The organism is Chryseobacterium gwangjuense (assembly GCF_021311115.1).
Lineage (GTDB): Bacteria > Bacteroidota > Bacteroidia > Flavobacteriales > Weeksellaceae > Chryseobacterium > Chryseobacterium gwangjuense.
On record NZ_JAJTNP010000001.1, the window covers coordinates 692,057 to 743,442 of the forward strand.

Genomic DNA, 51,386 nt, shown 5'->3' on the forward strand with positions numbered 1-51,386 from the left:
TTTTCTTTTGGAATTACCGCTGTATAGTTCGGATATTTTCCGTCAATCAATCTACAGATCCAGATATGTTTACCAAAAGTAAATTTAGCCATGTTCTCGTTGAAATCGATGGTAACATCATCATTCGAACTTGCTAAAATATTTTTGAAAATATTCAGAGGTTTTTTAGGCATGATGAATTCCATAGGTTCGGCATTCATCAGATCTGTTCTTTTGTATACAACCAATCTGTGAGAATCGGTAGAAACAAAATTCGTTTCATTTTCTCCAAACTGGAACAAAACTCCCGTCATTACCGGACGTAGAGAATCGTTACTTGTTGCAAAAAGTGTATTCGTCAATGCTTCAGACAAAACTCCTGCCGACATGGTAACACTTTGAGAAGCGTCAAATTCTGGCAATTCAGGATAATCATCCGCATTATCTAATGCTACTGCGAAATTATCTTTTTCGTCTAAAATCTCAAGCTGACTTCCCGTTCCTTCTGCATTATCTTTTACAGCCAACGTAAGAGGTTGCTCTCCGTAAGTCTTAATAAAATCTTGAAAAATCTTAGCAGGAACAGCAAATTTCCCTGTATCATCAGACTTCACTTCAAGAGAAGTCACCAGAGTTGTTTCGCCATCAGATGCTGTAATGGTAACGTTTGTTCCGTCTAATTCAAAAAGATAGTTTTCTAAAATAGGTCTCGATTGAGAGCTTGATATTACACCACTTACAGTTTGTAACGCCTTCTGCAGTTCACCACTTGAAATAATAAATTTCATAGATTTAAAAATAAGTTTCTACAAATATAATAAATAGAAAACAGATAGAAAAGAATAATTATGAGAGTTATTAACAACCATCATTAATCTGTTTTCAAACTTGAAATTATGTTTAAGTTCCTATAATCGTTAATTTTCACATCAAAAATCTCCGTTGTATAGTAGCTGACATTCACTTTTTTATTCATTAAACTACTGTATTCTTTGGGTAAATCAAGGTTGGATTCTATTGTTGAAACCCAGTATAATTTGGTTAAATTTTTATTATCTCCTACAACATGAAATATTACAAAATTATCTTTTTCAATTTTTGAAACAGTACCCGTAATCAGCAATTGAGAAGGTTCTGCTTCGCTATCACTTTCATCATCGCCCATTACTTTTGAAAAGACATCAGGACACTCACTTACCATCATCATTCCCACTTGTACCCCAAAGTTTTCCATTTTTTTCTCATCTTTGATATCAGCAACCAGGTCAATTCCAAAATCTCTTTTAAGTTCATTTTTATAAGCTGTTGCGTGTTTGAATGCGCATAGTCCGAACTGCGTACTCATCTCTTTTTTTGTTTTGTTTGTTGCGTCAATATTCTTTACACATTCACAAACTTCGCGAGAAAACTTTTGTTTATATTCTTGGGAAAAAGCAAAAACCGAAATAGAGGTAAATATTCCTACCAATAAATTCTTCATCATTCTTATTATTTTTTTTCAAAGATAATTGATTCAACAAACAATCTCAAAATACTTGTCTTATATTTGTAAAAAAACAATGCGAAAACCACCTATCCATAAAAGTTTTTTAAATGCTTTCCGGGGTGTTTTTTTAATGATAAAAAGCGAAAGAAATTTTCAGATTGAAATTTTGGCTTTCTTTATCAATCTGTTTTTAATTTTTTACTTCAGGCTTTCTGCAATTGACACCATTCTTATTCTGATTGTTTCTTCGGGTGTTTTAATCGCAGAAATTTTCAACACTGCCATCGAAAAGATCTGTGATATCATTCAACCTGAATTTGATAAGAGAATTGGCTTTATTAAGGATATTGCTGCTGGTGCGGTTATTTTGATGACGATTGTTTCTGTTATTGTAGGTATCTTAGTTTATTGGAAATATATTCAATCTATTTTTCAGCATATATAAATCCGGATTAACTGTTTTTATTTTAATACAGCTTACTCAACAGCTTAGATTAATCTTCCGAAATTATTTTTTAATGAGCTTCATTTTTTCTTCTCCTAAGTTTATAAAGTAGACTCCTTTATTTAATTCTGAAACTTCGATTATATTGTTTTCTTTATCTACATTTCCTGTTTTAATAAACTGCCCTCCCGCATTAAAAATTGTATATTCAGTTCGTTGTTTTAAACCTAAGATTTTCACTTCATTTACCGCAGGATTAGGCGTTAATGACAAGGATGAATGGAAATTGATCTCTTTTGTAGATAAACTACTTGTTCCAACCCAATTAGAAGTTGTACCGCTTAAGGCAAAGTTTAGTAAAGTCCCGTTTATAGTGGTAAATTCATCATTAAGAGTAGTAACACTTGCATTATTTCCGTTTGCAATTCCCTGATTGCATTTATAATAAGAAACCAAACCTGTCTGTGGTGTTACCTCACTATCCATATTAGCCGTTATTTGCGCTGCCGTTCTTACCGTATTCCAGATTCTAAATTCATCAATCGTTCCTTTAAAAAGCTGTGTCCCGTCTGTTTTGGCTCCAATAGCCATTAGATTTACCGTTCCATAAGACGTACTGCCACCTGATGTTGTCGTCTGTAAAACTCCATTAATATAAATCAATGTTTCACTGGTACTCACAGATCTTGTGATCGCTATATGATTCCACGCATTCAGAGTAAGTGATCCTGAACTGGAAGGATTTGTCGTTCCATTGATATAGGCATACACTTTTCCGGTACTGTTGATCATGATACTCACATAATTTGAAGTAGTTGTCTGTACAAAAAACACCCTGTTTGTCGTAAAAGTAGTCGGTTTTATTCTTGCTTCAATGGTAAAATCCTGAGTAGCAACATTATTAAAAATGGTAGGAACATTAAAAGTGATATAATCATTAGTTCCATCTAAGTCTAGAGCATTTCCTGATTGAGCATTGGCAAAATTCATTATCAACAATGAAAAAAGAGGAAAAAAGTAATTTTTTAGCATAATCAAAGTATTTAATGTTTACTTAAAATTAATAAAAAATACTCATTAAAATAAAAAATTATATAAATACTTAATAATTTAAAATCAAAACCAATAGAAAAAACACATTTAAAAACAACATTCTTTACAAATCATAAAATGTACCCTTAAAAAAACGGATTCGAATGTAAAAACATCCGAATCCGATTCTTTATTGAAATTGTATTTCACTTTTATTTAAAATACTCCACTCCGTTCTTAAAGATATTGTGATAATTTGCGGTTGGAATGTTTTTCAACAACCCTTCTGCGAAACGTTCAGGATGTCCCATTCTACCGAAAATCTTTCCGTCCGGACTAGTGATTCCTTCAATTCCGAATAATGAATTATTTGGATTGAACGGCATTCCGTGAGCAATATTTCCTTCTAAATCTAAGTACTGTGTTGCAATCTGTCCGTTTTCATATAACTTCTGAATTTCTGCTTCCGAAGCCATAAAACGACCTTCACCATGAGAAATCGGAATTGTGAATACCTGATCTTTCATTCCTTTTAACCAAGGCGATTCGTCATTCACTACTCTTACATTCACCATCTGAGAAATATGTCTTCTGATCGCATTGTGAGCCAACGTTGGAGAATTTTCATCCAAATCTTTGATTCTTCCGTAAGGCAGCAATCCTGATTTTACCAACGCCTGGAAGCCGTTACAGATACCGATGATCATACCGTCTCTGTCTAACAATTCGTGAACTGCATTTCTCATTTTTTCGTTTTTCAAAACATTTACAATGAATTTTGCAGAACCATCCGGCTCATCACCTGCAGAGAAACCTCCTGAAAACGCTAAAATCTGAGAAGTTTTGATTTCTTTTACCCAAGCATCAATACTTTCATCCAATAATTGGTGATTGATATTGATTAAAGGTAAACTACTGATCGCAGCTCCTTCTTTTGCAAAAGCGTTCAATGTATCATACTCACAGTTTGTTCCCGGGAAAACTGGTGCGAATACTTTTGGCTGAGCGATTCCGTGCTTTTTGATGATGATATTTCTTGGGTTGATCGAGTTTAGTTTTTCATCGATTTCAACCGTTATTTTTCCTTTTTCTATCGTTGGGAAAAGATTCTCAAATGTATTCGTATTAGCTGCTAATAATTTTTCAATTGCGAATTCAGCATCATTAATTTTAATAGCATTTGAATCTTTAACTTCTCCGATTAATTGAAGATTTGCAGTACTTAATTCTTCTTTAGATTCGATGATTAAGCTACCGATATTTTTAGCTAATAAAGCATGTTCAGCCACTGTAATTTCAGCACCTAGTCTGTTTCCGAAGCTCATTTTTGCCAAAGCAACGGCAACACCTCCTTCTTTTACTGTTTTTACAGAAACGATTTTTCCAGCTTTAATATTTTCGAAAATAAATTCAAAAGCAGCTTTTAAAGCATCATAATTCGGAAGTCCGTTTTCCTGAGCAGTGTGATTGAAGAAATATACTTTATTTCCTGCATTTTTAAATTCAGGAGAGATAATATTTTTCTTGTCTCCGTTAGCACAAGCGAAAGAAATCAACGTTGGCGGAACATTCAGATCCTGATACGTTCCACTCATTGAATCTTTACCTCCGATTGCAGCTAATCCAAAATTAATCTGAGCATCGTAAGCTCCTAACAAAGAAGCTAAAGGTTTCCCCCATTTTTCAGGGTTCTGACCTAATTTCTCAAAATACTCCTGGAAACTGAATCTGATATTTTTATAATCGCCACCCATTGCAACGATTTTAGCCACACTTTCAACGACAGCGTAAGAAGCTCCCAACAAAGAGTTCTGCTTAGAAATCTCTGCATCGAATCCCCAACTCGCCAATGAAACTGTTTCAATATCTTTTGCTCCGATGATCGGTAATGTCTGAACACTTCCTTCCATTAAAGTTTGCTGGTATTTTCCACCTAAAGGCATCGCAACCGTAGTCGCACCAATAGAAGAATCGAACATTTCCAGCAATCCTTTTTGAGAAGCTACATTTTTATCTCCTAAAATTTTCAAGAAGTTCTCTTCATTAAATGACGGAGTTTCTTCTTTTACTTCGTTAAGGTGAGTAATTTTAACTTCTTGGCTTTTTGAACACCCGTTCGTATCTAAAAACGCTCTTGAAAGGTCAACAATTTTATCGCCTTTCCAGAACATCTGCATTCTTCCTGAATCTGTCACTTTTGCAACCTCAACAGCTACAATGTTTTCAGCTTCACAGAATTTGATGAACTGTTCTTTATCTTTTGGTTCAACCACAACTGCCATTCTTTCCTGAGATTCAGAAATAGCCAATTCAGTTCCGTTTAAACCTTCGTATTTTAATGGTAATACATCAAGATTCACCTCCAAAGAGTCAGCAATTTCACCGATTGCTACAGAAACACCTCCAGCTCCGAAGTCATTTGATTTTTTAATCAATCTCGTTACTTCAGAATTTCTGAATAATCTCTGAATTTTCCTTTCTTCAACAGCATTTCCTTTCTGAACTTCAGAACTCATCGTATGGATAGAAGTTTCGTCCTGTTCTTTTGAACTTCCACTTGCTCCACCAACTCCGTCACGACCTGTCGCTCCTCCTAAAATGATGATTGAATCACCAGCTTCAGGCTTTTCACGTCTTACCCAATCCACAGGAACCGCTCCGGCAACGAAACCAACTTCCATTCTTTTTGCTTTGTAGCCTTCATCATAGATTTCAGAAACCATTGTAGTCGCCAAACCGATTTGGTTACCATAAGAAGAATATCCGTTTGCAGCCTGTTTTGTGATTGTTTTTTGAGGTAATTTACCTGGTAATGTTTTATCAACAGATTCCAACACATCAGCAGCACCCGTTAATCTCATCGCCTGGAAAACAAAAGAACGTCCGGACAAAGGATCTCTGATTGCCCCACCTAAACACGTTGAAGCTCCACCAAAAGGTTCAATTTCTGTCGGGTGATTGTGTGTTTCGTTTTTAAATAATAAATACCATGGTTCTTTTTTACCGTCATATTCAGCTTCGATTTGGATGGTACAAGCATTGATTTCGTCAGAAACCACCAAGTTCTCCAAATTACCTGTTTTATGGAAATATCTTCCGCAAACTGTTGCCAGATCCATTAAAGAAATCGGTTTCAATTCGCGGCCTAAGAATTTTCTTTTTTCGATATAATCATTGAAAATAGTTTCCAATGTATGTTTGAACTGTCCTTCGAATTCAATGTTTGACAACTCTGTTTCAAACGTTGTGTGACGACAGTGGTCGCTCCAATACGTATCTAAAACTTTAAGTTCAGTTTCCGTAGGATTTCTCTGTTCAGTTTTGAAATATTCCTGAATGAATTTTAAATCATCTAAACCTAATGCAAAACCATGACTGTTATAGAACTCTTCAAGCTGAGCATCATCAAAATTGATAAAGTTTTCGTGGATAATTACTTTTGACGGAGTTTCTTCTGCAGGAATATCTAAAATGGTTAAATCTTTTTCCTGAGATTCTACTTTATTGATTAAAAGGTCTTTGATTTTTGCTAAATCAGATTCGGAAACTCCTTCAAATTCGATCAATTTACCGCTTCTTACTTTAGACTTTTCATTTTCAGTCAATAAAGCAATACATTGTTGAGCAGAATCTGCACGTTGGTCGTATTGTCCCGGTAAAAATTCCATTCCGAAATTAATTCCTTTTGCAGGGTTTTCTTCATGCAAAATATCAGTAACCGGATCTACGAAAGTGCTGTTTACCACTTTTCCGAATTCACCGTCATTTAATCCAAAAATATCGTAAACGTTATATACTTTTACACTTTGGATAGACGGAACAACCGCTTTTACTTCATCAAAAATTTTTGGACTTTCAACATCGAAAATTCCTCTTTTTTCTACGAAAATTCTTTTGTTATTAGACATTAGATGTCAGATATTTATTAGATTTATTTTTAATTTAAAATTTGTCATCTAAGAATCTGGTTTGTGTTAGCCTAGATTCCTGCGGAATGACAAACAAAGCTTTTTATTTAAAATAAAATATGCAGCCCAAAAAGACTGCATACTGTATTATACTTTAAGATCAGCCTCTAATCCTATTAAGTCTTTGTTTTGGTCAATAATCGGTTGAACTTCATTCGCAATGAATTCTTCCGTTTGAATTGGTGCAAAACCGATGAAGTTTTTAGGATCAAGAACTTCTTTTAATTTTGATTTATCAAGTTTCAATGAATCGTCGTTCAGGATTCTTTCGATCAGGTCGTTTTCTTTTCCTTCTTCTTTCACTTTTTTAGACGCTTCCATCGAGTGAACTCTGATTACTTCGTGGATTTCCTGACGGTCACCACCCGCTTTCACTTCTTCCATGATGATGTATTCTGTCGCCATGAAAGGAAGTTCTTCCATAATATGTTTGTTGATTCTGTTCGGATACACCACGATTCCGTTCATGATGTTATTCCAGATCAATAAGATTGCATCAACCGCCAAAAATGCTTGAGGAATTGTTAGTCTTTTGTTTGCAGAATCATCCAAAGTTCTTTCAAACCATTGTGTTGAAGCTACCATTGCAGAACTTGTCGTTAAAGACATTACATATTTTGCCAATGCTCCGATTCTTTCACTTCTCATTGGGTTACGCTTGTAAGCCATCGCTGATGAACCGATCTGGTTTTTCTCGAATGGCTCTTCAATTTCCTTAAGGTTTTGAAGTAAACGTAAATCGTTTGTGAATTTATGTGCAGATTGAGCGATATTTCCTAATAAAGCCACCACTTTAGCATCGATTTTTCTGTCGTAAGTCTGTCCGGAAACTCCGAAAACTTTTTCGAAACCGAATCTTTTTGACAATTCTTTATCTAAATGCTTCACTTTAGAATAATCACCGTTGAAAAGCTCCAAGAAACTTGCAGCAGTTCCTGTAGTTCCTTTTACTCCTCTGAAACGTAAAGTTTCTAAGAAGAAATCTAGCTCTTCAATGTCAAGAACCAAACTTTGTAACCAAAGTGTAGCTCTTTTTCCAACAGTCGTTAACTGAGCCGGTTGGAAATGAGTAAATCCTAAAGTTGGCAAATCTTTATACTGAATAGCAAAGTCAGAAAGATTTTTCATTACGTTAACCAACTTTTTCTTTAAGATTAAAAGTCCGTCACGGATTTGAATTAAGTCTGTATTATCTCCTACAAACGCTGAAGTTGCTCCCAAGTGAATAATTCCTTTAGCTGAAGGCGCCACATCACCATAAGCGTGAACGTGAGCCATTACATCATGACGGAATTTTTTCTCATACTCAGCTGCTTTATCGTAATCGATGTTTTCAGCATTAGCTTTCAATTCAGCGATTTGCTCGTCTGTAATTTCAAGTCCAAGGTCTTTTTCGATTTCAGCAAGGGCAATCCAAAGCTTTCTCCAGTTCTGGAATTTATTGTTGTGAGAAAAGTTAAACAACATTTCTTCGCTTGAATAGCGTTCTTCCAAAGGATTTTTGTAGGAATTCATTCTTTTCTTTTACTTTTTAGATTATGCAAAAATACGGTTTTTCGGTGAGAGAGAAAAATGCTTTTTTTGAACACAAATTTTGATCAGCCATCACAAAAACTTATTCCTAAAAAAAGTCATTCTCTCGAATGACTTTTTGCTTTATTGATAAATGACAATATTCTTTTTTTTCAACTGGTAGCCTGTCTTTTTATACGGTACTAAAACATAGTCTCCGCTTTTCCAGGCTTTCCCTTTTCCTAGTTGTGTCAAAATAAGGCTTCCTTTATTTTGTTCAGGAAGAAAAACTTCTGCCTTTTTCATGTCTTTGCTAAAAATAATAGCCGTCATTGAAGTTGAGCTTCCCTTTGGTTTCACCTCGGTTAATTTAACTTTTTGTTCGAAAACTCTCACACAGTCATTCTTAATTTGTGAATACGTATAACCTGCCGAACCTTTACAACCATGAGCATCTTTGTCACCTCCAACAACCGGAGCTTTTTGTGCAAAAGCTAAAGAACCAAGGAACATTGCACTGAATAGAATTGTTTTTTTCATGTTTTTAAATATTAAGTTTACAATTTGGTAAAAATTATGCCAAAATAGGGTATCAGTTTATTTTTTTCTAAATTACAAAAAAAGCCACTCAAATTGAGTGGCTTATAGAATTTATTTTGTCCAATTGATTTTTGAATGTTTTACATCGGAAGAATTGGTACCAATCATGATATCAAATTCTCCGGATTCCCAATCATATTTTAAATCTCCGTTATAGAATTTAAGATTTTCCGGACTAATATTAAAGGTAATTTTTTTAGATTCTCCTTTTTTCAATAATACTTTTTGGAAACCTTTCAACTCTTTTACAGGTCTTGTAATACTTCCCACCATATCTCTGATGTATAACTGAACCACTTCTGCTCCGTCATAGTTTCCTGAATTGGTTACAGTAACTGAAGCCTGAATCGTCTGATTTCCTTTTGGATTTGCATTAGAAATCGTCATATCAGAATAATTGAATTTTGTGTAACTCAATCCATAACCAAATGGGTACAATGGTGTATTACACTCATCCATATAGTTTGAACGGAATCTCTGATATTCACATTTATCAACCAAAGTCTGATCTAACGGACGACCTGTATTTTTAGCATTATAATAAATAGGAACCTGCCCTAAACTTCTTGGGAATGTCATCGGTAATTTTCCTGAAGGGTTTACTTTTCCGAAAAGAACGTCTGCAATTGCATTTCCCGCTTCTGAACCGGCAAACCAAGCATTTAAGATCGCATCAGGAGCATCTTTCACGTTCGTTAAAGCTAAAGGGCGACCTGTGAAAAGTACCATTGCGATTGGTTTTCCTGTCTTTTTTAACTCATTTAACAAATCTACCTGAGACTGAGGAATCGTGATTTCAGTTCTTGAAGAAGATTCTCCACTCATTTCCGCAGATTCTCCGATTGCTAAAACAATAACATCTGCTTTGTTAGCTACATCAACCGCTTCTTTCAATAATTCTTCTTTCGAACGGTTATCTCTGTCGGTTTTCTTACCGTGAGCTGCATAAATATCCTCTAATTTGGCATCATAATCGATATTTGCTCCTTTAGCAGAAAGGAATTTTACCTCTTTACCATAATTCGCCTGAAGTCCTTGCATTAAGTTAACCGAAACAGCATGTTTTGTAGCCACACTCCAAGTTCCTGCCATATTCAATGAGTTGTTTACCAAAGGACCAATTACAGCAACAGTTCCTGATTTTTTCAAAGGCAACACCTGGTTTTCATTTTTCATCAACACCATCGACTGAGCGGCAGTATTTCTTGCAATGTTACGGTTTTCCAAATTGTAAACCTCTTTTTCCGCCAGTTTTGCACTTCCGTATTTGTAAGGATCATCAAACAACCCTAAGTCGTATTTTGATTCAAGAATTCTTCTTGCCGCCATATCGATTTCAGCCTGAGTAACTTTTCCTTCTGATAAAGATTTTTTTAATGTTGTTAAAAAACCTTCTCCTACCATATCCATATCAACTCCGGCTTTAAGAGCCAAAGCAGAAACCTGCTGAAGATCTCCCATTCCATGGTCAACCATTTCGTTGATTCCCGTATAATCGGTAACTACAAAACCCTTGAACTTCCATTGATTTCTTAAAACTTCTGTTTGCAACCATCTGTTTCCTGTTGCCGGAACTCCATCAATTTCATTAAATGAAGCCATTACAGAAGCTACCCCAGCATCAACAGCTGCTTTGTAGGGTGGGAAATATTCGTTGAACATTCTCACGTGACTCATATCAACCGTATTGTAATCTCTTCCTGCTTCTCCCGCTCCATACAATGCAAAATGCTTCACACAAGCCAAAATAGTGTTTCCTACGGAAAGGTCTTTTCCCTGATAACCATACACCATATTTTTAGCAACCTCACTTCCTAGATAAGGATCTTCTCCAGAACCTTCAGACACCCTTCCCCATCTTGGTTCACGAGAGATATCCACCATTGGAGAGAACGTCCAGTTGATTCCATCTGCTGAAGCTTCTCTTGCTGCAACTCTTGCCGACTGCTGAATTAAATTCATATCCCAAGAAGCTGCCAAACCTAATGGAATCGGGAAAGTAGTTTCGTAACCGTGAATAACATCCATCCCAAAAATCAAAGGAATTTTCAGGCGGCTATTTTCCACCGCAACTTTTTGAACAGCTCTGATTTTTTCAGCACCTTTTATATTGAATAGTCCACCCACTAAGCCCTGCTCTACTTTTTTTCCAATATCTGAGCTTTTAGCCAAACCTGTAGTAAAGTCACCTGAACTTGGTAAGTTCAACTGACCGATTTTTTCATCTAAAGTCATTTTAGATAAAAGATTATCTACAAAGGCTTTCTTTTTAGCCTGATATTGAGCTGTCTGATAAGACTGAACAGGCTTCGTTACCATTTCCTGCGCCGAAAACACAGGTGCCAATGCTAAAGTGGCAATTACAATTAACTTTTTCATAAATCTACCTTCTTTAATTATAGTTCTATTTTTCGTTTTATTATTTAATGATTGATTTTACATCAATTATTTTTCTTTTTTGACAGCATCCAGTCATACAAATGCGGATTGGAATATGTTGAATCCCAAGAATTATGGTTATCATTCGGAAAGATTGTCAATTCTGCGGAAGGATTAACCGGATGAAGTTTCTGATAAAAATTGAATGCATTTTCAGGTAAAACCACATCATCCATTCCGCCATGAAAGATTTTCATGTTCAAATGCTTGTACTGATCAATATTCGCATACATTACTCTGTCTGTCGGGGCACAAACCGAAACTACTGCAGCAAACATTTCCGGATGCTCCATCGCCAGTTTCAATGTTCCCCAACCTCCCATTGAAAGTCCGGTAAGATAAATTCTGGAAGTATCAACTTTATATTTTTTCTGAATTTCTTTAATCAAATTATAAACGGTAACCGTATCCCACCAAGTGTTTTCCGGACATTGAGGTGCTAAAATCGCAACAGGTTCTTTTATCAGATGTTTATACGTAAATGGACTGTGCGCTTTTACAAGCTCCAGATTATTTCCTCTTTCACCGGAACCATGAAGAAATACAATCAAAGGAACATTCCCTTTTGCTTTTTGAGGGTAATCAAGAATGTAAGAGATCTTTTCCTGTCTTTTAACTTCTTTGTTGAGTTCTGCTTTAATTTCCTGAGCATTTACAGTCAATGACAGTGGTAAAAGTAAAAGCGGTAAATGGTTTAGTTTTAATTTCATTTTACTATTTCAGGTTTTATCTGGTTTTAACTAGCCCCGATTGCAGCGGCATCCTTTTTTGTTGCGGCCGGAGCGAAGCGGAGGCCGTAATAAAAAAGATATAGCGGAAAGCGGGATTAAGCTCCTAAAAAATATTATTTAATGTTATATTTCTCAGATTTGAAACTCAATTTCTTTAATCCTTGTTGTATTTCAGGAGCATTCATGAATAGCTTCCATAAAAATCCTGTTCTGTAGTTTTCAATCATCGGAGCAATAGTTCCCTGATCAATCGCTAAATATCTTGGTGTTGTCCAATTGTCATAATTGATTGAGGTTGCATCATAAGGACCTGCCGAACCAATGAATTCCGGTTTCTGAGTGTAAATAAATCTCAGGAAATCCATAGATTCTTTCGGTGAATACGGAAAACTACTCAATGCTGCTGTTGGAGTGATTACACCATGATCATTTTGTGGGAAATGGGCATCATAGCCTACACCTCCTTCTTTATTTCTCGAGTAACTTGCTGTAAGTCCCCAATAATTAGGTCCGTAACCTTTCCATCCTTTTGGATTTTCGACACAGTATTTATAGTCGATAAGGACCTGATTTTTATTTAAATCAAAATAGTTTTTAATCAATTTATCTGATAAATTCGTCGGATCTAAGCCAATGTAGGAATATTGCGTCCAAAATAATGGTCCGCCGTATTCTTCAGCTCCATTATGCTTTACATACATTGGAAGTCCGTATTTTTCTTTGTCTGAAAGATAGGTTCCGTTTCTTGTCCAGCCTTTGTAATAAGTTTCCGCATCTATGGAATATGTTGGGGATGAAGCTGCCAAAATATAAGTAATCAAGCATTCATTATAACCTTGCAACGGAAAATTCATTTCCCATTGATATTCCGGCGACCAGTGCCAATAAAGAACTTTTTCGCCACCTTTTGTATACCAGTTCCACTGAATTCCTTTCCAAAGCTCATCACATTTTTTGGCAAGCGCTTTTTCTTCTGCATTTCCGTTTTTGAAGTATTCACGAACCATTAAAATTCCCGATGTCAAAAATGCTGTTTCTACCAAGTCTCCGCCATTATCTTTTTTTCCGAAAGGAACCGTTTTTCCTGTTTCTCCATTAATCCAGTGCGACCAAGCTCCTTTATGACGATCTGCTTTTGCAAGAAAATCCATCATAGTTGTCAATCGCTTCACCGCATCTTTTCTAGGAACAAAGCCTCGTTCAACACCCACCAATATGGTTGCTAAGCCAAATCCTGATCCACCTGTTGTAACAACGTGTTTATCATTATCCGGATAGATATTGTCTTCGTGATAACGCTCTCTTCCCAACATTGAATTAGGTTCTGCATAATCCCAAAAATACTTTAAAGCATCTTTCTGAACTCTGTTCATCAGTTGCTCATCGGTAATATTGGATTTTACTACTGATTTTTGAGTAGATTCTTGTTTTGAAACTTGAGAATTTTTGCAGGAAACAGCAAATAGAGATGCTGCAATGATGGGTAATATTATCCTTTTCATTGAATCATTTTTTTAACGGAATACAAAAGAAGAGGAGAACTTTCATTCTCCTCTAAAGTTTATAAATAAGCCTAGTAACCAGGATTTTGAGTTAAGATCCCATTACTTTGATTAATAGAATTTAATGGAATAGGAAAGACTTCGTTTTTTCCAGCTTTATAACCATAAGAAGCTAAGACGGTTGTAGCCTGACCTGTTCTTACAAGATCTACAAATCGGTCACCTTCCAAAGCAAGCTCCACTCTTCTTTCATTCCAGATAGCATTTCTCAAACCAAGTTGTCCGGATGCAGTTGTATTTGGCAGTTGCGCTCTTGTTCTTACTTTATTCAAGTTTGTAGTTGCTGTAGCCGTATTTCCTAATTCGTTTGCAGCTTCAGCATTAATAAGAAGAACTTCAGCAAATCTTAAAATTCGAATATTCTGAATAGAACCATATCCACAAGAATTATTATTAAGAGATTTTGGAACATAGACTTTTTGATTCCACATATTACCCGCTTGAGGATCGCCTTTATGAATTAAATCCCCTTCTGGTGTTGTCTCTCCTTCTCTCAGGATGGTCAATTCTTTTCTGATATCTCCTGGTTCAAATGCGTTTTCTAAAGCAGTTGTCGGAGTAAAGAACCCCCATCCAAACTGGTTTCTTACACCCTGAACCTCGGCATATTGGCTTCCACCAAACTGCGTAGAACACTGGCAATTCACCTCAATCACAGATTCAGAACCAAATTCACCAGCCGGACGGAATAAATGATTAAAATCAGAGTCTAAAGCATACCCCATTCCTATAACCTGGTTTGAAGTATCATAAGCCTTTTGCCAATCTTTCTTATACAGATAAACTTTTGATAGAAGACCTAATGCTCCACCTTTCGTTACCCTTCCTAAATCTGCCGCTCCATAAGCCTGTGGCAGAACTGCTGCTGCACTTGTAAGATCAGAAATAATGAAATCGTAAACCTCATTCACAGAATTTCTTGGAAGATTATAATTTTTGTCTGCTGGAAGCCCGTCAAAAATAGGAACTCCACCATAAATCCTTAACAAATTAAAGTAGAAATATGCTCTCAACATTTTTGCTTCAGCTATCAATCTGCTCTTAAGATTTTCATCCATGCTTATTGACGGAACATTGGTAATCACCTGATTACAACGATTCACAAACTGCCATTGACCTATCCAATACCCTTCTACCCCCGCATCACTCGCAGTATATGTAAAATTATTATACACATTAATAAATGATGCATCTCCTGGATTTGATCCTTTTTCTACATCGTCCGCAGGAACTCCGAAAACATATTGATATGGAAACGCTGAGTTTTCCCAACTTCTAAGAGATGAATATATAGCGGCTGTTGCTTGCAGAGCATCCTCCTGTGTAGTGAAAAACGCTGTTGCTTCGGTTCTATTTGGCTGAGCTACATCCAAATAATCATCCTTACAACCTATCGAAACGGCTATTAAAGCTAGTGATAATATTATTTTTTTCATGAATTTCTTAATTAAAAAGTTATACTGGTACCCATTGTGTAAATTGCAGATAATGGGTAGATGTTATTATCAACACCCATACTTACTCTGTCTGTACTTGTAATCTCTGGTGAGAAACCATGGTATTTGAAAGTTGTCCAAGGGTTTTGCGCACTGATATAGATTCTTACTTTATTAATACTTGGTGTTTTAATAAAGCCTTTTGGGAATGTATATCCTACCTGAATATTTCTTATACGGAAATAACTTCCATCTTCTACATAAAAACTATTAGGCAAAATTACAGATTGATTATTGGTAGTCATCGGATATTCATTAGATGTACCTGCACCATGCCATCTGTTGTTATAAAAATCTAAATCCCAGCTTTCGTTTCCAAAACGCTGCTCTCTGTTATAGTTATATATTTTGTTTCCAAAAACTCCTTGGAAATCCATTCCAAAATCAAAATTAGAAACATTCATGTTAAAGCCAAAACCATAAGTTCCTTTCGGTACAGGACTTCCTAAAAAGGTTTTATCTCTTGCATCAATGATTCCGTTACCATCCTGATCAACGAATTTAAACCATCCTGCTTTAGCACCTGCAGATCCTTGTGCCGAAGCAGCTGCTTCAGCATCGGTTTGAAAAACTCCAGCTACCTGATAGCCATAATATGATCCTACCGGCTGACCAGCTTCTAATCTAACCACTGAATTTCCGAAAAGACTTGGACCAGCATTTTGATATGAGCCTCCGAAAACTGATGTAATTTCATTTTTTAGCGACGTAAAGTTACCATACACGCTTAATTTAACTTTCTCTGATAATTTAGCATCATAGTTTACAGATAATTCTAACCCTTTGTTATTAAATGCATAGGCATTGGTGATATAATTATTGTTATTACTTGCTCCGGATACAGGGCTTTGTACAACACCATACACTACATCTTTTGTATCTTTATCAAAGTAAGTGGCTTCAAATTTTAATTTATTATTTAAAAAAGCCATCTCTACCCCAAAGTCTTTACCCGTAGTAATCTCCCAACTAATTGACGTATCAACAAATTCACTAATGGTCTGTGCCGGATTACCTGATGTACCAAAATAAGCACCAGCATTTACTAGAGTAGCAAATAATGTATAGGCTCCATTTTGCACATTCGGGTTACCTGTTCTACCCCAACTTCCTCTCAACTTTAAAAGATTGAATATGTTCTGATTACTCATGAATCCTTCTTTCGAAATTACCCAACCAGCACTCACAGAAGGAAAGACTTCAACTCTGTTCTGATTAAAGTTTGAAGATCCGTCTCTACGAATTGATCCGTTGATTAGGTATTTTCCTGCATAATCATAATTTACTCTTCCGAAGAAAGACTGTATCCTGCTCAATTTTGGAATTACAGTTCTTTGCGCATCGTACATGTTAACGTTAAAAATATTAGTTCCACTGTCTATGCTAAGAGAACCATTAGTTCCGTCATAATTTACATTAGATGCACTTCTATATACTTGATTATAATAATTTTGGGTTCTTGAAAAACCCGCTAGTACATCAAGATTGTGACTACCAAAGCTTTTCTTCCAATTCAATATGTTATCCCAAACGTAATCTCTATTTTTAGAATCCCTTGTTACAAGACTGGAAACACCTGGTTGCGGAGTATATGTAATTACCGGCGTATACTCATATTTACTTGAATTCAGGTTATCGTTTGTTAAACTACTTCTAAAAGTAAAATCTTTCAAAAATTTCACTTCTGCCCAAACATTGTTTAATAACCTTTCCTGTCTGTCTTGTGATCTGAAGAGATCCAATTGAGCACGTGGATTATTTACAGTAACCAATGTAAAATACTGGTACATTCCTGTTGAAGGATTTATCGGAGAATATACAGGTGGCGCATTGTAAGCATTCAACAGTGGATTATTAGCTGCGTTAATTAATATTTTAGAAAAAGTGAAGTTATTTCCAATAGTAATATTATCCGTAATTTTATAGCTTAAGTTTGCTTTTGTAGTAAATCTTTTAAAATTACTTCCTGAATTAACCCCTCTATTTGCATCAAGATTTCCTTCATCCTGAAGATAACCTACACTTCCATAATATGAAAGTTTACCTACTGATCCGGAGGCTGAAAAATCATTGGAATTAATAGTACTTGGTCTAAGAATCTCTTTCATCCAATCCGTATTTCCAGGATATTGTGCTTTTGTAATAGAACCTACACCAGATCCTGTGTCATTCATAAGCTTTTCATTATACAGCTCTATATACTGATCCCCGTTTACCAACTTTGGAATATTAGTGACACTCTTTATTCCTAAATATGAATTTACATTAAATACAGGCTTTTTACCTTTACCAGTTTTTGTTTTGATAATTACAGCACCATTACCAGCCTGAGCCCCATAAATAGCTAAACTCGACGGATCCTTCAAGATACTCATAGATTCAATATCCTGAGGATTCAGATATGAAATATCTGTGGTTATAGAACCGTCTACAATATAAACAGTATTTCCTGTAAGTGATCCGATACCTCGAATATCTACCCTTGGCGAACCACCTGGAGTTGCCGAGTTAAAAATCTGAACACCGGATGCCTTCCCTTGAATTGAACTTAAAGGATTGGAATTGGGTTTATCTGCTAAGTCTTTTGCAGAAATTACTCCAATACTACCAGTAACATTTTCTTTTTTCTGTGTACCATATCCAATCAGTACTACTTCCTCAATTTTCTGCTCCTTAACAGAATCTTTTTTAGGAGTAACCTGCGCATTGACGTTCATACCGAAGTACAGAACCGCAATGAGACATGAATACTTTAAATCACGTTGTTTCATATAGTTTAATTTTATTCGTACAATCAAATCAGGATAAAAACACATGGGTTTTTATGGTCTTTTAACGGAAATTTCTTATTCTCAAAAAAAGACATTAGTCAAAAGTAAAAAAATATCTTAAACAATGTTAAAGTTACTTAAAAAATAATATCAAACACAAAACACTATGTTAAAATTTAATGAAAACAAATATTTATTAAATTTTTCACCAAAAACAAATAAAATGATTATATTATTCATAGTCACGAAAAACTAAAATTATCATTAAAAATACCAAAAAACCACTTCAATGCTTCCTTTTTAAGCTTTAATAAATTTTATTGCATCAAAAGTGAAATATGTACTGTTATTTTTCGTTAAATCTTTACCTTTGGTGTGGTATTTGGAAATACTAAGAATAATTATTAAAGAACATGAAAAAATATATTATTGCCGCAAGTTTAATGATAGGAACAGGAGCGGTATTATCTACAATTACTCACTCTTGCTCGTCTATCGCAACCAGCGATTTAGGATTATCAATTATAAAAAACATTCTGCTAAAGGGTATTGATAAGGGAGCAGGAATTTATGGTAACAGAGACGCATTTCTTCAAAATAATCTTGTAGATAAAGCGTTACCAAAAGAATTAAGAGATATTAACTCAACACTAGAGAAAATAGCTCCTTCCCTGGTAAAAAAAGAAAGAGAATATATTGCTGATGCTGCCGTATATACTGTAAACATCTCCAAACCCATCTTACAAAATGCAGTTCACACCTTAAACGCTCAGGATGTTACAAGAATTATTCAGGGAGAAAAAGGTACAGCCACTCTTATTTTAAAGGAAAAAACTTCTCAACAGCTTATAGCAGCCATTTCCCCAAAAGTAGAAGAAGAGCTTAACAAATACGGAATTGTAAAAACAATCAATACGGCTTTGTCCGGAAGTAATCTATTGGGAAGCCTTCTAGGTGGAAACAAATCCAGTGTAAATGCTGGTGGATTAAGCACATTAGCTTCGGAACAATTGGTGAACGGAATGTTTAATATCATTGAAGACTACGAAGTACAAAACTCCAAATCCCTGTTGGGACCACTTGGTAAATAGAAAAAAAATTGCTATATTTATATATAACTTTATAATTGCAGATGGATATATTACAAGGAAATCAACACGCAAGCCCGGAAGATTTTTATAAATCTTTAAAGGCTAAACTGGAAGATCACCACGATTTTCCGGAAGATTATTTATTCAAATTTATCATTCCCACAGATCAGGCGAAACTTACAGAAATATACAAGGTTTTTGACGGTATCAAATTCACATTAGGAAACCGTGAAAGCAAAAACGGAAAGTATACAGCCTGTAACATCAATGCATTTGTTTTAGATGCCAATCAGGTCGTTACGATCTATCAAGAAGTCTCAAAAATAGAAGGAGTAATCTTATTGTAATAAAAAAGTCAGCAATGTTGCTGACTTTTTATTTTATATTTCGATTATTTTTCAACGAAATTTTTCACATTCTCAATAGGTCTTCCCAATATCGCCAACGAGCCTTTTATTAAAATCGGACGTTGAATCAAGGAGGGGTTTTTAGACAAGACTTCAATCCAGGCTTCGTCAGAAAGTTGTTTCCCTATAAAGTTATCCGTATACAATTTATCTGTTGCCCGAATAAGGTAAGAAACATCTTTCCCAAGTTTCTTCAAAACCGTTTTTATCTCTAAAACACTTAGTGGATCTTTAATAATATCAATAATCTCAAACGGAATATTATTTTGCGTCAAATAATCTAATGCCGCATTTGATTTTGAACAATTTCCATTGTGTAAAACTTTAATCATCTTTTTAATAGCCTTTGGTAAATGTATTAATCTGTAAAAAACAGCTTAACAACTTTACAATTTAACAACTTCTCATTTAAAATAAGCCGTTCAGTTCAGCTTCTATTTTTTCCAAAATAAAACCAAAATCTTCAGGTTTTTCAACAAAGTCTAATTCATCAACTTCTATCACAAGAAGCTTTCCTTCCGTGTAATTAGAAATCCACTTTTCGTATTTCTGATTAAGCTTTGATAGATATTCTATACTGATTGAAGCTTCGTATTCTCTTCCTCTTTTGTAAATTTTCTTTACCAGATTCGGAACATCAGATTTTAAATAAATCAATAAATCCGGGGCAGAAACAAAAGTCTTCATCAGGCTGAATACTGAAACATAGTTATTGAAATCCCTGTCTGACAAAAGATTCATATCATTCAGGTTTTCAGCAAAAATATGGGCATCTTCATAGATCGTACGATCCTGAATAATATTTTTACCGCTTTCTCTGATTTCTTTTACCTGACGAAATCTGCTTCCCAGAAAGTAAATCTGTAAGGCAAAACTCCACTTGCTCATATCGGCATAAAAATCTTCCAAATAAGGATTATGATCCACATCTTCAAATTGAGCATCCCAACCGTAATGTTTGGACAACATTGTAGTCAAAGTCGTTTTTCCAGCTCCAATATTTCCTGTAACTGCAATATGCATTTTGTATTGTATTAACTGATGATTATAAATTATCTACACCAAGCGACTGAACCTCCGAAACTTCCTCTATAAGCTTAATTAAATCCGGTTGTTCTTTCTTTTCTTCAGATTCCTCAGAATTTTTATTTTCTTTTTGTATTGGTTCCGGTTCCGTTTGATGTTTAGTTTCTTTGCTATTTTCCAGCGTGTAAAGATAAAGTTTGTTGGCTTTGATTTCAAAATATGCCAATGTGTTTTTATCCACAATTTGTGCATCAGGATCTTCAAAAATCTTAACTAATTCTTTATCTGAAATGTATTTGAAAATCGTATTTTTAGCCACAATCAGGATCATATCGTTTTCCCTTCGGAAACGTTTCCCGTTTTCTACGTCGGCCTCAAAAAGTTTTTCAAATTTGAGCGTATACACTCTGAATTGTTTTTTAGTCAAAACATAGACCTTATTGTCATACACTAAAAGATCAATAAGATCGTCGAAATTAGCATCAAAAGGATAAGAATTGATGGTGGTTTCATTCCTGAAATTATACTGTAAAAGACGCTTTGTACTTTCATCTAACAGCCAGATCTGCTGTAAATCTTCTGCATAAGCATACTTTATAAAGCTGAATTTTTGTTTAAAGTCTACCCGTTGTATTTCATTCAGATTCTGATCTACAAATTTCAGTTCCTGAGCATTTTCAGAAAATAATGCAACACTTAGAGGATTTTGAACATTCTGAGGTTTAAAAGGTACAGTAAGCATCATTTTCCCGATCTGCTTTCCGGTAGAGTCGTATTTTGTAAAGCTAAAATCTTTGTTTTTATAAATGTACAGACTGCCATAATCGTCGGCAAGCATATCTCCTGCTTCCTTAAGTTTCAAACTATCTAAAGGAAGAATTTTCTGTGCAGACAATGAACAGAAGAAGAAAAATAATATGATATGTAAAAACTTCACTCAGTTTTTTTAATACGGTCAATATACTGAAAATATCTAACTCAAAAAGATTGCCAAAGGTAATGGAATCCTTTTTAAAATTTACTACTTAAAACAATCATTTTATTTCAGTTTTTCATAGCAATTTCAAATGTTTTTGACCAGTTTTTACCGGTAATCAACATATTATTTCCTTTAAAGGCAATTCCATTCAATACATGTTCCTGATTTCCTGCCATATTCTTTTCTGTAATTTTCGTAAAATCAAACTTACCGACAACTTCCCCGGTATCAGGATCAATTTTCAAAACTATAGGCTTAAACCAAACATTGGAGTAGATAAAACCGTTATGATATTCAAGTTCATTCAGTTTATCATAAACTTCTTTATTTCCAGCAACAGAAACGGTTTTCACCACTTTTGAAGGATCATTCACATCCAGAAAATACAGATGATTTGAGCCATCCGTTGCCACAAGATTTTTCCCGTCGTAGGTCAGTCCCCAACCTTCAGCAAGAGCATTTGGCAAAGGGAATTCGGATAGTTTTTTAAATGTATTTTTATCATAAACAAATCCCAATCTGTTTTTATAGGTCAATTGATAAATTTTATCTCCTACAATTGCACAACCTTCAGAGAAGATATCGTTTGTCTGTTTTTCAGTTACCATCGGTTTGGTTTCTCCCAATGTATATTTTATCAGCTGAGAAGAACCTTCAAGCCCATCACTTTCGTACACCGTATTTCCTTCCAAAAGAAATCCTTCTATAAAATGAGTTGGATCATGGGGATATTCCGTCACGATTTCATACTCTATATTTTTCTCAGGAGCTTTGGTAAAAACATTGATGGTAGCATCCTGATTCAATGTTTCTCCGTTTTTAGTTTTTATGACGAAAGTCACTTTATTATCTCCTAATTCAAAAAACTTTGGATCAACCTTTAAATTAGAGGTTCCTTTATCTCCAAAACTTATGGTGATTTTTTCTGCATTGTCTGTAATTTCTTTAGGAAGCGTCAATTGATCCCCAAAATGATACTCTTTTGATTCCATAGAATCATTATACCCTTTTAAAGAACTAAGCATTTTATCTTTATCATTACAAGACATCAACATGATCATCGATGTGAAACAGACTAAGAGATTTTTCTTCATGAATTATTTAATCTTTCTTCAAAAATAGTGTTTTTCCTTTACTAAAAATAGCGCTCCCAAGGAACGCTATCTTTATATTTTGATGTGCTTACGAATTTGTTATTTAATAACAACCTCGTATATTTTTGACCAGTTTTTACCGGTTACCAGCATATTATCACCTTTAAAAGCAATTCCGTTTAATACATCATCACTTCCTTTTGTATTTTGTTTAGCAATATCTGTGAAATCGAATGTTCCCACTACTTCTCCGTTGGCAGGATTGATCTTTAAGATAATCGGTTTTTGCCATACGTTGGCATAGATAAATCCATTATGATATTCAAGTTCATTCAGCTGATCATAAGCCTGAGAACTTCCTGCAACCGCGATGTATTTTACCAGTTTTGAAGGATCATTAGCATCTAAAAAGTACAAAAGTTTACTTCCGTCAGAAGCAATCAGGTTTTTACCATCATAAGTTAATCCCCAACCTTCTCCAAAAACATTCGGATAAGCAAATTCCTTAATAAGCTTTAAAGAGCTTTTATCATAAATATATCCTTTTTTGCTCTGCCAAGTCAGCTGATATACTTTATCCCCAACAATGGTGCTTCCTTCAGAAAAATCTTCCTGAGCCTGTTTTGTAGAAGCAAGAGGAGTTGTAGTTCCCAACGTATATTTCAGGATTTGTGAAGAACCGTTTTGCCCGTCACTTTCATAGATGGTATTGCCTTCAATCTGAAAACCCTGTACGAAGTTTTTAGGATCGTGAGGATATTCCGCTACAATTTGGTACGTTAAGTTTTGTTCAGGATTTTTTGCAAAAACATTGATCGTAGCATCCTGATTAAGAGTTTCACCTCCTTTCTTTTTTATGTTGAAAGTAACGGCATTATCACCTAAAGTAAAAAATTTCGGGTCTATCGTTAAATCTGAAGTTTCTTTATCTCCAAAGCTCACCGTAATGCTCTCCGCATTATCTGTAACTTCTTTTGGAAGGGTAAGTTTATCACCAAAATGATATCCTTTTGCCTCCATAGAATTGTTATAATCACTTAAAGTACTTAAGATCTTTTCATCTTTATTACATGAAGCTAATAACAAAATTGCAGCAAAACCTGCTATGATATTCTTTTTCATTGAATTTCTAAATATTTCCCCCAAAAATAGCAAAATTTATTCCGCTTTACTAATTTCATCAATATGTTGACCAAATTGTAATATATATCCATTATTGTCATAGATTGCAAATTCTCTCATTTCCCAATCAAAGGTTTCAATTTCGTAACAGATTTTGGTTTTGGTCTTCAAATCCTCCCAAAGTTCATCTACCTCATCTACAGTAAAATAAAAAGATCCACTAAAAGCGATTCCATTAAAAGTTTCATGTTGATTCGGTTTGGTCAGCATAATTCCTACTCCGTTTTTCTCCAATGAAGCCCATTGCCATTCATCATTTCTTTCCTGTAAGGTAAAGCCCAGGATTTGAATATAAAAACCAATCGTGTCATCCAGGTTTTCTGTCCATAATATCGGACGAAGTGCTTTGTATTTTGACATATTTTTACTTTTCAAAATGAGGTTTCAGACTCTGACCAATAATTCCGTTCCAACCATCCGCAAAAGCTTCTCTGGAAAAATTTGCTCCCAATTCTTTCAGGTTATCAATATCATCATGAATAAGTGTAACAAAAGTTTCTTCTCCCTGTTGTTTCAATTCCCAGGTTACGGTTGTAATTCCGTCAGATAGTTCAGGATAAGACCAGGTATGTTTCAGTTTTTTGTCAGGAATTATTTCTAAAATTTCACCTTGATGATGGTATTTTTTCTCATCTCCGGGTTCATAGAAATTAAAAACATGTCCTGTTTCCAATTCAAAATCGGAAATATCGAAATACCAGGATTTCATCTCCTGCTTATCCGTCAAAGCTTTCCAAACTTTTTCAACCGGAGCTTTTATTTTGTATTGAACGATAATGGGAATACTCATTTTATTTTTATTTAAAAGGTCTGTTTTTACAAATCAATTACCCATGAGAAAAACCTGTAATTTTTGCTTCATCAAAATCTAGCTGCATCTCAATGGTTCTCATGACATGGTCATCAAATATTTTTTCACGTTTTAACCGATGAAGTTCGTTTCTCTGTGCCTGAATAATTTGTCTCATCACCTCTTTATTTTCGTTCATCGCCGTTACATAATCTCCTGTGGTAGCCATGCATTGTACTTTATCTGCCATCATCATCATTTCATTTTCCAGCTTATGTTTCTGATGCTGTACAAGACTGTTTTTTCCAGCCAATTCAGAGAAATCATCATCCAGTTTTTGCAAAGCCATTTCTTTCAGCTTTCTCAATAGAATGACTTCCTGCTTTTCCTCCGGCAATTCGCTTCCTGCATCACTGATTTTCAAAAATTTTAAAATAGGGGTAAGAAGCAAACCTTGTCCTACTAAAGTAATCAATATGATCACAAAAGTGACAAACAAAATAATATTTCGGTGCGGAAAGGCTTCTCCATTTGGTAAAAACGCAGGAATAGATAATGCTGCTGCTAAAGAAACCACTCCTCTCATAGCCGCAAAACTGATAATGAACGGTTCGCGCCAATCCGGTTTCGGAACTTTTAGCCTTAATTCTTTAGAACAAAGCCTTGGAAAATACATCAAAGCATAGCTGTACAAAATTCTGGTGAAAATAATCGCTCCTCCGATGATAACACTATAGAAAATCCCTTCAGAAATGGTATACTCTTTCATTCCTGCCACGACAATCGGTAATTCCAATCCGATGAGAATGAAAATAATCGTGTTCATTAAAAAGATCAAAACGCTCCAAACATTTCCCGATTGAATCCTTGAAGTATGGCTTAAATAACAATGTGAATTATAAGACATCAGCAACCCTCCTGCAACCACAGACAATACTCCGGAAAAATGGAAATGTTCCGCTCCTACATACATGATATAAGGAACGATTAGTGTAATAATGGTATCAATATTCGAGTTGGACGGAATAATTCTTAGCAAAGCTCCGAAAAGCAATCCAGATCCTACTCCAATCGCTATTCCACCGATCGCCATCGTGAAAAAGTCTTTTACCGCTTCTCCAAAAATGAACTGCCCGGAAATTACCGCTGCTAAAGCAAATTTAAATACAATTAAACTCGAAGCATCATTAATCAAACTTTCTCCTTCCAGAATACTTGTAATTTTCTTTGGAATCTTCATATGTTTCAACACTGAAGTTGCAGCGACAGCATCAGGTGGAGAATTGACTCCTCCTAATAAAAATCCCATAGCTACTGTAAGTCCCGGAATAATGGATGATGACAAATACGCTACCACAATGGAGGTTAAAAACACCAATCCGAAAGCCATAGAAAATATCTGCTTTCTCCATTTATGAAAATCCTGCCACGAAGTAAACCATGCCGCTTCAAATAAAATTGGCGGAAGAAAGATAAGGAAAACCAAATCCGGCTCTATCTCAATATGCGGCATCCCTGGAATAAAACTTATCAGCAATCCAGCAATAACAAGAAATATCGGATAGGCTACTTTCAGCTTCTGCCCTATCATGACCAATATCATCACAGACAGCAATACCGCGATTGATATTATAACATATGTGTGAATCATTATTTTGTGTATTTTTTAATTATTTTTTTTGACTTATTGTTTTTATTAGAGGCTTTCACTTCAATTAAAGCACAATATTATTTTTCGGAGCAATGGCAGGAGGAAGATCCGTTTCATCCAACATATCTCTCATATCAATTTCTATGGTACGACTGATTTGAGTAATCGGAACATCGTTCGGACTTCCTTCAAAAGGATTAACAGAAGCCTCTCCTACACTATCCAGTGTATGGAAACACCAAGTTACCAATAATGAAAAAGGGATATTAAACCACAAGGTAAATCCTTCTAACACCGTTCCATCACCCAGTTTATCAAATTCTTTTAATAATCCAAAGGGAACAAAAGCAATGAAAAGCAATAAAAGATAAGTCGTAATCGAAGAAAAATTTCTAGGATAAGGAAAGTTTTTAATTCTTTCTGCTTTTCCCTGATTGTCCGTAAATTTTACCAACTGCTGATTAATCTGCGTCCACTGAAAATCATTGATTTCTCCTTTTGCATATGCTTCCGACAACACACTGCTTTGTTTAGCCATCAATTGTGTTGCTCTGTTTTTTTTACTCAAAATATATTGAAGTTCATCTTCCGAAAGATATTTTTTCAATTCTTCATCCAGCTTGGAAAGCTTTTCCGGAATGTCATATTTTTGTGCATACTCATCGAACTGAGCAGTAGACATATTTTCCCAGGCTCTTGATTCCCGAAGCTGAAAACGAAGTGCAGTAAGCCATGCATAATGGCGCTGAAACATTTCTTTTACTTTACTTGAATTTTTTGCAGAAAGCGAATCCCTTAAAATATATCCAAAACTACGGCTGTCATTGATGATTGCTCCATAAATCTGTCTGGCTTCCCAAAGTCGGCTGTAACTTGCATTATTTTTAAACCCCACGATAAATGCAACAGCAGTTCCCATAATCGCGATCGGCTGCCATGGAAACGACAGAAAAGTATATCCTAAAAAATACAAAACGGTAGGAATTGTTGATAAAACAGCTAAACAAAGAATACTTCTCTTCGTCCAGACTATAAATTCAAGGGCTCCAAATCTTTTTCCTGAGTGCATAAGTGATGATTGGTTTTTAATTTTTTTATCTTTTTCAAAAAAGACCTTTTAATTTTTCGTAAACGGGATATTGTTATAAAAGCCGATCTGAATCTGTCCTCTGTTTTTAGTCTCCTGAATCTGATTCATATATCCTGCTTCAATTCTCATATTTTTATTAATAACATACCCTAAAGCTCCATATACCCGGTTTCTGTCAAAAGTAGGACTGTTAAAATGCAGAAAAATCTCATTATAAACAGAACCATAAAAAGTTTTAGGCAGTATTTCTTTATTATTAATCGGAATATTCAATCCGATCAGATATCGAAACCTCATCCTGAAATCATCCTGCAGAAAGCGCTCTTCTAAACGGTAACGATGCTGAAGATTAAAACGTCCGAATTTCTGTTTGGTAATATATTGCTGAAAAATTCGGTGTTCTATATTTTCAGTTTTTTCGCCATTCACATAAGGCTGGCTGAGTATAAAACCATATCCCAACAAAACATTGTTATTATTTTCCGTCAGGTCGTATCCTAAACCTGTACGAATTAAAAGTTGCTCCAAATCTCCACCCGCATCAAAATTACGGTACTGAACCTCATTATGCCAGTTTAGTTTTTTACTGATTTTATTGTTTCCCAAATACATATACCAAGCGCCCAAATCATTTTTCTGTGCATGCGAAAAGGTAGCTCCCAAAGTAAAAATCCCTGCAACCAATAATTTTAAAACCTTCATTCTTTATTTTTTCATTATTAAAATCTATCAAATAACTAAATTCAATATTAATTATCAATAATAAGCAAAATATATTTTTTATGAAAGTTTTCCTGTCTGTTTAAAATCAGCCAATAACTTTATACTCAAATTTAGAGATTTTTGAAATGCAAATGCATATAAAATAAAAACCGACAGTTTCTACCGCCGGTTTGTTTGTATTGTATTTATTTTTAAAATAAATATTAAGGATGTTGTTGCATTTTAGCAGGATCATCATAGTTTACCATCCAGTTGATTCCGAATTTATCGGTAAACATTCCGAAATATGCTCCCCAAAATGTATCTGCCATTGGCATTGTTACCATCCCACCTTCTGATAAGCCTGCAAATAATTTATCTGCCTCTTCTTTTGAGTCCGCATTAATGGAAATTGAAAAATTATTTCCTACTTTATACTGGGATGCCCATTCACCTCCTGTATCGCTTCCCATCAAAACTGTTTCTTTAGAAATAGGAAGAGAAACATGCATAATTTTGTTTTTATCTTCTTCAGACATTTCTCCGCATTCTTCAGATGGAGGCATTTCTCCAAAAGTTCCGATGTATGGATATTCTCCACCGAAAACAGATTTGTAAAAATCAAATGCTTCTTTACAATTTCCGTTAAATGTTAAATAAACGTTTACTGACGCCATAGTTTTTTATAATTTAAAGTTTTAGGTTCGAGGTTTATTGTTGTTCAGATACACTCTTCAATTTTGAAAGTCCCTTTTGATAATCTTTCCCAATAGCATCTTCCATATTCATAAACAACTTCATGATCGTAAAAGGATAAGGAATTTTTGAAGTAAATCCCCAAGTTGCCTTGCTTCCGCTTCCTTCAGGAGTTACGATAACATAAGCGTTCGCTTCACTTTCGTAAGGAGTTAAAAATTTAATTTCAGTATCAATTCTTTTATTCGCTGCATCCACTTTTTTCACTTCCTGACATCCTTTTCCAGCATTCTCATTTTTACTATCCCAGCAAACTTTTTCTCCCGGATTACCAGTTACCCCGCTCCATTCTTTTTTCATGTTGGGATCCAGATCATTCCATGGACTCCATACATCCATTGCTTTCAGAGTACTGGTATTTTGCCAGACTTTTTCAGCAGGAGCATTGATAGTTATCGATTTTTCATATTTACAATCTCCGGAAATAAACGCGGCTATAATAAGCAATACGACTAGTATTAAAGCCAGCCCTATAAAAATTCTTTTTATTGTTTTCATCTGTTTATTTTCTAATTTTTTATGGTCAGATGGAATAGCCTCAAATAATCTTCCCTTTGAGTATATGGCATTCTTATGGCTATTTCATGATTATTTTAATTGAAATTTATCTGTGCTGATCTATTAAAATCATATTTCCATCAGGATCTTTCAGGAAAATATGTTCAGGACCTGAAGTCGTTTCATCAGCTTCTTTATCCAGTTCTACTCCTTGAGTTTTTAAATGTTTCTGAATATCACGAACATCATCAAAAATCTCAAGATTTTGTGCATTTTGATCCCATCCCGGATTAAAAGTCAGCATATTTCCATCAAACATGGCCTGAAAAAGCCCGATTAAATGATCTCCGTTTTTCATGATCAGATAATTATGCTCCATATTTCCACCCATTGAGCTGAAGCCCAATTTTTCATAGAAATCTTTCGATTTTTGCAGATCCTTTACACTTAAACTTACTGAAAATGCTCCTAATTTCATCCTTTATTTTTATTTAAAGCCAATTTATAACCTACTAACACCAATCCCCAAACTGCGATTCCTAATACCCAGAACCAGACAGGAGTCGGAAGCATCGCCAAATTAATAATGGTGATGATCACAAAAATAACTCCCCCGATTATTGCATATTTATTTTTACCGTCATTCGCAATCTTGGTCGAGACAAATCCTACCACCAAAGCAGCCAGAGCATAAGCAATAATTACAAAAAACAGCGCCATAAAAGGTGCATTGGGAATATACTCCTTCATTGCTTCCATGTCATCGCTTTTCATTCCCGCAGGTAACGGATATAAATAATGTCCCAGCATTTCTACAGCCGCAACAGTAAGCGAACCGGCAACGATTCCGCCTATAACAGCTAAAATTCTTTTTAACATGGTTTATTGATTTTTTATACGGGTTTTAAAGTCTAAAGTTCCGTCATAGCTTTTCCAGTCACCTATAAGTTCGATATATTGACCTTCAATTTTTTCGGTGGTTTTATTCCATTTAAAAGTATAAATGAATTTTCCTTTAAGAAGTCCGGAATGTTTTCCTTTGTTTTCTTCTGCAAGTTCGTAATTTCCATACACCGTTCCGCTCTTCTTATTGTCTTTGTATTTGGTGATGGTAAATTTACCTTCAAATTTGGCGTACACCTGATCTACAAGAGAATATCCTGAAACAAAATACTCCTGATCATTTTTTTTATTTTGCTCTGAAATATTGATTTTCAGTTTAATCTGCTCTTTTTTATTTCCAATGGTCCCCCAATAAGGTTTACTGTTATTCAGCCAGACAGATGAAATATCAGGCATTTGGGCAAAGAAAAAATTAGAAATAAGAATGAGGAATAGTAAAGCTTTTTTCATGGTTTTTAATATTAGTTTGAATATAGTTTTAGATGATCCTCAAAAAAATTCATGATAATACTTACACCCCGAATTGTGCCAAATGATGGTTCAGATGTTTTGCAAACATATTATTCCACTCCTGAGAAGAAAGTTTGCCAAACGAATGTGATTCTTTTCCATCAAAAGCAGCTGCTCCGAGTTGTTGGGTTTTCTGAATGAAACCAATTAATCTTTTCTTTTCGTCTTCAAAATTCTTTCTTCCTTTAATTAAAAACTGAGGAGCCGTAGGAGAATCTCTAGGATAAGCCTTCTCACCCACTACTTTAGGTTTTACAAAGCTTTTTAAAATAAATTTTGCAATAGCACCCGGTTTTTTATGTTTTTCCGGTTCATAAACCATCTCGTAAGATACACTACAATGTGCTAACATTTGATCAACCGTCATTTTTCCCCAAAGACCATGAGTGTCTTCTACAAGATTATTAATTCTATCAATGTAATTCTGAGCATCTTTGATATCAAATACGTTTTCCATAGTTTATGTAATTGTTGAAAAACAAATATATCAGTTTTTTCTTTTGCTTTTTAATTATTTTTAAAAATACAAATAAGCCACTGATAAACAATTATTTAAAATCCATTTTAACGTAACAGAAAAATACGAATTATTATTTGATTAGACTTCTGTTTCTTCGTTCTCTGAAAAATTACCGGAGTCATCTTTTTCGGGCTTTACAAATCTGAACATCAGCCAAAGTTTGATCTTCAGCGCAATCCATCCTAACAGAATATAAATGATTAAAAGAATCCCTAAATGCTGCAAATAAGGATAAGTAAGCTCTACGGAGCCTTTTTGAATCAATAAAATTTTAAACGCCTGCAAAAAAGGAGTCAAAGGGATAATATTCGCAATAAACTGAACAAAAGCAGGCATTGAACTTAAAGGCCATGTAAAACCGCTGATAATAAAAGCCGGAGAAGCAATGACCATTAAAATCTGAGTTGCCTTTAATGCATCAGGAATCAGTACGCTTACCAACACTCCGAGAAAAGAAACCGATCCTACGAAAAAGCTTGTGATTAAGATAAAATTGAGAACTCCTTCCGGCATTGGAACTTTAAAAATCATGTGCATGAAATAGTACATTCCTACAATAAGGATAGAAAAAACCCAAATAGGAATTACTTTGATTAACATCGTAGGAAACGCCCATTTTTTCATTTTTGCATATTCTTTGATGAAGGTTCCGCCCTGAAATTCTGATGCAAAACTTACAGCCATAGCCAGAAGAATCACCTGCTGTAAAACGACAGCGAGCATTGCCGGCCACATGAAAATCAGGTAATTTCCTGTTGTATTGAAAAGTGTGATATAATTGGCCTTAAAAGGCTCGTACTGGGTAACGGCTTTGCTTGCAGGCATTCCCGCTTTCTGCAGTCCTTTAATGGAAACTCCTGCCGAGAATGTTCCTATGGTTAATTGTAATGCTTTTGAGGCAAAATTTGCAGTCAAAACATTTCCTGTATTCACATATACATTAAGCTCAGGATATTTTTTCTGAAGTATGGATGCTTCAAATTTTGCCGGAATAATAACCACCGCCGCAGCTTCATGTTTTATAACCTCGTCCTTCATGCTGAATGGTTCCTGCAAATAACGGATCACTTTAATACTTTTGTTATCTTCCAGCATTTCTGTTAATTGATTAGATAAAGGCGTATTGTCTCTATCGATCACCAAAACAGGTGTATTTTCTACTTTTCCGCTTTCATAAACAAAACCCAACAATGTCGCATAGAAAACCGGCGCCAAAAAGAAAACGGTTCTCAATGTAGAATTGCCGATAAACAGCTTGAATTCTCGTTTTAAAAGTCGGAAAAACTCTTTCATATCTATTTCAGGATAACGTTTGAATTAACAAGGATGTCTTTAGCTTTATTCATATCCATAGGTTTTACTTTAATTTCATAAATTGCATCCTGCAACTGATAATCCGGGTATGCAGTAGTAATGTCTGCATATTTTGTCAGCTGTTTGATATATAAAATTTTCCCCTCCAGATTTTCTTTATTATACACAACCTGCATGGTAACAGTTTGTCCTTTTTTGTATTTTGAAATCTGACTTTCAGGAACGGTAAATCTGAAAAAAGTACTTTCCGGAATATAACCGTTAAACAAGGCATAACCGGCCGTCGCCAATTCTCCCGGATTCAGGCTGATCGTTTCGATTTCCATATCATTGGTAGCAATTACATATCTTTCAGAATAAGCTACATTGGCTTCCTGCAAAGCACCTTTCGCCTGAGAAGCTTGTCCTGCAGCCATTTCCACTTTTTCGAAACGGGTACCTCTCTGTACATCATCCAATTCGGCAACCACAGCATCATATTGGGCTTTTGCACCTTGCATTTTAGCATATATCTCATCATAAGCCTGTGGAGACATTAAACTGTCCCGATACATATTGGAAGCTCTTCGGAAAGATTTTTGAGCAAAATCATATTGTTCTTTTAATCCTTTATATTTTGCCTGCAACTGTTTCATTTGGTCAGCTGTAGCTCCGTTTTTAGCCATTTGCTCCTGAGCTGTGGCTGCACTTACGGCACCTTGAGCCTGAGCAATTTTTGCGGATACTTCGGGAATATCCAAAAGTGCCAAAGTATCGCCTTTTTTCACGGTCTGCCCTTCTGTAACGTATATTTTTAAAATTCTTCCCGGCACTTTCGGCGCAAAAGAAATAACGTCTTTTTTAGTTTTACCTTCGGAATGGTTCAGTTTTTCGTTCTTTTTATTGCAGCTTGTCAATAAAAACAGAACAGCAAGCACGAGGGATATATTTTTTTGCATCATTTCGAATTTAAAGTATTAGTAAAATTTAGTAATATCCAATTCCTGAGTAGATCTCATCAGTTCTATTCCTGCTCTTCTCTGATTAAATATGGTATTTTGATATTCAAGTTCGGCAATTTCAAGATCATTCTCCGCATCGATGAGTTGTGAAGATTTGCTCATTCCGTATCTGAATTCTTTTTCAGCCTGAACCAAAGCATTTTTTGCGAGTTCTTTTTCTTTAGCTTTCAAAGTAATCTGAGCGGTTGCAATATCATAATTGGTTCGATTATTCGCTAAATTTAACGTGAGTTTTTTTAAAGCATCTTCTTTTTGATTCTGCAGAATTTCTTTTCCTATTTTCGCAGTTTCTTCAGCATGTTTTCCTTCTTTACCATCAAAAACCTCCCATTTAAAGCCAACTCCAGCTGTAATTAAAGGAAGAATATTAATATTGGTAGGTTTCCAGTCTAATTTTGCTCCTCCATACCCAATTTCAGGAATGGCCGGAATTATATTTTCCGACGTTTTAATTCTGCTTCCGTACAGTCCGATATAATAAGCCGAAGCCATTAACTGAACTTTAGGAATCATCCACGTTCTTTCTGCTTTTATTTTATAATCTGCCGCAACAATCCCATGATTGAGAGCCTGAATTTCGGCTCTTTGTTCAATGCCTTTTTCAGCAGTCAATATTTCTACCGGTTCCAATACAGGCTCTATCATTTTCAGTCTCTCTTTGCTGATTCCTGTAAAAATATAAAGCTGGGTAAGAAGCAGTTCTTTTTTACCCTCGTATTCGACTATTTTAGCATTTAAAGTCGCTTGAGCAAGTTCAATTTTTTTATGATCATAAGGAGTTATCAAACCATAACCTAATGCTTTATCTGCAGTTTTCCTGTTAATATCTAATCTTTTTTTACTTTCATCCAACACTCTTTTCGACTGATGAATCAAAGCTAATTGATCATATGCTTTTGAAACATTGGCCGTCACTTCATCCTTGGTTTTGGTAAGCAAAATATCTTCGGACAGTTTCTTTTCTTCAATCGCTTTTTTTAAATACTTTACTTTTCCTCCGGAATACACCAACATCTTTGCATCGGTTTTGGCGATACCTGAAAACCCTGAAATATTTAAATTATTATTGAAATACCCTTTCGGAATCTGGATAAACGGAGTAAGATTGATTTCCGGAGAGGTCAATCGAGCTGTTGCATTGAGATAACCAACCTGTCCGCTGACTTCCAATGTAGGAAGAAAAACATCTTTGAGTTTATGTTCGTCAAGATCGGTAAGTTTGTTTTGGGTGATCTGCATTTTGAGGTCCGAATCCCGAACCATCGCACTATCTAAAAGCTCCCGAAAATCCGGCGCCGACTGTGCCCAACTGAAGGCTGGAAATAGTAAAAAACCAAACGTAAAAATCAATAAATTGTTTTTCATGGTTCATGTTTCTAACAAATATAATATAAAAAATCCTGAAATCCCAGAATAAAATTCTATTAACAGTGAATTTTAAATAAATTTAATTTTGATGCTTTTCTATAAAAAACTCCTCTCAAAAATTTGAGAGGAGTTTCTATATAGTACCATCTATTTTTGAACCGCTTTCTTCATTTTTGCATCCGGACGCAACACTCTGTAGCGAACTTCCAGATCTTTCGGAACATAAAATACTAAAGGTAATTTGCTGTTATATCTTACAATCTCCGGTTGAAGAGAAACAAATTTCTGAGTCTTTTTCTGATCAGGACATGCCATCAGAGTTCCTCCGGTTTCTCCGTTCGATTCTACTTCATAGTAGTTATAACCCCAACCCTGTAAATCCTGGGTTTTCATATTTCCCATCAGGAAATATTTGTTACAATCCAACATTTTTTCTTTTCCTACGAAGAACTCAACCTTTAAATCATTTTCACTTTTTGCTACAGGAAGCTGAATATATACTTGTTTATAGCCTTCCTTAGCTTTTGGAAACATTTCAATCTGTAATTTCTCGAACTTTTCAGTCTTCTTTTGTGCAAAAGCATTCACTCCTGCTACCATTGCCAAACCTACCATTAATGTCTTTGAAAATTTCATATTTTTTGTATTTAATTTTTACTAATTCTCTAAAGCCAAAAATCATTCCAAAATTTGAATATGGGTTCCTTTTGTATGACTATTCATCTGCGGTGCATAATAATTTTGCATTGTAGTAATCCCATTTAAGAACTTTCCAGATGCATTGGCAACATAATCATATTCAAACACATATTTCCCTTTTGGCATATATTGAATATAGAAATTTGTAGACGCATCTTTAGTAGATTGATAATATCCTAAATTATTTTTCCACTGATATCCTGAAAGTACTTCTAAAGGTTCAAATCCCGCCGCTCTCATGTCTTTGATATGAATAAATTCCATAGGTCGATCCGTATTTAAAATCATTCTCACCGTTACTTTGTCACCAACTTTCAACGGAGTTTCAGAAGATATTTTCTGCAATTCTTCACCGTTTACTGTTTTTATTTTTTTGTACAGTTCTTTCGTAATTGAAATGTAGTTTTCAGAAGATTTTATTTTATCCAGATCTTCATAGTATTGCCAGAACAATCCCCCTTGAACAATTCCCGGACCTGGTTTTGTCACGGTTACTGTTGCTAGGTTTTTATCCACAACATCAGTTTTCACAGAAGATTTTACATATCCTGTTGCCTGAGTTTCTGGTTTCAGTTCTTTTCCACCCCAAACAATGGTTGCTTTATCGCTGTCCGCACTTGTCCATGCTTTTCCTGAGTTCAAGATGGTAAAAATAACTTCTGCTGTTCCTCTTGAGCTTCCCCATGAATTCACTTCTTTTTGGGTGATCAGCCAGATTTTCATGTCTTCGATGAATTTCTGGTCGTTTGGCTTTAAAGTATTGAAAGCTTCCAAAGCACCTGCATGATTCACTACTTTTGAACTGAACCAACCCCAGTCGTCCAGATTTTGCTTCCAGTAGACACCTTGTGTTTTTGAGTCTACAGAAGTTTCTTTTAGATAGGTCATTAATTTATTGGAAATATCTTTTAAACCATACTCATTCATCAATAAAGCAGCTCTGTGTAGTCCGAAGAAAGTAAAATCTGTAATTTTTGCAGTTTTCGCTATCTGCTTAACTAATGATTTCAAGGTTGCTCCTTTCCCTTTTAACGGATATTGTTTTTCCCAGTAATTTCTGGTATCCAGATAATCGATCGCCCAATTGCTCCAAGCATTATCTTTTTTCACATCCCAATATTTACTGATCTCATTGTCAACATATTTCACCAAATTTCCAACCAATTCTTTTTGTTCTGAACTTTGATAATCTTTCACATTATCTTTCAGCCATGCATTTATTTTTCCTAAGTTTTTAAGAATGTACAACGAAGTTGAGTAAGAACTCGGATAACCTTGATACCAAGAGAAACCGCCGTCCGGATTTTGCAGTTTTTTGAAATCATCCCAATCCCCCTGAATGGTATTTCGCATCGTATTGACATCAAATAAAAGCGATAGTTTAGCCATTTGTTCACTTTCATTTTTACTTTCCAATACCCAAGGAGTTTCTTCCAGCAACAGCTGTTTCAATTCCTGATTTTTTTCAAGATTCGAATTTAATAATCCTTTATTCTGATATTCTTCAAATACGGTTTTCATCTTTGGGTTTGCTTTGAAAATTTCTGAAGCTAAAACATCAGCAAACCATTTATTGAAGATCACATCGGCAGAATTATTCTGATCGTTTTTAAGACTCGGAAGCGCAAACATGATTTCCCAGATCGGATTAGTCGTCAGTTCCAAAGTATTTGAAACATTGGAAATCGTAGTTGAAGTTGCATTTTTAAGATTCTCAAGCTCAAAAGTTTTAGTCTCACCTTCTTTCACAAAAATAGGAAGGGCATCTGTCACTAACATTCTGTTAGGTAGAATAGCAACAGCTTTTTGCTCTCCGTCAGAATATTGTCCTGCTTTTGCCACCACTTTCAGAATAATTGAAGAAACATTATTCGGTACTTTGAGTTTCCATGTTAAAACAGAGTTTCCATTTTCATCTACTGAAAAAGCCTGCTCTTTATTATATCCCGAAACTGCAGTCAATGTACTCAGTCCAAATTTTTCTGAAATATCCTCGTTGGTAAAAGCGTCAAGAATCTGTAATTGAGCGGAACCATTGAGTTTTTTGTTTGTTAAATTTGACAGCTTAGACTGAAGATTAAGCTCATCTCCTTCTCTTAAAAATCTTGGATAATTTGGTGTTACGGAGAATTCTTTCTGAGTCACCACTTCTTTTTCCAATGTTGCCGCTCTAGCATCTTTTGTATGCGCAAGGAACATCAATTTCCATTTTGTAAGTGCTTCCGGAGAAGTGAACTCGAAGCTTACATTCCCTTCCGAATCTGTTTTTAAATCCGGATAGAAGAAAGCGGTTTCGTTGAGATTCTGACGAACCGGAACTTTACTCAAGTCAGCTTGTGGAGGAGTCTCCATTTTTGGAGCTTTTACCGCCTCAGGAACAACATTCTGAACAATATCTATCATAGCATCATCAACTCTTGCTTCTTTTGCCATTGCAACACTTCTTTTAGCACCTCCTATTGATGGTGGAGGTGGCGGAGTATACGCTGCAGCTTTTACCCCTTCTTGGTTCGAAAAGCCTGTAGTCGTTTCAAGCAGACGCTCATTCATCCACAATACACTTGAATCAAACCAATCAAAACCGGGAACTTCTACTTGCTCTCCGTTAATATATTCCAATCTTTTTTGATAATATTTTTGAAGAAGATATTGTCTGATATCATAAGAGGTTACGATTGAAGCCGGAACATAGAAATTATACCAGTTAAATTGATTGGCAGCAAACTTATCCAAAGACATATCATACATATTGGCCAATACTTCTGCATTTATTTTCTCTTTTCCATTGCCTAAAACCTTTACAGACCATTTTTCTTTTGAATTGGGCTGGATTTTATCCCTGAAAGTAATGGTTTCTATTTTTATTGACTTTTCTTCAGCATCTTTTATGTCAAGATTTACAGATTGTGTCTGAACATCATTAAATGCAACAATCTGAAACTGTACATTGAATGTTTGTACATTTTTATCTTTCGGAATTTCTGCCGTGTATTCCAGGATTCCGTTTTTAAACTGCTGAGTTTCAGAAATTGTTTTTCCCGATCCGTCCTGAACAAAAATATTCACCAAAGCATCAGGAATTGAAGAATACACATAAAAAACAGCCTTCTCTCCTCTTATAAATTCCTTTTTCGGCTCTAAAACCGTAAGGAATGTCTTTTGATTGGATGCTAAGGAATTTTTATTCCAAACACTGAAATTTTGGGCCGTTTTTATCGTGTCTTTCCCTTCAATATTATATAGTTCAAGCAAATATTCTCCTGCTTCCAACTTTCCAAGATCAAGAGATTCTTCATTACGGGTTGTTCCATTCAGAATAGCGGATGAAACTTTAAAGTTTTTCACCTCATCATTTTTATCATACAAATCGTGTGGAAATTTGCTGATGAATTCTTCTTTTGAATATTTCGGTAAATTCTGCACTTCAGCTTTAAAATTATTTCTAAAAATCCTGTCAGGAGATTGAAGTTTCGAAAGTTTTACCTGATAAGATTTTTTAAGGAGCTGTTCGTTGTAATTTTTGGTTTCAACCTTTACTTTTACATCTTCGCCTGAGAAAACATTTTGAATTCCTTCAGCTTGTATATAATGAGAAACCGAAGACACCTTCAGTTCCGTGTCTGCTGTTTGTGTTTCACCGTTAATATCAGTTACAGAAGCATTAATTTCATAATTATCAATTTGAATACCTTCCAGCTTTTCATCTTTTTTAAGATCAAGCTTGATGATAAATTCTCCCTTTTCATTAGTTTTTGCCTCTCCTAAAATCGAGTTTTCATTATCATTATCCTGTGGATACCAACTAAAATATCTCCAACGAATGTTTCGTTTTCTAATTTCATAGTTTACAGTCGTATTACTCAAAGCAACTCCGGAAAACATCATGGCTTTACCTTTCAGACTGATCGTTTGTCCGTATTTGTACTCCTCTTTTACAGGATCAAAAGTCACTTCAAATTTTGGTCTTTTATATTCTTCAACTCTGAAATTATGATATCCGTTGTTTTCTGAAGTTTTCAGATAAAAAGTTCCATTCAGTTTACCTTTCGGGAGCATAAAACTTCCATGATAAGAACCAAATTCATTGGTGGTAAACGTTTGTGAAGAAATTTCCTGACCGTTTGTGTCCTGAAGCGTAATTTTTTGTTGTAATCCTGCTACAACAGATTCAATTTCTTGATCACGCTGAGTGTTTATTACTTTAAAATAAACGGTTTGTCCCGGTCTGTAAATCGCTCGGTCTGTAAAAATCTGAGCTTTACTCGTCTTGGTTTGTTTATTTTGATTGGTAGCCTCAGCATATCTGTTTCCATAAATTTCCATCATCTGGAAACTATTGGTATTTGGCTGCCTGATTAAAAAAGTTCTGTAATATTCTTTATTGGCTGTCGTCGGAAATCTGAAAACACCTTTATCATCGGTTTTACCGTCAGTTTTAGTTAATGTTTTATTCGTAACGAATTCATAAAAGGTAAGATTCTGATTAACCGCCGGTTTTCCGTTTTCGCTACTCACTAATTTCAGTTCATCTGACAACGGATTTCTATCTGTTTTTTTCTGATAAATAATTTTGTTATCGGAAACAAAAAAATAAAAATCCTTTTCATCATCACTATCCTTATTATTAATTCCCGTCACAGAATATTCTGCAACATAAATTCCGGAAGGCAATGATTTTATTTCTAAAGACGTTTTATGCGTTTTAAAATCTTTGGGATCCTCTAATGTATAAGCTTCTTTTCTGACAAGACTTTTTTTAATTTTATCAAATGTATTGCCGTAAGAATTTCTTGCATATTGTAAAAAAGAAGTCAAATCATCTTTCACTTCATAGATATTGATTGAGAAAGCAGCAACATTTTTGTATTCAGCTACAAAATGAATAGGTTTATTACTTTGGGTCTGTTGCTCATATTTAATATTAAAAAAAGGATTAAGAATTTGATTTTCCTTATTTTTAATATTATCAATAAAAGGAGATTTGGGATATTGAGTTTTTGCCTGATTAATGAATTCAAATGCTTCTTTTTCTTTATTTTTATTAATCAGTTCTTCAAGAATATCATCAATAATTAACACTTTATAATCACCGCTAACTTCAGATTTTAAAAGAGTCTGAAGCTGTTCCAACTTATCTTTACATCTGTTAAAATCACAATTGTCCTGCAATTTTTTGTGCATGAAATACAACTTGGAATTCCCTGTATTCTGAGCGATTAATTCATCATAAACACCGTTGATATGGGTATGATTTACATCCAGTTCATTTTTCGTAAAAAGATCATTATTAGAAAGAAAATCTATTTTTTTTACAGAATACCAATCCCATAATGTAGGGAAATAGGAAATATACTCATTATACGAAAAAACATTCTCATACTTTTTAAGAGCTATTTTTCTTATTTCTCCTTTTTGCTGATCTAGTTCCTGATAGTTTTTATCTAAATAATTTTTAAAATCAAGTGTACTCCAGGTTTCAATTTCAGAAGTGTTCTGAGAATTGATATTGGTACGACCGCCAATCTCCCATGAATGTTCTTTATAGTAATCCATGAGAAAACCATTGAGCAGCACCTCAAATACAACTTTATCTTCTCCTTTTAATTGTTTCTGAACTCCTTGCAGTTTTTTAAAAAGCTGGCTTACAGAATTATTTTTCTCATCATCCCTCGTTTGGTTTACGATGCTGAATTCTGCTTTTAAAGACTGTATAAGCTGTAAAATGTTATTTTCTTTCATCGCCTGTTTTTGTATGTCTAAAATGATGGGAAGACTCGATTTGTAAATGCCTTTCTGGGAATTGGCAGCTACTTTTTTCCACTGTTCGTCATAATATTTCTGGGCAAAAGCAACAGAAAAATTCAGCAAAAGAAGCAAAAGCAGAAAAATCTTGGTTTTTTTTTTCATAAATGTTATTTTTGATCAATGAACTTTTTAAAAATACTGAAAAAATCCGTCATCGACAGTCAATTGTATGTGTCTTTAATGGGAACTCTTTTTGCAGTGTTTTTCATGGAAGAGCAAAATACATTCCGTTTGCCCAGTGTTATCCTAATTTTCATCACCTATTTCAGCGGTTATCTTTATACGAAGTATCAGTGCACCAAACATTTTTTTAAAATTTTAATTGTAAACGGTTTAGCAGGTATTACCTGTGCATTTTTAATCTACCATAATCACAATGAAATAAGGCTATTAAAATGGTTTGTGATTGTTATTTTAGGACTTCTTTACAATAGTTTTTTCCTCGATGTTTACATCCGTAAGATTCCGTTTTTAAAAGTATTTTATGTAGGTTTAGTCTGGGCTCTGGTGAACTGTTGGCTAACTTTACCTGAATTTAGTGTTCCCATATTTTTTATCAGTTTATTTTTTATTACAGCATTAGTTTTACCATTTGATATTCGGGATATGAAGCGAGATACCGTTCAGACCTTCCCTATGTTGGTTGGGGTTCAAAACACGAAATACATTGCTTATTTACTGATTTTTGTGAGTAATATTCTATCGATATTGTATTTGACTCCTCATTACTCCATTCCGTTTTTTCTATCGAGTGTGATCTCCTATATTTTTATTTATTTTTCTGAAAATGAGAGAAGTGATGCTTATTTTTCATTCGGAGTAGAAACCTGTTCTGCACTTCCTTTTTTATTTCTACTAATAATGGAGTATTTTTGACGAATGATTATTAAGAAACTTTCCCTGTACAATTTCAAAAACCATTCTGAAAAGAAATTTGAATTTTCACCACAAATCAATTGTTTTGTGGGAAATAACGGTGTGGGAAAAACCAATATTCTTGATGCCTTGCATTATCTTTCTGTCGGGAAAAGCTTTTTAGGAAACACTGATTTGAATAACATTCTGAAAGACGAGGATTTCTTCACCATTGATGCTGAAATTCAAAACGATGACAGTGAAGACAGCATCAAAATTCTTCAGCCTAAAGAAGCCAAAAAAGTCATTAAAAAAAATGACAAAAGCTATGATAGAATGGCAGATCATATCGGATATTTGCCAAGTGTGATGATTTCTCCTTATGATTCCAATTTAATTTCAGATTCCGGCGAAAGCAGAAGAAAATTTCTGGATGCTATGATTTCTCAGACCGATTCTGAATATCTTTTTGATCTCATTCAATATCAAAAGACGGTTCAGCAGAGAAATGCATTGCTAAAATACTTCGCTAAAAATCGGATTTGGGATAAAGATTCATTGGAAATTTATGATGATCCGATTTCTAAATTCGGAACTAAAATTTTTGAAAAAAGACGAACTTTTGTTGAAAAGCTGAATCCTATTGTTCAAAATTTTTATCAGATTATTTCCGGAGGAAAAGAAACGGTTTCTGTCATTTATGAATCTCATTTATTGGGTGATACTTTTGAAAATTTATTAAAGGAAAGCCTGGAAAGAGATAGAATGTTGACATACACCTCAAAAGGCATTCATAAAGACGATCTTTTGTTTGAAATGGATTCTGTCTTAATCAAGAAAACAGGTTCGCAAGGTCAGCAAAAATCATTTTTAATCTCCTTGAAACTGGCACAAATGAGCTTAGTAAAGGAATTAACCAATAAAACGCCCATTCTATTATTAGACGACATTTTTGACAAACTGGATGATCACAGAGTTTCTCAACTGATTGAACTGGTAAATCAGGAGAATTTCGGACAGATTTTTATTACGGATACTCACAGAGAACGTACGGAAAGTGTGGTGAAAAAGATTAATGAAGAGAGTATAATTTTTGAGATATAATTGGAATTCGAGATGCGGGATTCGGGATACGAGTTCTGGTTAAGAATTTTCTATTGATTTAGTTATCAATATTTAAGAATAATAAATAAACACACCTATGAGTTACAAAAATTTAGACATCTACAAAATAGCTTTTGGTTTATTTATAAAAACACATAAAGCCTTTTTCCTGCTCCCAAAACATGAATTACATGAGTTGGAACGAAAATAACGTTTAAATTATTATAAAGTTCTTTAACTCGAACCTCACACCCCGAAACCCATACCTCACTTATGAAAAAGAAAAAACGCGAATTTCAATCCTCAGAACTGGTAAAATCTTTTGCCAGAATTCATGGTTTTGAACATAAATTAGTCGCTTTTGAAATCAAAGATTTTCTGGAAGAGTATCTTGATGAAGGACTCTTCCGTGAAATAAAAAGTGTGAATATTGAAGACCGTTGCGTGATTATAAAAATCAATTCACCGTTATTGAAGCACGATTTTCAGCTTCGTAAAAGTTTTTTTCTAAAAAAATTCCAGGCTCAGTTTGGGGAAGAAAAATTTAATGATCTTCAGATTTTGTAATGGTGTTATTTCTTAAATCATCCGCTTTCTGATCTAGTTTTGAACGTAACGGAATAAAAAACCTCAACGGATTCTTTAAAAAGTACCTGAAAATCTCTTTATAAATTTCACCTACCTGACCAAAGTTCAATTTTCTTGATCTGAATGCTAAAAACATCGAAAGGGTAAAACTTACCAAAAAATTAAAAAATCCGATAAGGAAAACGGTAACAAAGGAAAGCCAAAATGCATTGGATCCTATTGAAAAATCTTTTCCATAAAGACCTAATGCAAAATTTCCGGCAGCAAATGTGATATGTCGAATATCCAGATCGAGTCCCAAGAATAATCCTACAGGCGCAGTGGCCCCCAGAAAGACCCCAAACCAAAAATTAGATACAATTCCCGGCCAGTTTTTAGCATAATATTTTGAAAGGCCTTTAGCAAATTTCTTCCCAAAGAATTTTCTGATGGACAGATTTTTGGCAATACGCTCAGGAATCTGATAAAAGACTGAATTATTACCAATATTTCCCGAAATAATTCCCGAAATAAAAAGATAGAATCCGGCAATACTCGCATGTAAAATGGCTTTCGACTCGAACGGATCGAGATCTTTAAGCAATTTATCCGCTTTGTTTACCGCCATATTCTGAGAAGTAAATACGTCTAATCCATAAATAATAATCAATGCAATCGGAAATGAAAGTAACACATTTCCTACAAAAGCAATAAACTGACTTCTGAATAACTGTGAAACAAGATGGGCAAATTCTGTATTATTTTTTGTACCGCCACCTTCTTCAGAAAGCACCTTAGTCATCGTAGCCGCCGTCATTGCAGGTTGTTTGGTAGCCAACGTAAAGCCCATCAGGTAGATCATGATAAATCCCATTGCATAATTCATGGAATATAAAAAAGCATGGAAAAAATCGCTTCCTGGGAAATATCCATAAAGCATTTTTAATACACATAAAGCTCCTACAATGATCCCTCCTCCACTTGCTTTATAGAACATTTTCACATATTCTTTACGCGAAGAAGTGATATAATGACTTCCGGTTTCTGCTGTATGATTGGTAATAAGGTGAGAGAGCAGTCTTGTACTGTCGTTAATAAGCTCAGAAATATTATTTTTATGTGATTTATACCTTAAAATATTAAATATCAATTGCTTAGAATTAACAAAAACATCTTCTTCTTTATCAATCACCAATAACTGAACGATTTCGTAAATTCTGTTAGTTTGCTGACTGATTTTTAACAGAGACTGGTTAATTTTACCAGAAATACCATATTTAGAAGAGTTTTTAAAGGCGATATTCACAAATTCCAGACACTGCTCTGCATAAATTTTTATCTGCTTGTATCGGCTGTCTTTGGAATGAAGCTGCAGCGCCGGGTTATTTTCCAGTTCTTCGGCAAGTCCTTCCAATTCATTTTGCAATGCCAAAAAAGGATTATCAAAATTTCTGTATTCAGGTGCCATTCTTACAACTTCCACTTCCATTGCCATTCCGGTCGCACGCCAGGAAAGAATATTCATGGCAAAAATCATTTCTTTTTTTACCGCTGGCTGGGTAATAAAGTCTGATGCATCAAGAATATTTAAAAATTCATCTACTTCATTCTCGGGAAGATTCTGAAAATATTCCAAGTCTTTTTTAGGTCTCAGGCTTACATTATCAATCATAAACCACACCGTTTTTTCATTTTCTACGGGTGGTAAGATTTTATTTAAGATTCTTTTTTTAAGTTCAGGAAAGAAGGAATTTTCGGATAAAATATTGGCCTCTGTTAACGATAAATTAAAAGGTCTTCCTTCAAAAATATTATGGATGTAATATTTAAAGTGTTCTGTAAGTTCAGGATTGCTTTTAAAAAAATTGAGCACATCTGTAAAGTCTGCTCTTTTTACACCCTCTAAAAAGTCCGCAAACGGCTCTAGAGAAAGGGTTTCGTTCTTAAAGGAAAAATATTTTTTAAGAACAGACTCAAAGTTTGTGCTGGAATTAAAAAGCTTCATTAGTACAAAGATACTAAACTTGTTTAAACTTCTTAAAAACTAAAAAATACAAAAACTTTATCTATTTTATAACAAGCCGGATTTTAATATTGATTATTTCAGACTTACATTCCTCATTTGTCTCATGATCCAGTTGTGTTTCTTGGTCAGATATGGTGAAGGATTTTTAGGATCATATTTCTTAGGATTTGGCAAAACAGCAGCAATCCAAGCCGCTTCAGAAGTTGTAAGATCTTTTGAAGATTTTCCGAAATAATATTTTGAGGCAGCTTCTATTCCAAAAACTCCCTGCCCCATTTCGATCGAGTTTAAATATCTCTCCAAAATAACATCTTTGCTCCAAACTTTTTCAATAATAAAGGTATAAACGGCTTCCAAGCCTTTTCTTAACCAGCTTCTACCCTGCCACAGAAAAATATTTTTTGCCGTCTGCTGTGAAATTGTACTTCCTCCTCTTATTTTTTTCCCTTTTTCATTGTGTTTCATCGCTTTTTCGATTGCTGTATAATCAAAACCATCGTGTACAAAAAACTTTTGATCTTCAGAAGCAATGACTGCTTTCTTTACTTTATCTCCCATTTCATCATAAGAAACATAGTCTCTCTGAAGTTTTCCATATTCCAAAATACCTCCGATCTGTGTAATCGTAATGGGCGGATTGAAAAATCTTCCCCAAACGATAAATAATACATTCAGAATAAGAACAATAAAAATAATCTGTTTAATTTTTTTCCACATAAGTTCTAAAAAAGAAGCACAAAAATAAATAAATCTATCGAGTTATTGTAACTCTTTCATATAAGTAAGCTTATAATTTGGCAATAATTCAGGATGAAAAATTTTAATATAATCTTTCAGCACCCAATCTGCCCTTACAATACCGCTTTCGAAAAAGTCATTGGCTTTTTGCCTTTCTCTTCCTGCAATTCCGTATACTTTTCCTGTATTGAAAACATCCAGCTTTCCATAGAAAGGATTCATATTCAGCATCTCTTTTTTTGAAGCATGGTTTCCAGCATTGACCCAGTATTTTACTCCTTTAGATTTTGAAAATACTTCCTCAAAACTCATCGTCATCGCTTTTTCGTCAGTATTATCCTTTACAATATATTGGGCATTGGCATCTGAAATAAAATTGGCTACAGAAGTTTTTCCTCCCGGAAGATACCAAACATCTCCATACATTTCATTGGCCAAAACCATAGGTTTTTCTGTTGATTTTAGAGCTAATTCCTTGAGTTCATTATAATTTTTTTCTATTTCTGAATATTTGGCTTCAGCCGCTTTTTCCATTCCGAAAAGTTTTCCGAAAAGTTTCAGATAAGCTGCTTTCTCCAGCGGTTTCTGTTCGTTGTATTCATCTAAAAAAATAACCTGAATCCCATTATTTTTCAATAACTGATAGGTATTATCAAAACTGGCAATATGATTGGTGAAGATGGCATCCGGTTGTAATGAAATAATTTTTTCCACATCATACTTCTGCTCATTGCCTACATTTTTAATCTGCCCTTCTTTTAATTTTCTCTGAATATTTTCAGAAAAAATATATTCCGGACTTGAAACACCAATGATTAGATCTTCCGCCCCCAACTCAGCAATATAGCCTGCCATACTCGCATTCAGTAAAACAACTTTCTTAAAAGGAATTTGGTTTTTCTTAAAATCGTAGGTAAAATTACCCGATTTTACTTTTAAAATATCTCCGTTTTCACTATACTGTACATATTTTGAAATCGAAGTTCCTTGTGAGGGTGAAATTTTTGGTTCTCTTTTACAAGAGATTAGCGCACAAATCGCGAATATTAGAAAAAATCTTGGTTTCATCTTTCAAAGAAAAGAAAAAAGCGCTATATTTGCAAACCTTTAAACAATAAGGAAACAACGGCCTCGTGGCGCAACTGAATAGCGCATCTGATTACGGCTCAGAAGGTTACAGGTTTGAATCCTGTCGAGGTCACAAGACCGACATTTGAAGATTTTACTCTTCGATGTCGGTTTTTTTTATTTCCTAATCCGTTGTTATACTGGTAGATACACTGAGCAACAATATTCATTTTAGGTGTTTGAAAACTTTTTCCGTCAAATTCGACTTTTTGGGGAAATATCAAACACCCTATCGTCCTTTTTGTTTGTAGATCTCCCTGCTGATAAAGGTTTGCAAGGTTTTCAATCCCGTCTAGTGCATTTTCTATTTTTGTTCTAATGTCAAGCTCCTTGCTATCCGAAACCATTTGCTGAAGTTCCTGTTCCAATTGTTCAATTTGTGATTTTGTGATCCTTTTGATCTCTTTATAATCCTCTTCATCTAATTTATCGACAAGATACTTATCTCTTGCATTAGCAACCTTTTCATTGAGTAAATTGATCTCTTTTGAAATTGACTTTCTTTTAGCTTCTACATCATAGGTGAATTGTTTATAATTGTCTAAAAGTATCTCCTTCATAAGTTCTTTGATGATCGGATTGTATTCCAGTTTAGAAATTTCAAGCTCAAAGAGTTCATTTAACTTATCAGAGTCAAATCTAAATCCGCATTTATAATGGCAATGATAGTAATAATAGGTTTTAGACTTTCCTTTTGCACCGCTTGCTGTAAGATTCTTTCCACACCTTGGACAGACCAGAAGGCCTCTAAGGGGAAAGCGCTCGTTTCCAAGAACTCTTCCACCAGGACCCTCTACTTTTCTTTTTTTGTCCATAATGTGTTGAACCTGATTAAACAATCGTTCGCTAATCAATGCCTCATGTTTTCCTTCAGTGTAATAAGCTTCCTCTTGTTTATAGTCTTCAATATAGATCTTCCCGCAGTAAACCGGATTTCTCATCGCTTTGGCGAAAGCGCTTCTTGACATTGAGACTCCCTCTCTTTTATTCATTTGCAACCTTACATGGTCGGCAGGAATATGACCTTTGGAAATCTCATTGAATGCCCAGATAATATTGGAAGCCTCCGGATCCTTAATGGCAATATACTTTTTACCATCTTCATGACTTCTGTTGATATATCCATAAGGAGCTATTCCCATCAGTCGCCCTTCTTTCTTTGCTCTCCTCATTCCATGGAAAGTATTTAATGCTCTTCTGTCATTTTCCACCTCAGGAGTAGATAAATAAATAGCCAACATTAATTTATTTTCAGGAACTGACATATCCAAAGGCTGCTCAATGGCTTGGGGAATAACGTGATTTTTTTGGAGCAAACTGATCATTTGATAGGCATCACCGGTATTACGACTAAATCGATCCCACTTTGTAAATAGAACCAAACTGCTTTTATGGCTCTTCTTTTTAATTTCGAGAAGATACTTTTTCCACTCAGGACGTTCAAAGCTTTTAGCTGAATGGTCTTCATAGATTACTCTATTAATGGAAATATCATTGTTTGCACAATATCTGCGTAATCTTTCGTCCTGATCTCTTTGAGAATATCCTTTTTCCGCCTGCTCATCAGTGGAAACTCTTATATATAGATCTGCTATTATCATTATTATGATGATTTCGTTAAAAATTAATTTTAGGGAGTAAACAATTAAAAATCGTTACAGTAGAAATTCATCATTCTAATATTTTACTAAAATACGAATAATCAATCAGATGTAAAAAATTCTTTGAGCGTAAGTTTTACAATAATGTATATAAATTCCATAATTTCTTCTGATTGTTCTTCGTTAATATTATAACCAGCTGTTCTAAGGATTTCTAAAGCTTTATCGGGAGGAATTTTCTTTAGCTTTATTGCTGGAATATATTTTTTAATATCGTGCTGAGATACGGGTTGATTCTTGGATCTATATTTCTTCATAACAATCTCATCAAGAATTTTATCTCGACAGAAATAATTTAGATAAAAGTTAGTCTAAGATTTAATATTGTCTTCTAAAGTCATAGAATGTCTTTGATCTTCATTAAGATTATTATAATTAGATCTAAGGACACACTACAAAGGCTAAATTAAGAACAGCTAAAATCAATCTTCCCAGATAATACTTAAAGCTTTATTTCTATGGGGAATACAATGCTCATAAAATGATCGGTTTGTATCATAATCTCTCACATTATTAAACCAATCCATCGCCCATACTTTTTCTGTTTTATAAACATCTCGCAGATTGGATTTGGAAAAATACTCACCTACGACTGTATTTTCAGGAATTTTTTTTTCATTCAGTAACCATTTGTAGGGAAAGTCATCACTTTCTAATTTCCATTTAACCAATCCGTTTTCAACGTAAACAATCATAATAGGGTGATTTCCTATTTGAGCAAATCTAAAAGCACAGGCAGTAATACTTACATTATATAGGGTTGCAAGATTTTGAATTAACTCATAATTAAACTTTTTCCTGAAAATTTCATCCTTAAATCTTGATTCAGGCATAAGTAAACAAGAAGCAAAATAGTCAGCCTCTCTTTCTATAGTGTCAAATTGTTTTTTATTAGTATTTGAAGAGTGTGGGACAAGAATACCTTTTTGTAATCCTACTCTATGAGCATCAATAAAATAATGCCCAAGTTCGTGAGCCAATGTGAAACGTCCTCGTGTAGAATCTTTCCTATTTCCACTATCAGTGTTGAGATGAACGTAGAATTTACGATTTTGATATACAGTCATACCATCGAAAGTACCTGTTTCATATCCATCATAAAATAATTCTAAACCTTCATCTTGTGCAATCTTATCTACAGGAGTCAATTTCTCATCATATTGTAAAGCAATAAATTCGGCTAACTCCTTTATATGACTTAAAGGCGTATTATTTATCATTTTTCTTGTGATTTGCCTTCATTTTATCTATAATATGTTGAGGGAGGGCATTACCCTTTCTTGCAACCATTCTTAGTTCTTCAATCTCATTATCTAACGCTTCAGTACTTTCAGATTTAATATTTTTAAGTTTTTGAATACCTCTTTTAATAATATCTTCAGGAGAATTCCAATCGCTTGGAGTCTCGTTGTAAATAGGGTTGAGTGATTCGAATACCTCAACCTCCTTTTCTGTTTCTGGAAAAAGTAACCCTTTAGCCTGTAATAAGTTTCTTATGCTATTTTTATTTGACATTCTTTAAAGGTTTTAATTGAGTGTGTTGAGTTATATAATCAATAATTTTTTTTTCGCTTCTTTCACGTATTTTACGAATATTAACTTTAGTTGTTGCATGCATTTCACACAATAAATCTAAAGTATCAGAAGGTGTTTTTTTACCGTCTTCATAATATAAATAAATTGTTAACAGTATATGCCTATCTCTCTCTGATAAAGTATTTAATGCATCATTTAGTACTTTCATATTTGCACTTTCAAAAACTTCTAAAGGTAGTTCATTGTAAATTCCAGTGATATTGACCACCCAATTCCAATTTAAAGTGATCATGTAATTTCAGATTAAATTGACCACCCTTTTTTTGATAAAAACTACTGTTTTTTATGTGTCAATTAGTATTCA

General features: G+C 34.5%; 46 protein-coding genes and 1 tRNA gene (1 of these 47 cut by a window edge). 7 read left to right on the top strand and 40 right to left on the bottom strand.

Annotation, left to right across the window (positions count from 1 at the left end; all coding sequences use genetic code 11):
* Nucleotides 1–767: the 5' portion of a DNA polymerase III subunit beta gene (gene dnaN / locus LV842_RS03180; protein WP_047439717.1), read on the bottom strand. It extends 364 nt beyond the left edge of the window; 767 of the gene's 1,131 nt are visible here — the first part of the coding sequence; the start codon lies at nucleotides 765–767; the stop codon falls past the left edge of the window.
* Nucleotides 768–850: 83 nt separating this feature from the next.
* Nucleotides 851–1,462: a hypothetical protein gene (locus LV842_RS03185; protein ID WP_233110009.1), complete on the bottom strand. Its 612-nt coding sequence runs from the start codon at nucleotides 1,460–1,462 to the stop codon at nucleotides 851–853.
* 76 nt (nucleotides 1,463–1,538) lie between these two features.
* Here LV842_RS03185 and LV842_RS03190 point away from each other — a divergent pair, with 76 nt between their 5' ends.
* Nucleotides 1,539–1,910: a diacylglycerol kinase gene (locus tag LV842_RS03190; protein WP_262909367.1), complete on the top strand. Its 372-nt coding sequence runs from the start codon at nucleotides 1,539–1,541 to the stop codon at nucleotides 1,908–1,910.
* Between the two features lie 63 nt (nucleotides 1,911–1,973).
* On the opposite strand, the gene LV842_RS03195 is transcribed toward LV842_RS03190, so the two are convergent.
* The 9 genes from LV842_RS03195 to LV842_RS03235 form a co-directional block, all read right to left on the bottom strand.
* On the bottom strand, nucleotides 1,974–2,942 hold the full coding sequence (locus LV842_RS03195) for a LamG-like jellyroll fold domain-containing protein (protein ID WP_233110011.1): 969 nt from the start codon (nucleotides 2,940–2,942) through the stop codon (nucleotides 1,974–1,976).
* Between the two features lie 212 nt (nucleotides 2,943–3,154).
* Nucleotides 3,155–6,850: a phosphoribosylformylglycinamidine synthase gene (locus LV842_RS03200; RefSeq protein WP_233110012.1), complete on the bottom strand. Its 3,696-nt coding sequence runs from the start codon at nucleotides 6,848–6,850 to the stop codon at nucleotides 3,155–3,157.
* Between the two features lie 147 nt (nucleotides 6,851–6,997).
* Nucleotides 6,998–8,425 (bottom strand): adenylosuccinate lyase, encoded by a 1,428-nt coding sequence (gene purB, locus LV842_RS03205; RefSeq protein WP_039373172.1) that lies wholly within the window; start codon nucleotides 8,423–8,425, stop codon nucleotides 6,998–7,000.
* Nucleotides 8,426–8,566: 141 nt separating this feature from the next.
* On the bottom strand, nucleotides 8,567–8,962 hold the full coding sequence (locus tag LV842_RS03210; RefSeq protein ID WP_233110013.1) for a hypothetical protein: 396 nt from the start codon (nucleotides 8,960–8,962) through the stop codon (nucleotides 8,567–8,569).
* A 111-nt stretch (nucleotides 8,963–9,073) separates the two neighbouring features.
* Nucleotides 9,074–11,401, bottom strand: coding sequence for a beta-glucosidase BglX (gene bglX, locus LV842_RS03215; RefSeq protein ID WP_233110014.1), 2,328 nt, complete (start codon nucleotides 11,399–11,401; stop codon nucleotides 9,074–9,076).
* A gap of 62 nt (nucleotides 11,402–11,463) precedes the next feature.
* Nucleotides 11,464–12,171 carry a carboxylesterase family protein gene (locus LV842_RS03220; RefSeq protein WP_233110015.1) on the bottom strand — a complete coding sequence of 236 codons (708 nt, stop codon included), beginning with the start codon at nucleotides 12,169–12,171 and terminating at the stop codon, nucleotides 11,464–11,466.
* A 134-nt stretch (nucleotides 12,172–12,305) separates the two neighbouring features.
* The gene (locus LV842_RS03225) at nucleotides 12,306–13,694 is read right to left on the bottom strand and encodes a glucoamylase family protein (RefSeq protein ID WP_233110016.1); all 1,389 of its coding nucleotides are present in this window, start codon (nucleotides 13,692–13,694) and stop codon (nucleotides 12,306–12,308) included.
* A 71-nt stretch (nucleotides 13,695–13,765) separates the two neighbouring features.
* A complete protein-coding gene (locus tag LV842_RS03230) occupies nucleotides 13,766–15,190 on the bottom strand; it encodes a RagB/SusD family nutrient uptake outer membrane protein (protein ID WP_233110017.1) in 1,425 nt (474 codons plus the stop codon).
* Nucleotides 15,191–15,201: 11 nt separating this feature from the next.
* A complete protein-coding gene (locus tag LV842_RS03235; RefSeq protein ID WP_233110018.1) occupies nucleotides 15,202–18,021 on the bottom strand; it encodes a SusC/RagA family TonB-linked outer membrane protein in 2,820 nt (939 codons plus the stop codon).
* Between the two features lie 413 nt (nucleotides 18,022–18,434).
* Here LV842_RS03235 and LV842_RS03240 point away from each other — a divergent pair, with 413 nt between their 5' ends.
* On the top strand, nucleotides 18,435–19,112 hold the full coding sequence (locus LV842_RS03240) for a DUF4197 family protein (protein WP_233110019.1): 678 nt from the start codon (nucleotides 18,435–18,437) through the stop codon (nucleotides 19,110–19,112).
* Nucleotides 19,113–19,153: 41 nt separating this feature from the next.
* Nucleotides 19,154–19,459, top strand: coding sequence for a DUF493 family protein (locus LV842_RS03245; protein WP_233110020.1), 306 nt, complete (start codon nucleotides 19,154–19,156; stop codon nucleotides 19,457–19,459).
* A gap of 44 nt (nucleotides 19,460–19,503) precedes the next feature.
* On the opposite strand, the gene LV842_RS03250 is transcribed toward LV842_RS03245, so the two are convergent.
* The 21 genes from LV842_RS03250 to LV842_RS03350 form a co-directional block, all read right to left on the bottom strand.
* Nucleotides 19,504–19,851, bottom strand: a complete 348-nt coding sequence (locus LV842_RS03250; RefSeq protein WP_233110021.1) for an ArsC/Spx/MgsR family protein — start codon at nucleotides 19,849–19,851, stop codon at nucleotides 19,504–19,506.
* Nucleotides 19,852–19,927: 76 nt separating this feature from the next.
* A complete protein-coding gene (locus LV842_RS03255; RefSeq protein WP_233110022.1) occupies nucleotides 19,928–20,542 on the bottom strand; it encodes a deoxynucleoside kinase in 615 nt (204 codons plus the stop codon).
* Nucleotides 20,543–20,564: 22 nt separating this feature from the next.
* Nucleotides 20,565–21,482, bottom strand: a complete 918-nt coding sequence (locus LV842_RS03260; protein WP_233110023.1) for a hypothetical protein — start codon at nucleotides 21,480–21,482, stop codon at nucleotides 20,565–20,567.
* 107 nt (nucleotides 21,483–21,589) lie between these two features.
* A complete protein-coding gene (locus LV842_RS03265; RefSeq protein ID WP_233110024.1) occupies nucleotides 21,590–22,618 on the bottom strand; it encodes a glutaminyl-peptide cyclotransferase in 1,029 nt (342 codons plus the stop codon).
* Nucleotides 22,619–22,717: 99 nt separating this feature from the next.
* On the bottom strand, nucleotides 22,718–23,740 hold the full coding sequence (locus LV842_RS03270; protein ID WP_233110025.1) for a glutaminyl-peptide cyclotransferase: 1,023 nt from the start codon (nucleotides 23,738–23,740) through the stop codon (nucleotides 22,718–22,720).
* Nucleotides 23,741–23,776: 36 nt separating this feature from the next.
* Nucleotides 23,777–24,160 (bottom strand): VOC family protein, encoded by a 384-nt coding sequence (locus tag LV842_RS03275; RefSeq protein ID WP_233110026.1) that lies wholly within the window; start codon nucleotides 24,158–24,160, stop codon nucleotides 23,777–23,779.
* Between the two features lie 4 nt (nucleotides 24,161–24,164).
* A complete protein-coding gene (locus LV842_RS03280; protein ID WP_233110027.1) occupies nucleotides 24,165–24,590 on the bottom strand; it encodes an SRPBCC family protein in 426 nt (141 codons plus the stop codon).
* A gap of 37 nt (nucleotides 24,591–24,627) precedes the next feature.
* Nucleotides 24,628–26,241, bottom strand: coding sequence for a Na+/H+ antiporter (locus LV842_RS03285; RefSeq protein ID WP_233110028.1), 1,614 nt, complete (start codon nucleotides 26,239–26,241; stop codon nucleotides 24,628–24,630).
* Between the two features lie 64 nt (nucleotides 26,242–26,305).
* Entirely contained in the window at nucleotides 26,306–27,310 is a 1,005-nt protein-coding gene (locus tag LV842_RS03290; protein WP_233110029.1) for a bestrophin family protein, read from the bottom strand.
* 48 nt (nucleotides 27,311–27,358) lie between these two features.
* Nucleotides 27,359–28,033 (bottom strand): DUF2490 domain-containing protein, encoded by a 675-nt coding sequence (locus LV842_RS03295; protein ID WP_233110030.1) that lies wholly within the window; start codon nucleotides 28,031–28,033, stop codon nucleotides 27,359–27,361.
* Nucleotides 28,034–28,257: 224 nt separating this feature from the next.
* Complete coding sequence (locus tag LV842_RS03300) at nucleotides 28,258–28,710, bottom strand: VOC family protein (RefSeq protein ID WP_233110031.1); 453 nt, start codon at nucleotides 28,708–28,710, stop codon at nucleotides 28,258–28,260.
* A gap of 34 nt (nucleotides 28,711–28,744) precedes the next feature.
* Nucleotides 28,745–29,287 (bottom strand): SRPBCC family protein, encoded by a 543-nt coding sequence (locus tag LV842_RS03305; RefSeq protein ID WP_233110032.1) that lies wholly within the window; start codon nucleotides 29,285–29,287, stop codon nucleotides 28,745–28,747.
* Between the two features lie 106 nt (nucleotides 29,288–29,393).
* The gene (locus LV842_RS03310; protein ID WP_233110033.1) at nucleotides 29,394–29,765 is read right to left on the bottom strand and encodes a VOC family protein; all 372 of its coding nucleotides are present in this window, start codon (nucleotides 29,763–29,765) and stop codon (nucleotides 29,394–29,396) included.
* Entirely contained in the window at nucleotides 29,762–30,166 is a 405-nt protein-coding gene (locus tag LV842_RS03315) for a hypothetical protein (RefSeq protein ID WP_233110034.1), read from the bottom strand. The genes LV842_RS03310 and LV842_RS03315 overlap by 4 nt, the downstream gene beginning before the upstream one ends.
* A gap of 3 nt (nucleotides 30,167–30,169) precedes the next feature.
* Entirely contained in the window at nucleotides 30,170–30,640 is a 471-nt protein-coding gene (locus LV842_RS03320) for a hypothetical protein (protein ID WP_233110035.1), read from the bottom strand.
* A gap of 61 nt (nucleotides 30,641–30,701) precedes the next feature.
* Nucleotides 30,702–31,157, bottom strand: coding sequence for a DUF1569 domain-containing protein (locus tag LV842_RS03325; protein ID WP_233110036.1), 456 nt, complete (start codon nucleotides 31,155–31,157; stop codon nucleotides 30,702–30,704).
* Nucleotides 31,158–31,298: 141 nt separating this feature from the next.
* On the bottom strand, nucleotides 31,299–32,513 hold the full coding sequence (locus tag LV842_RS03330) for an ABC transporter permease (protein ID WP_233110037.1): 1,215 nt from the start codon (nucleotides 32,511–32,513) through the stop codon (nucleotides 31,299–31,301).
* A gap of 2 nt (nucleotides 32,514–32,515) precedes the next feature.
* Complete coding sequence (locus tag LV842_RS03335) at nucleotides 32,516–33,472, bottom strand: HlyD family secretion protein (protein WP_233110038.1); 957 nt, start codon at nucleotides 33,470–33,472, stop codon at nucleotides 32,516–32,518.
* Nucleotides 33,473–33,490: 18 nt separating this feature from the next.
* Nucleotides 33,491–34,900: a TolC family protein gene (locus tag LV842_RS03340; RefSeq protein WP_233110039.1), complete on the bottom strand. Its 1,410-nt coding sequence runs from the start codon at nucleotides 34,898–34,900 to the stop codon at nucleotides 33,491–33,493.
* 150 nt (nucleotides 34,901–35,050) lie between these two features.
* Entirely contained in the window at nucleotides 35,051–35,539 is a 489-nt protein-coding gene (eco, locus tag LV842_RS03345) for a serine protease inhibitor ecotin (RefSeq protein ID WP_233110040.1), read from the bottom strand.
* Nucleotides 35,540–35,581: 42 nt separating this feature from the next.
* Nucleotides 35,582–41,509 (bottom strand): alpha-2-macroglobulin family protein, encoded by a 5,928-nt coding sequence (locus tag LV842_RS03350; protein ID WP_233110041.1) that lies wholly within the window; start codon nucleotides 41,507–41,509, stop codon nucleotides 35,582–35,584.
* Nucleotides 41,510–41,527: 18 nt separating this feature from the next.
* Between LV842_RS03350 and LV842_RS03355 the strand changes: the two genes are divergently transcribed.
* The 3 genes from LV842_RS03355 (at nucleotide 41,528) to LV842_RS03365 (ending at nucleotide 43,933) form a co-directional block, all read left to right on the top strand.
* Nucleotides 41,528–42,283, top strand: coding sequence for a UbiA prenyltransferase family protein (locus LV842_RS03355; RefSeq protein ID WP_233110042.1), 756 nt, complete (start codon nucleotides 41,528–41,530; stop codon nucleotides 42,281–42,283).
* 3 nt (nucleotides 42,284–42,286) lie between these two features.
* Nucleotides 42,287–43,366: a DNA replication/repair protein RecF gene (recF, locus tag LV842_RS03360; RefSeq protein WP_233110043.1), complete on the top strand. Its 1,080-nt coding sequence runs from the start codon at nucleotides 42,287–42,289 to the stop codon at nucleotides 43,364–43,366.
* Nucleotides 43,367–43,639: 273 nt separating this feature from the next.
* On the top strand, nucleotides 43,640–43,933 hold the full coding sequence (locus LV842_RS03365; RefSeq protein WP_233110044.1) for a hypothetical protein: 294 nt from the start codon (nucleotides 43,640–43,642) through the stop codon (nucleotides 43,931–43,933).
* On the opposite strand, the gene LV842_RS03370 is transcribed toward LV842_RS03365, so the two are convergent.
* The 3 genes from LV842_RS03370 to LV842_RS03380 form a co-directional block, all read right to left on the bottom strand.
* Entirely contained in the window at nucleotides 43,911–45,938 is a 2,028-nt protein-coding gene (locus tag LV842_RS03370) for a site-specific recombinase (RefSeq protein ID WP_233110045.1), read from the bottom strand. The genes LV842_RS03365 and LV842_RS03370 overlap by 23 nt on opposite strands.
* Nucleotides 45,939–46,031: 93 nt before the next feature.
* Nucleotides 46,032–46,676 carry a monofunctional biosynthetic peptidoglycan transglycosylase gene (gene mtgA, locus LV842_RS03375; RefSeq protein ID WP_233110046.1) on the bottom strand — a complete coding sequence of 215 codons (645 nt, stop codon included), beginning with the start codon at nucleotides 46,674–46,676 and terminating at the stop codon, nucleotides 46,032–46,034.
* 42 nt (nucleotides 46,677–46,718) lie between these two features.
* Nucleotides 46,719–47,765 (bottom strand): ABC transporter substrate-binding protein, encoded by a 1,047-nt coding sequence (locus tag LV842_RS03380; RefSeq protein WP_233110047.1) that lies wholly within the window; start codon nucleotides 47,763–47,765, stop codon nucleotides 46,719–46,721.
* 59 nt (nucleotides 47,766–47,824) lie between these two features.
* Between LV842_RS03380 and LV842_RS03385 the strand changes: the two genes are divergently transcribed.
* Nucleotides 47,825–47,898 (top strand) — tRNA-Arg (locus LV842_RS03385).
* Here LV842_RS03385 and LV842_RS03390 read toward each other — a convergent pair.
* The 5 genes from LV842_RS03390 to LV842_RS03410 all read right to left on the bottom strand — a co-directional run bounded on the left by LV842_RS03390 (nucleotide 47,864) and on the right by LV842_RS03410 (nucleotide 51,314).
* Complete coding sequence (locus LV842_RS03390; protein ID WP_233110048.1) at nucleotides 47,864–49,426, bottom strand: recombinase family protein; 1,563 nt, start codon at nucleotides 49,424–49,426, stop codon at nucleotides 47,864–47,866. The genes LV842_RS03385 and LV842_RS03390 overlap by 35 nt on opposite strands.
* A gap of 101 nt (nucleotides 49,427–49,527) precedes the next feature.
* The gene (locus LV842_RS03395) at nucleotides 49,528–49,743 is read right to left on the bottom strand and encodes a hypothetical protein (RefSeq protein ID WP_233110049.1); all 216 of its coding nucleotides are present in this window, start codon (nucleotides 49,741–49,743) and stop codon (nucleotides 49,528–49,530) included.
* A 165-nt stretch (nucleotides 49,744–49,908) separates the two neighbouring features.
* Entirely contained in the window at nucleotides 49,909–50,706 is a 798-nt protein-coding gene (locus LV842_RS03400) for an ImmA/IrrE family metallo-endopeptidase (RefSeq protein WP_233110050.1), read from the bottom strand.
* Complete coding sequence (locus LV842_RS03405) at nucleotides 50,696–51,001, bottom strand: hypothetical protein (protein ID WP_233110051.1); 306 nt, start codon at nucleotides 50,999–51,001, stop codon at nucleotides 50,696–50,698. Before LV842_RS03405 ends, LV842_RS03400 begins: the two co-directional genes overlap by 11 nt.
* Nucleotides 50,991–51,314, bottom strand: coding sequence for a hypothetical protein (locus LV842_RS03410; RefSeq protein ID WP_233110052.1), 324 nt, complete (start codon nucleotides 51,312–51,314; stop codon nucleotides 50,991–50,993). The genes LV842_RS03405 and LV842_RS03410 overlap by 11 nt, the downstream gene beginning before the upstream one ends.
* Nucleotides 51,315–51,386 lie beyond the last annotated feature (72 nt).

Coding starts and splice junctions, on each gene's coding strand:
- LV842_RS03275 (WP_233110026.1), bottom strand. CDS start 24,160: ATGTCAAAATACAAAGCACTTCGTCCGATATTATGGACAGAAAACCTG.
- LV842_RS03355 (WP_233110042.1), top strand. CDS start 41,528: ATGAACTTTTTAAAAATACTGAAAAAATCCGTCATCGACAGTCAATTG.
- mtgA (WP_233110046.1), bottom strand. CDS start 46,676: ATGTGGAAAAAAATTAAACAGATTATTTTTATTGTTCTTATTCTGAAT.
- LV842_RS03405 (WP_233110051.1), bottom strand. CDS start 51,001: ATGTCAAATAAAAATAGCATAAGAAACTTATTACAGGCTAAAGGGTTA.
- LV842_RS03265 (WP_233110024.1), bottom strand. CDS start 22,618: ATGAAGAAAAATCTCTTAGTCTGTTTCACATCGATGATCATGTTGATG.
- LV842_RS03225 (WP_233110016.1), bottom strand. CDS start 13,694: ATGAAAAGGATAATATTACCCATCATTGCAGCATCTCTATTTGCTGTT.
- LV842_RS03255 (WP_233110022.1), bottom strand. CDS start 20,542: ATGCATATTGCAGTTACAGGAAATATTGGAGCTGGAAAAACGACTTTG.
- LV842_RS03335 (WP_233110038.1), bottom strand. CDS start 33,472: ATGCAAAAAAATATATCCCTCGTGCTTGCTGTTCTGTTTTTATTGACA.
- LV842_RS03195 (WP_233110011.1), bottom strand. CDS start 2,942: ATGCTAAAAAATTACTTTTTTCCTCTTTTTTCATTGTTGATAATGAAT.
- LV842_RS03190 (WP_262909367.1), top strand. CDS start 1,539: ATGCGAAAACCACCTATCCATAAAAGTTTTTTAAATGCTTTCCGGGGT.
- LV842_RS03395 (WP_233110049.1), bottom strand. CDS start 49,743: ATGAAGAAATATAGATCCAAGAATCAACCCGTATCTCAGCACGATATT.
- recF (WP_233110043.1), top strand. CDS start 42,287: ATGATTATTAAGAAACTTTCCCTGTACAATTTCAAAAACCATTCTGAA.
- LV842_RS03400 (WP_233110050.1), bottom strand. CDS start 50,706: ATGATAAATAATACGCCTTTAAGTCATATAAAGGAGTTAGCCGAATTT.
- LV842_RS03365 (WP_233110044.1), top strand. CDS start 43,640: ATGAAAAAGAAAAAACGCGAATTTCAATCCTCAGAACTGGTAAAATCT.
- LV842_RS03340 (WP_233110039.1), bottom strand. CDS start 34,900: ATGAAAAACAATTTATTGATTTTTACGTTTGGTTTTTTACTATTTCCA.
- LV842_RS03270 (WP_233110025.1), bottom strand. CDS start 23,740: ATGAAAAAGAATATCATAGCAGGTTTTGCTGCAATTTTGTTATTAGCT.
- LV842_RS03235 (WP_233110018.1), bottom strand. CDS start 18,021: ATGAAACAACGTGATTTAAAGTATTCATGTCTCATTGCGGTTCTGTAC.
- purB (WP_039373172.1), bottom strand. CDS start 8,425: ATGAATTCCTACAAAAATCCTTTGGAAGAACGCTATTCAAGCGAAGAA.
- LV842_RS03285 (WP_233110028.1), bottom strand. CDS start 26,241: ATGATTCACACATATGTTATAATATCAATCGCGGTATTGCTGTCTGTG.
- LV842_RS03185 (WP_233110009.1), bottom strand. CDS start 1,462: ATGATGAAGAATTTATTGGTAGGAATATTTACCTCTATTTCGGTTTTT.
- LV842_RS03310 (WP_233110033.1), bottom strand. CDS start 29,765: ATGAAATTAGGAGCATTTTCAGTAAGTTTAAGTGTAAAGGATCTGCAA.
- LV842_RS03305 (WP_233110032.1), bottom strand. CDS start 29,287: ATGAAAACAATAAAAAGAATTTTTATAGGGCTGGCTTTAATACTAGTC.
- LV842_RS03240 (WP_233110019.1), top strand. CDS start 18,435: ATGAAAAAATATATTATTGCCGCAAGTTTAATGATAGGAACAGGAGCG.
- LV842_RS03380 (WP_233110047.1), bottom strand. CDS start 47,765: ATGAAACCAAGATTTTTTCTAATATTCGCGATTTGTGCGCTAATCTCT.
- bglX (WP_233110014.1), bottom strand. CDS start 11,401: ATGAAAAAGTTAATTGTAATTGCCACTTTAGCATTGGCACCTGTGTTT.
- LV842_RS03245 (WP_233110020.1), top strand. CDS start 19,154: ATGGATATATTACAAGGAAATCAACACGCAAGCCCGGAAGATTTTTAT.
- LV842_RS03315 (WP_233110034.1), bottom strand. CDS start 30,166: ATGTTAAAAAGAATTTTAGCTGTTATAGGCGGAATCGTTGCCGGTTCG.
- eco (WP_233110040.1), bottom strand. CDS start 35,539: ATGAAATTTTCAAAGACATTAATGGTAGGTTTGGCAATGGTAGCAGGA.
- LV842_RS03220 (WP_233110015.1), bottom strand. CDS start 12,171: ATGAAATTAAAACTAAACCATTTACCGCTTTTACTTTTACCACTGTCA.
- LV842_RS03290 (WP_233110029.1), bottom strand. CDS start 27,310: ATGCACTCAGGAAAAAGATTTGGAGCCCTTGAATTTATAGTCTGGACG.
- LV842_RS03200 (WP_233110012.1), bottom strand. CDS start 6,850: ATGTCTAATAACAAAAGAATTTTCGTAGAAAAAAGAGGAATTTTCGAT.
- LV842_RS03295 (WP_233110030.1), bottom strand. CDS start 28,033: ATGAAGGTTTTAAAATTATTGGTTGCAGGGATTTTTACTTTGGGAGCT.
- LV842_RS03280 (WP_233110027.1), bottom strand. CDS start 24,590: ATGAGTATTCCCATTATCGTTCAATACAAAATAAAAGCTCCGGTTGAA.
- LV842_RS03410 (WP_233110052.1), bottom strand. CDS start 51,314: ATGATCACTTTAAATTGGAATTGGGTGGTCAATATCACTGGAATTTAC.
- LV842_RS03370 (WP_233110045.1), bottom strand. CDS start 45,938: ATGAAGCTTTTTAATTCCAGCACAAACTTTGAGTCTGTTCTTAAAAAA.
- LV842_RS03350 (WP_233110041.1), bottom strand. CDS start 41,509: ATGAAAAAAAAAACCAAGATTTTTCTGCTTTTGCTTCTTTTGCTGAAT.
- LV842_RS03210 (WP_233110013.1), bottom strand. CDS start 8,962: ATGAAAAAAACAATTCTATTCAGTGCAATGTTCCTTGGTTCTTTAGCT.
- LV842_RS03250 (WP_233110021.1), bottom strand. CDS start 19,851: ATGATTAAAGTTTTACACAATGGAAATTGTTCAAAATCAAATGCGGCA.
- LV842_RS03390 (WP_233110048.1), bottom strand. CDS start 49,426: ATGATAATAGCAGATCTATATATAAGAGTTTCCACTGATGAGCAGGCG.
- LV842_RS03300 (WP_233110031.1), bottom strand. CDS start 28,710: ATGGCGTCAGTAAACGTTTATTTAACATTTAACGGAAATTGTAAAGAA.
- LV842_RS03230 (WP_233110017.1), bottom strand. CDS start 15,190: ATGAAAAAAATAATATTATCACTAGCTTTAATAGCCGTTTCGATAGGT.
- LV842_RS03325 (WP_233110036.1), bottom strand. CDS start 31,157: ATGGAAAACGTATTTGATATCAAAGATGCTCAGAATTACATTGATAGA.
- LV842_RS03330 (WP_233110037.1), bottom strand. CDS start 32,513: ATGAAAGAGTTTTTCCGACTTTTAAAACGAGAATTCAAGCTGTTTATC.
- LV842_RS03320 (WP_233110035.1), bottom strand. CDS start 30,640: ATGAAAAAAGCTTTACTATTCCTCATTCTTATTTCTAATTTTTTCTTT.